Below are 57671 nucleotides of genomic sequence, written 5' to 3' on the forward strand. Positions count from 1 at the left end.
TTGCGTTTCCCTTAACCGTTTTCCCTTGTCGCGAGGAGCGTTTATGCTCCTCCTCACTCCGCAAGTCAACCATTATTTCAACTTTTTGCAAATTAACCACAAAAAGCATGGCTTTCTCGTGTAGCGGAAGTTAAAAATAGCGAAACGGCACCACAGAGTCAAGCCGTAGTGCCGTTTTTTCGCAATCATTTGCCGAACTCGCCGACGTTTCAGACAATTTTGATTTTTTTCACCCCTCGCAAAACAACCACCAGCAACGCCCCACACAGCGCACTCTGCCAGGGATCCAGATTCGTCAGCAGCATCATGGTCAGCGCCAGCATGCCGCCAAAGGCGGCTGCCGTAGCGTACATTTCTTCTTCCACCACACGGGCCATATCCCCAAGGCAAAGGTCTCGCGCAATGCCGCCCACGAGCCCGCCCAGTATTCCAAGCAGGATGCTACCTGTGGGGCCAAGCCCGGCCATCACGCCTCTTACGGTTCCCACACCAGCCCCAAGCGCCAGCCCCAGAGCATCCAACCAGTAAAAGGCCATCCAGGCCCGGCTGCTTTGCCCTATAATGATACCGCCAATGCCGCCGCACACGCATGCCGCCAGATACTCCCCCTGATTGAGGGTGATGGCGCCGTACCCAAGCAGTCCATCACGAGCAAGCGGTGCTGCCATTCCCGCCAGACAGGCAAGAACGGCAGCACCGCTAAAATGTGCGCCCGTAGAGCGCGCCCGGCAAGATGCGGCAGCGGCCAGCATGAAGCTGGCCGCCAGATCTAACACAAATAAGGGAAGGTTCTGCATACGCTGCACCCAGGGGCCAGACCATTTCATTCATGAAATGCTCCAGCAAGGATTTGCCTGCAAATCATTGCCGCGAAACAGGCACATGCGGGCTTTGCCAGCGTTGAGCGCCTGTTTAAGGCTTTTGCTCTACTTGGCCAGCCCCACTGCCCGGCGTTCACGAATGACCGTCACGCGGATCTGGCCGGGATAGGTAAGGTTTTTCTCAATCTTTTCAGCAATATCCTTACAGAGAATATACGTGGTGTCGTCATCAACCATGTCGGAGTTGACCATCACGCGAATCTCGCGGCCAGCCTGAATGGCGTATGCCTTGCTGACGCCATCAAAGCTGGTGGCAATGCCTTCCAGATCTTCAAGCCGCTTCACGTAGTTTTCAAGCAGCTCTTTACGTGCGCCGGGGCGCGCGCCAGAGATGGAGTCAGCCGCCTGCACCAGCACGGCCAGAGCCGTTGAGGGGCGCTGGTCTTCATGGTGGGCTGCAATGGCGTGGATGATCTCCTGGCTTTCGTTGTACTTCTTGGCGAGGTCCGCGCCTATAAGGGCATGCGGGCCTTCCACCTCATGGTCAACGGCCTTGCCGATGTCATGCAACAGGCCAGCCCGCTTGGCTTTTTTGACGTCCATGCCGAGCTCTGCGGCCATCATGCCGCACAGGGCCGAAACTTCAAGAGAGTGCTGGAGCACGTTTTGGGTAAACGAGGTGCGGTAACGCAACTGCCCGAGCAAACGTACTATTTCCGGATGGATACCGTGAACGCCCGCGTCAAAGGTGGCCTGCTCGCCCACTTCGCGCACCTGGGTGTCCAGTTCCTGCTCGCACTTCTGCACAATGTCTTCGATACGGGCGGGGTGAATGCGGCCATCCTGAATCAAGCGCTCAAGCGCCATTTTGGCAACCTGACGGCGCAGAGGGCTGTACGCTGAAAGAATAACGGTTTCAGGCGTATCATCGATAATAAGATCAACACCGGTGGCAGCCTCGAGCGCGCGGATATTGCGGCCTTCGCGCCCGATGATGCGTCCCTTCATGTCTTCGCTCGGAAGGGTCACAGCGGTCACGGTCTGCTCGTTGACGTAGTCGCCCGCATAACGCTGGATGACGTTACAGAGGATTTCTTTGGCTTTGCGGTCGGCAGTTTCGCGCGCTTCCATTTCAATCTGGCGGATCATGCGCGCCGATTCGTGCCGGGTTTTGGCTTCAATTTCGCCGAAAAGCCGGACCTTTGCCTCATCAGCGGTGAGCCCTGCAATTTCAGAAAGCCGCTGCTCCTGCTCTTCAATACGGGTCTGCAAAAACATTTCAGATTCAGCGAGCTGGCGTTCCTTGCGGGCCAGATCCTTCTCTGAAGTCAGCAGTTCGTGCTCCCTTGTGGTAGCTTTTTCAAGCTTTTCCTCAAGGCGACCGCCCATTTCTTCAAGCTTGCGTTCGCGGGCCTTGACCTCGCGCTCACGTTCCTTGAATTCGTTTTCGAGTTCCCGTTTCTGATTGAACAGATCATCCTGGCCCTGAAGCAATATCTCTTTTTTCTGGGCCTGCGCCTCTTTACGCGCTTCCGCCACTATGCGCTTCGCCAGATCTTCGGCGTCGCCCACACGTTTTGCGGCAGAGCGCTTGTGCGCAAACACCCCCAGCGCAACCCCCAGCAGCGCCGCAGCTACAAGCGCTGCAATGAACAATGGATCCATGAATCCAGCCTCTCTCTTTTATCAATACGGACCCTGCGCCAACAGGCACGGGCCGACGAACACCGGCAAGCGGCAAAACTGCCGCACACCGTAGCAAAATGAGCCCAAAGGGGCTGCTGAAACCCTGGCTGGATACCGATTAACGGTCTGGAATGAACTGCGCAAAAGCATCGGCCACTAAGGATGGCAGCCAGATACGTCAAAAGAAGGCGCGTTCCCCGGAGCGCCGTGTCATGCTTGCGGTACAGAACCTGGATAACCAGGTCGGGCGCCTGTATGTCCTTTCCGGGCTTCCCGGTCTTGCCGGGCGTGCACACACAAAGACAGTGACGGCTCCCTATTATATTCTTGTCAGGTTAGCACCGAGGCATAAATCACGCGCGTCCCAGGGAAGCGCCCAAAGGAGCCTAAGAGGACTCCTCTATTTTTGAAAGCAAGGTTGAGACGCGATTCTGCACGTCCGCCTGCTCTTTCTGCGATTGCAACAAATCATCCGCCAGTCCAAGGGCCATAAAAGTCAGCAGAATGTCCTTGGTCTGCCCTCCGTGGAACCTCAGCTTCTGGTCTGCGAACCGTTCCTCCACCAGCCGCACGGCTTCCTGTACACGCCGCATGTCGGCTCCAGGCTTGAATGCAATGCTCAGCCCAAGAACGGTGAGGTTGATAGTATCCTGGTTCACAAAAACCTACTCGACGCTGTCGTGCTCCTGAATCCTGCGCAGCAAGGCGTCAATGCGATTCAGCGCCTCAGTACGCAGCGTTTCTTCGTTTTCAAGAGCTTCACGCAGCTTTTGGTTTTCTTCATCAAGTGCGTCATTTCTGGCTGCCACAGCGGCAGACTCCGCACTGATTTTCGCGTTTTCCGCCTTGAGGCGGTCAAGTCGGGCCAAAAGCGCCTCAACCTGCGATTCAAGCTGCTCCAAAAGTTCCATGATTTGTAAATAACACCGCGACATGACCTTGGCAAGAATGGATACGCTCGGGCGAAAAAATACCCGCGCCGGGCTGTGCCGGCGCGGGCTACAAAAAACCAAAACCCTTGCGGCACGGGCCGCCTGGGCCGTTTATTTATTCCTGCGGGGCAGATTTTTCTGCTTTTCGCGGGCAATGGCAAGCTCGCCATTGGGCACGTCGCGAGTAATGACCGAGCCTGCGCCCACAAGGGCGTCGTCGCCCACAGTCACAGGGGCAACCAGAGCCGTATTGCTGCCAATAAAGGCATAACGCCCGATCTTGGTCTGAAACTTGTGCTTTCCATCGTAATTGCAGGTGATTGTGCCCGCGCCGATGTTGGTGCCCTCGCCTATTTCGGCATCGCCAAGATAGGTAAGGTGGTTGGCCTTGGCGCCTTTGCCAAGGTGGGTCTTTTTAAGCTCCACAAAATTGCCCACATGCGACTGTTCTTCAAGCACAGCGCCGGGCCGTAGGCGGGCAAAGGGCCCCACCAGTGCGGCTGCGCCCACGCGGGCTTTTTCAAGATGGGAGAAGGAACGGATCTCCGCATTATTGGAGATCACGCAGTCGCGCACCACGCAATGCGAGGCAACGCTGGCCCCACGGCTGATGCTGGTATGACCATAAATTTCGCACGGGCCGGTCAGTTCCACTCCGGGTTCAATCTGCGCCAGGGGGCCAACACGCACAGAGCCCGGCGCATGCACGATAACACCCGAGGCGAGCAGATCATCAACAATACGGGCGCGCAGGGTTTCTTCCATGCGGGAAAGCTCAAGCGGCGAATTCACCCCCATGAGCGAATCATCACGGCCGCACTGGATGCCGAGAACTTCGTACTTTTCCGCAACGGCGAGGCCGATGAGGTCTGTAATGTAATATTCGCCGCTTTTGTTGCTGTTGTTCAGGTGCGGCAAAAGGCTTTGCACCGCAGCAAGGCTGCAATAGTACATGCCAGCGTTAACCTCGTTGGAGGGCGGCCCGTAGAGCGAGGAATCATAATCCTTGGCTTCCACTATGGCCTTGACCTTGCCCTGCTGGCGCACTACCCGGCCATATGCGCCGGGGTTGTCCAGCTCAATGGTGGCAAAGGCCAGGTCAGCGCCAACGGCCTCGGCAAGAAAAGAACGAACCAGAGATTCCGAAAGCAGGGGCGCATCGCCGTTGACCACCAGCAAATGGGTGCAACCGGCTTCGCTCAGCGCGGGCAGAGCCTGAATAAGGGCGTGGCCTGTGCCAAGCTGCTGCTCCTGCAACACAAAGCGGGCACCAGGAAAGGCGGCCTGCACCATTTCGGCGCGGTGCCCGGCCACAATCCAGACGTCTTCCGCAAAAACGGGGCGCAGAGCCTCAATGACGCAGGCAAGCATTGGCTCGCCCAGCAGCGTTTGCAGCACCTTGGGCCTGTCCGAGTGCATGCGGGTTCCCTTGCCCGCTGCAAGAATCAAAGCCGCGTTCTTCGGCATGAATATCTCCTTCGTTCGCCACATATGGCGGGAAATGTGCAGGCAGAGCAATAGCCTCTTGCGGGCCAAACAGCAAGACCGCAGAGGTAATCTGCGCGGTGCGGCGCTGCTTGGGCGTTTACTCCGTGCTCACCTGCGGGGGCAGACCGATCACGCAAAGCCTGGCATAGGTGCTGTGCAGGCGCGCATTCAGCGCATCTGACGAAAGATCGGCCATACGTGGAAACATGCGATTGAGCACCATCACCGCCTTGGCGGCTGCGGGCGTCAGCTGCAGGCCAGACCATTTGGCGAGGCGCAGGCACCGCCCTCCGTAATAATCCTGAACATGGCGCAGATTGCCCGCATCATTGCGCGGCACACTGTGGCTGAACAGCGGCGCGGCTGCGAGCACTGCCCTGGTAAAAAAATCCTGCATGACCAGTGAGCGCTCAGGATCAAACTCGCTTAGATACCCGGCAGAAACAAGGCAGCCAGCCGCATGGGCCAGCCAGCCTGCGCACTTGGCCTGCAAGGGAAATTCCGGCAGCTCGGCCAGCATGCGGCCAACCTTTTCGTGCATGAGGGAATCATGAACATACATGGGCTTCATGTCGCTGGTGGAATTGTCGCCATGCTTTCTGTACAGCACCAGCCCGTCCGGGTTCATCCCAACCCTTGCCCCCATGCCATAGCAGCGCAGCCAGTATTCCTGATCTTCACAATGGCGGATGCTCTCATCAAAATAGCCAGCACGTCTGGCGCAGGCCATGCGCAGCAAAAAGCAATGTATGGGAGCGAGGTTGGCGGTACAGGCGTGTACGTCCCAATGACTGTTGACCAGTGACCAGAGCGTCAGCAACGGTTCTCCCTCATCCTGTTGCAGATTCATGCAACGGCAGATGCTCATGTCCAGTTCCGGCTGCGCCTCAAAAACCCGTAAGTGGCTGGCAAGCAGCCCCCTGGAAAAAAGGTCGTCCGCATCAAGAAAAGCCACAAAATCACCATGCGCAGCGCGCAGGCCGGTGTTTCTGGCGCGGGACGGCCCCGAATTGGCCTGCCGGATAAATACAATATCCGACCCAAAGCTTTCAGCCACTTCTGCGGTATTGTCGGTGGAGCCATCGTCCACAACAATGACTTCCACATCAATGCCCGGCCCGCGCTGCTCTCGCACACTCGCTACGGCTTGCGGCAGAAATGCGGCATAGTTGTATGTGGGGATAATGACGGAAACCAGAGATTGCGGGGCCATCCTGTCTCCTGCGATGTCTTGCGGGCAGAGGTTTGCCCCCTGCCCGCCCATACACTGCGGTTATTGCGACAGCCCCGCGCGGGGCGCACCTAAAAAGACTTGCCTCAGTTCTTCCATATAAAGGTAAACACCTGCTCCACATCGGGGTGCAGGGTGTGGTGCACTGGGCAGCTTTGAGTGCAGCGCTCAATTACCATCTTTTCCTTGGCGGAATATTCGCGGTCAGGCATTTTGAAGGTCACTTCAATCTTGCCGATGCGGCGCGGGTCGGCGCTCATGGTTTTGTTGATCTCCATCTCCGTGCCGGTCACATCCACGCCATGCGTCTTTGCATAAATGCCAATAATGGTCATGGCGCAGGCCCCAAGGGCTGTGGCGCACAGGTCTGTGGGCGAAAAAGCCGCGCCCAGCCCCTGGTTGTCAGAAGGGGCGTCTGTGATGATCTTTGTGCCGCTCTGGTTGTGGACGCACTCCACGCGCAGATCCCCAAGATATTTTGCGCTGACGGTAGCCATGGCAACTCCTGCGGTTTTGCCGATCAAACGGCAGTTACGGGTGATTAACCAAAAACATTATGCTCGCGCAGCGTATTACAGGCAATAGCCAGCAGGGTCAGCCCACCCAGCAGTTCTGCCCATCCATTGACCGCGCAGAGGTTGGCCAGCGCCTTGCCCAGATACACGCCCACAGCGGTAATAACCGCGCAGACCAGACCGATCATCAGGGCCGGGCTCCAGACAGAAGTTCCCAGAATGGCAAAAGAAAGGCCCACGGCCAGGGCATCGATGCTTGTGGCAACGCTCAGCACCAGCAGGTTGCGCCCCGCAGTGGGGTCCACCGAAGGACGCGGACAGGAGGAACTCGCCCGCAGGGCCGAAAAGCCCGAGAGCACCATCTTGCCGCCTATCCAGCCCAGCAGGGCAAAGGCGATCCAGTGATCCCACGCTTCCATATAAGAACGCACGGTAATGCCCAGATACCACCCCACCACCGGCATGGCGAACTGAAAAAAACCGAATGCCGCGGAAAGCCGGAAGTAATGGCGCGCCTGCGGCACGCGCAAGGCGCAGCCTGAAGCCAGGGCAACGGCAAAAGCATCCATGGAAAGGGCAACGGCCAGGAGCAGAACAGCAAAAAACGACATAAAAACCCCATGCTACGGTGCGCAATGACCGCCCAAATTGATTGCAGAGTGGCGTGAACTATAGGGCAAGGGCCGCTCAGGAGCAAGAGAGGTCTTTCGCTTGCGGCTGACACGGCCTCGGGATACAAGGCTGGGTATGCAAACTATTCCTTCTTGGCTTTTCTGCTGGCAATGGATTGCCGCTGTTCTGACCCTGGGCGCAAGCGCCGCTTCGGCCATGCCCATTATTATTGCTCTCACCCTGGCCACCGGCAGACGCGGACAGGCCAGGCTCAGCGCCTATGGCGCGCGCACCCTCGCCCGCTGCGCTGCGGGGCTGGCTGTTCTTGGCCCGCTGCTGGCAGCAGGCAGTGTTCTTGCCCTGCTGGCAAGCGTGCGCAGCACGGAACATATGTTTGAAGGCGTGTCATTGTGGATGCCAGCCATGCTGCCTTACACAACAGCGGTTGCCGCATGGCTGGCTGGCATAATATGCTTGCTGCTGTATCTTGCGGCTGACCGCGCTGCCCCCGTGCCGCAAGCTGTGCAGGATTACTGGCAACCGGGACAGATCGGCCTGCGCGTCGGCCTTGCGCTGCTGGCGGCCCTCTGTTTTTTTGCCGCGCAGGTTCTGCCCAACTGGCCCTTTTCTGGCCTGCCGCAAGGGCTGAGCATGGGGGATGTGGCTCTGGCCGTGCTTCCCAACACCCTGCACGACTACTTTACCGCATTGGCCCCAGCGGGCAGCGTTGCGCTGATCATACTTTCCCTTGTGGCCCGCAACCGCGGAGCCGCATTCACGCTGGCGGACGAGCAGCGCGCTGCCCGCTGGTGCGCGCTGTGGGCCATGGTGGGCTTTATCCCCCGCTGCATTGACCGCTGGGGGCTTGTGATCGGCTTTTCCCTGCGCCAGGGCCCCTTGCCGCAAGGTCTGGCGGAACAGGCAATGGGCCTTGTGCCCATGACCCTCGCCATTGCCTGCTGGGTTGCCCTGTTTGTTCTGCGCGCTCCCCGCAAATTCTACTGGCTCAATGTTCTTGGGCTTCTGCTGCTTGTGCTGGGCGCGAGCTTTCCGTTCCTATTGGCGCTCGGGCGCTGATGCTTGCCCCGCACATGGGCAGCGCGTATACCCGACTGCACATATGGATTCGATTTTTCCGCAACCCGGAGGTTCCCATGCGGACTTTGTTTTTTCTGTCCCTTCTCATGCTCTGCCTGACGGTCACAGCCCAGGCTGAACCGCGCTCGTTTACGCTTTTCAGTGCCGACCTGCCCCAAGGCTGGGACGGCGAGGAAAAAATGGGCTTCAAATCGGGCAACCCCGATGAATGCATGCTGATTCTGGGCCTTTCCAACGAAAAGAAAGACGACTACGCCGCGCTCATCAGCATTTTTGTTCTGCCTAACACGCAGAATGACGACAGCGCCTCCCTTGCCAACAAGCTGGCCCCCCTTCAGGCCAACGCATCCCAGCCCCGCCCGCAGGGGCCGTTCTGGACGTTCAACGGCGAACTGCGCAGCCAGGCCTTTCCCGCCCCCGGCGTGACCAAGGTCAACGCCACGGCAGACAAGGTCATCATTGCCATTGTTCAGGATCCTGATCAGCGTGGAGCCGAAGCTGTTTTTGCCAGCCTCAAGGGCCTCACCCCCGAAACGCGCAAGCTGCTCGGCCAGTAAACAACACCCGCACATAGTTGACGCGGCTTTTTCTAGCAGGCCGTAATGTAAAACACCGGCTGTCCTTTGCAGGGCAGCCGGTGTTTTACATTGGCTCAGCTTCAATCGGGCTTATTCGTGCCAGCCCAGAAACATCTTGTAGGCATCGTTGTTGGATTCTTCCACATGCGGATAGCCCATGGCTTCAACACGCTTGAGAAAATCCTCAAAGGCTTCCTTCTTTTCATCGGGCGCTTCAAATCCCACAAGCACGCGACCAAAATCCGCGCCGTGATAGCGGTACTGGAACAGCGAAATGCTGAAATCCACGCGCATGGCGTCCATAAAGTCCAGCAGAGCGCCGGGGCGTTCGGGGAAGGTAAAGCGCAGCAAACGCTCGTGCAGAATCTGGGGCGCGTTGCCACCCACCAGGTGGCGCACGTGCACCTTGGCCAGTTCGTTATCCGTGAGGTCAATGGCCTCAAAACCCTTACCGCGCAGTTCTTTCAGCACCTGGGCCACATCATCGCGCCCGTTGATCTTGATGCCCACCAGTACCCTGGCCTTTACCGGGTCTGAATACCGGGTGCAGAGTTCCGTGATGTTGCGGCTGCCAAAAGATGCGCACAACTGCCGGAAGCTGCCTACGGTTTCGGGGATGGTCACTGCCAGCAGGGCTTCGCGCTGAGCGCCTATTTCCGCGCGGTCAACCACGTGGCTCAGGCGGTCAAAGTTCATGTTCGCGCCGCTCACAATGGCTACCAGGGTGGCATCGTGCAGATCCCCCGCCTTGGCGTAAGCCCGCAGGCCAGCCAGAGCGAGCGCGCCCGCAGGCTCGGCCACCACGCGGGTGTCTTCAAAAATATCCTTGATAGCGCCGCAGATGGCGTCCGTCTCAACGGTGATGATGTCGTCAAGCAGGTCGCGGCAGAGAACAAACGTTTCTTCACCCACCAGCTTGACGGCCACGCCGTCGGCAAACAGACCCACATCGTGCAGTTCCACGCGCTGCCCGGCCATGACGGAACGCCGCATGGCGTCAGAATCCACAGGCTCCACGCCGATGACGCGGATTTCAGGCCGCAGGTTCTTGATATAGGCGGCAACGCCCGCCGCCATGCCGCCCCCGCCGATGGGGACAAACACGGCATGGATATCACCGGGGTACTGGCGCAGGATTTCCATGCCGATGGTGCCCTGCCCTGCGATGACATCCGGGTCGTCAAAGGGCGGAATATACACGCAGCCGGTTTCCTGAATCAGGTCAAGCGTGTGCTTCCAGGCATCGCTGAAAGATTCCCCCGAAAGCACAACCTGACCACCCAGCCGCTTCACAGCCTCGACCTTGATGGCGGGCGTGGTCACGGGCATGACGATGGTAGCTTCGCACCCCAGCCTGCGCGCGCCAAGGGCAACCCCCTGAGCGTGATTGCCAGCCGAGGCGGTAATAACGCCCCTGCGCAGCTCTTCCTTGGTAAGGTGCGCCATCTTGTTGTAGGCGCCTCTGATCTTGAAGGAAAAAACAGGCTGGAGGTCTTCGCGCTTGAGCAAAATATTATTGCCGGTGCGGCGCGAAAGACTGACCGCCTCGTCCAGGGGGGTTTCTACCGCCACGTCGTATACGCGGCTCAAAAGGATACGGTTCAGGTATTCGCTGTGCTTGTCCATGAAAATGTCCTTGCGGGGCTTCGCGCATGGCCGCCCTTGCGGTCGAAAAACGCATTTTGTGAGGCCAATCTTTATATACCCGCAAGAAATGCTTCTCAAGTGCTTACTTTTTAAAATCCGTGCTGCCTTACGGGCAGAAATTTGGTTTCTTCCACGCATTTTTTACACGGTGGGACACGCCGGCCAAGGGGCCGCCCTCCTGTTGCGTATCTGTACAGCCACAGCCCGTTGCGCTATGATTAGCGAATGACCGAACCGACTTCCGAATTTTCCCAATCTGAAACCCACGGCCTGACAGAATACACGCCGCACATATCAGTGCGTGCCGCAGGCCGCCTGTGGCGGCTCACCAGGGCCGCCGACCTTGAGCAGCTTTGGGACGCCATGACGGCCTCGCCCGATGATTTTGACGATGAGCGGCTGCCCTACTGGACAGAACTCTGGCCTTCAAGCGTTGCCCTGGCGGGCTGGCTTGCGCAGCAACGGCAATGCATCGCCGGGCAGCCCTGCCTGGATATTGGCTGCGGCCTGGGCCTCACCGCCATGGTGGGCCAGTGGCTTGGCGCAAAAATGACTGCCATGGACTATGAGGAAGCCGCCCTGCACTTTGCGGCCCGCAACGCTGATATCAACGAAGTGCCGCAACCGCTGTGGACAGTCATGGACTGGCGGCGGCCCGCCGTGCGGACGCGGAGCATGCACCGCATCTGGGGCGGCGATATCATGTATGAAAAGCGTTTTGTGGCTCCGGTGCTGCGCTTTCTTGACCATGCCCTTGCCCCTGATGGCGCGGCATGGGTGGCGGAGCCGGGCCGTACCGTGTACGATGCTTTTCTGCACGCGCTGCAAAACGGCGGCTGGCAAGGCAGACGGGTATATCACGAAACTGTGGACCCCCTTTATGCCCAGCCCGTACCCGTTACCGTACACGTTTGGGAAATCAGCCGCCGGGCCTGAGTCCGGGGCGTTCTTCAACCACAGCAATCAGCCCTCACGGGCCATACGGGAAATACCATGGGAAACCTGGCACGCTTCGGCGTTTCTTTGGATGAAGATCTGCTGGAACCTTTTGACCAGCTGTGCAAGCGCAAAAGCTATCCCAACCGGTCTGAAGCCATACGCGATCTTATCCGCAAGGCACTGGTTGAAGAACGCTGGAGCAACGACGCCTCTGGCGCGGGTACGCTTACCCTGGTGTATGACCACCATAAAAACGATCTGGCCCGTCGGCTCATGACTATCCAGCATGATGACCACGATCTTATTGTCACCACTCTTCACGTGCATCTGGATCACTACAACTGCCTTGAGGTGCTGGTGCTCAAGGGCGAGCCCAAGCGTTTGCGCGCCCTCGCCGACAAACTGATCTCCTGCCGCGGCGTCAAGCACGGCACTTTTACCGCTACTACTACAGGACAGGATCTGGCATAATGGAAGACGTACAGAGCCACGCCCCGCAGGTTGCCCTGAATATCGACCGCGTGGGTGTTCGCGAGCTGAAGCTGCCCCTGCTGGTGCGCGACCGCTGCCAGGGAACGCAACAGACCGTGGCTACCGTAGACCTTGGGGTGGACTTGCCTTCATCCTTTAAAGGTACCCACATGAGCCGCTTTGTTGAGGCTCTGGAGCAATGGAACGATGAGATCAGCTATCAGTCCGTGCGGCGGCTGCTGGTCAATATCAAGGAACGGCTTGGCGCGCGGCGGGCGTATGCCCGGTTCTGCTTTCCCTATTTTATTGTCAAAAAGGCCCCTGCATCGGGCAGCCCTGCCACGGTTGCCTACGAATGCCGCCTCACCGGCGAGCTGGACGACAAGGGCCAGTCGTTTGTTCTTGAAACAGATGTTCCGGTCATGACTGTCTGCCCCTGCTCCAAGGCCATCAGCCGCGAGGGCGCACACAGCCAGCGGGCCATGGTGCGCATGCGTTTGCGCATGCGGGCTTTCTCGTGGCTTGAAGATTTCATCGATATTGCCGAAGGATCCGGCTCTTCCGCAGTCTACACCCTGCTCAAGCGCGAGGATGAAAAATTCGTCACAGAGAGCGCCTTTGCCAGCCCCACCTTTGTGGAAGACGTGGTGCGCAACGTGGCGCAAAAGCTCACGGCCCACGGGCAGGTGGAGTGGTTCAGCGTTGAGGTGGAGAGCATGGAATCCATCCACAACCACAATGCCTTTGCCCGCATCGAGCGCGATCTCTCTGTTCGCTGACATGCCGTGCTGACGGTGGTTACACTGGCTCCTTGCGGCAACATGCTCTGAGTATGCGATAATACTCTGAAAACCTGCCCCGACCCCTGACTGCGAAAAACCTGTAATTACCCGCCAACCAGGACAAAAAAAAGTTTTTGTATTCGGGTAATACTTGTGCTAGTTAAGCCGTAAGGTGTGAATGATGAGTAGCAGTAGCCTACAGATCGGCGCGTCAGCCTTGAATGCCTTTTCGTGGGGCACGGCTGTTACAGCGCATAATGTAGCCAACGTCAGTACGGCTGGTTTTGAGCCGCGCCGTGCCGTCTACTCCAGCAACGCCAACGATCAGGGCGTCAGCTTTGAAGCCGCGCTGAAAGACGCGGGATCAAAGGTCGGCCCCAGCTCGGACTGGAATGCCGCCAACGCCGTTCTTGATGTCACTTCCGGTATTCCCCTGGAAGCATCCGCACCCAGCGGTACGGATCTTGGGCGGGAATTCACTCAGATGATCTCCACCCAGCACGCCTATGAGGCAAACGCGCAGGTAGTGCGCACCAGTGATACCATGCTGGGTACGCTTTTAGACATCAAGGCTTGACCAATTACAGACAAACGGGGTTATTCCCGTTTTTTTTGCGTGACCCGCCGTTGCCTTGTGCTGCGGCGCAACCCACACGGAGTGCCGATGGGTAGATGCCTGAAACTGTGTGCGCTGACTCTGGCTTGCGCCATGACCTTTGGCTGCGCAGTAAAAAACAACCAGCGTGGAGACTACAGCACACAAGCGGAACAGCGTTTTCGCCGTTCTTATGAAGCTGCTTTTGACAACAATGAGCAGCAGGGCAGCCAGCAGCTTTTGCGCAAGGCACGGTCTGCCATCGGCACCCCATATGTTCCCGGCGGCATGTCGCCGGGCGGATTTGACTGCTCGGGATTTGTCTGCTGGGCCTACAAAAGCGTTGGCGTGAGCCTGCCGCGCACCGCCCGTGAACAGTCGGTTGTGGGCAAGCGCATCAATAATGTGGAAGAAATGCAGGTTGGCGATATTGTCGCCTTCCGTCACCCCCGTCGAGGCTATCACACCGGCATTTATGTGGGCGATGGCAAATTCATCCACAGCCCCCACCGCCGCACCACCGTGCGTATCAATTCTCTGGACGACCCTTATTTCAAAGGCACATTCCTCGGTGCCCGACGCGTCAAGATGGACGGCACCGAAAATCTTGTGGCCGAAGCCCAGACCCGCCTGAATGACTACGCGGAAGAAAAGGCCGTGCGCGATATTTATCGCAGCCACAAGCCCTCCTCCCGCACCAGCGTTGCCAGCAACGACGACCACAAAAAGAGCAGCAAGGATCGCGGCAAAGAAAAAGACAAAGACCGCTCCAGGGATAAAAATCCTTCCAAATCGCGCGAGCAGTTTGTGGAAGTGGCCAGTCTGGACAAAAAGCACTCCACCCGCAAGATCGAGGTGGAAAAGGCTGACAAGTCGTCCTCCAGGTCTTCAAGCAAGGCATCCGTCAAGGAAGACAAGTCGGACAAAAAGAGCAGCGCCTCTTCGTCCAAATCCGGTTCTTCAAAGGCTGAAGCTGAAAAGTCCGAGCGCAAGAGCGAGGCCCGCAAATCTGACGCCCCCAAGGCTGAAGCGCGCAAGGCTGAAAGCCATAAGGCGGAAGCCGCCAAGAGCGACAGCAAGTCTGGCTCCTCCAAGTCCAGCGCATCCAAGGGCGAATCCACCAAGCACGAGTCTGCCAAGTCTGAATCCGGCAAAAAGGACAAGAGCGACGGCAAGGTGGCCTCTTCCAAGTCTGATGATGGCAAAAGCAAAAAAACTCCCGCCAAAAACCGGGAAAAGAATTCATAGGACATAATTGATGCTTCCCAATATTTCTCCTGCAGAAGCACTGAAGATGCTGCAGGATAACAAGGCTCGCCTTGTGGACGTGCGTGAGGCGGACGAACTCGCCGCCTTGCGCGTTCCCGGTGCCGAAGCGGCCCCCCTTTCTGTCATTTCATGGATGGATCTGCGCCCCGCCACCGCTGAACTCCCCATTATATTTACCTGCAATTCCGGCAACCGCACCACCAAGAACAGCGACCTGCTGCAAAAACTTGCGGCAGGCCCCGCATGGCAGGTGGAAGGCGGCGTCAGCGCCTGGGCCAAACAGGGGCTGCCTGTGGAAACTTCCAAACAGACGCTGCCCATTTTTCGACAGATTCAGATTGGCGCTGGCGGGCTGGTGCTGGCTGGAGTGCTCGGCTCCCTGGCGTGGCCCTCAATGCTGTGGCTTTCGGCCTTTGTGGGCGCGGGGCTTGTGTCTGCAGGCGTGACAGGCTTTTGCGGTCTGGGCATACTGCTTTCGGCCATGCCCTGGAACAAAAAATAGTTTTATGCACGCCGCGCCTGTTATTCGCGGCAGGCTGGCTCCCAGCCCTACCGGCTATATCCACCTTGGCAACGCCTGGGCCTTTTTGCTTGCATGGCTAGCCGCCCGGGCCAGCGCTGGCGAGGTGGTACTGCGTATTGAAGATATCGATCCGCAGCGCTCACGCCCCGAATACACCGCAGCCCTCATTGAAGACCTGACCTGGCTTGGCCTGGATTGGGATTATGGCCCGGACAAGCCGGAACCGGCTGGCGGAAGCATGGGGCCGTTTGAGCAAAGCCGCAGGGGCCAGCACTATGCGGCGGCCATTGCACAGCTTGAAAGCGCTGGGCTGACTTATCCATGCTTTTGCACACGCAAGGAATTGCGCAGCATGGCAGGTGCGCCGCATGTTGATGATGCTGGAGCGCCCTACCTTGGCACATGCCGCAGCCTGAATCAGGCGCAGCGGCAGGCCTTGCTGGAGTCAGGCCGCCGCCCCTGCCTGCGTTTGCGCTGCCCGGACGGGCCTGTGAATTTCACCGATACTGTGTTTGGGCCGCAATCGTACACGCTTGCCGACTGCGGGGGCGACTTTGCCCTGCGCCGTTCTGACGGCGTTGTGGCCTACCAGCTTGCCGTGACCGTGGACGATGCGCTCATGGGCATAAATCAGGTGGTGCGCGGGCGCGACATCCTCATTTCAACGCCGAGGCAGATTGCTCTTCTCAAGCTCCTGGGCTATGGTGCTCCCGCTTATGCGCATGTGCCGCTGCTTCTGGATGACGAGGGGGAACGCCTTGCCAAAAGGCACCAGAGCCTCGCGCTGCGCAACCTGCGGCAGATGGGCGCAGACCCGCGCAGAATAACCGGATTGCTCGGCGCGCTTGCCGGGTGCAATCCCGGCGGCGATGCCGCCAGCCCTGCGGAGCTGATACCATATTTTTCGCTTTCGCGCCTTGATGGCGATGATATCCGCCTTGGGCGCGAGATGCTACGCGCGCTTGTGGCCTGACGGCCATTTGAATACAAACACCGCTCATGTAATGACAGAGGATGTTTATGACCATGCAGAACCTGGATCAGACCTTTTTGGACAAGATTTTTCCCGCTGGCCGTGCAGATGAATTTTTTGACGCGCTCTTTGGCGGCGCGGAAGAAGGCGCTTACGACATCGGCCTGGTTTGCCGCAGCGTTGAGCCGCAAAAGGCCAAGCTGGCTTTTGAACTGCGCCAGCGCCCCGGCAAATGCCTTGCCTGCAACCTGACCTATGGGCTGCCCCAGGTTTTTCAGCGGCACCCCATCCTGAATGTGGCTGGCGTTGCGCGCGAAGTTGCTTCTCACCTCGGCTGGCCTGCGGAATCCACCAAGTGGAAGCTGGGCCACACGGAAGAAGTGAGTCGCGAGCTGCATGTTATCCCCCTTGTGGTGGAATGCGCGTAAGCCGAGCAGACCTATCCGCTTGACAACGGCCCTGTTTTTTGGCACTTCATGTCGGTTGCCAGCTTAGCTCAGTTGGTAGAGCAGCTGATTCGTAATCAGCAGGTCAAGAGTTCAAGTCTCTTAGCTGGCTCCACAGAATTTAGCCCTCACGGTGAATAACCGCGAGGGCTTTTTTTGTTGGGGTAACGCCACTATGTTAAAAATAGCCCTCTACATCTAATGCCAGAACGCATTCTCTTGCTGGGGACTTCTCCTGAGCTTGGCCCTGCCCAAGCGCTAATACGTGTTGAGGGGCAGGATGACTAAGATAAACTCTTTGACGTGCTGAAGTGCATGGCAGATGCCTCCGATGAACCGGGTTTACCGCTGCGAACATCTGCTGTTTGACGAACATCACCTGCACAAGGTGTTTGCTGAAATCAAGCTATTTCCAGAGTGACAAGTCGAAAATTACGAAGGAAGAATAGATTATGCCAAGAATAAATATTGGGGCCAAACCATATGTTATGCCAATGCCAGTGCTAATACTTTCATCGTATGATGAAAATAAGAAGCCTTGTGCCATGCTAGCGGTTTGGGGTGGTATCAGTAATGAGACAGAGATTTCCATAACAGTTGCATCACAGCGCCATACATTAAAGGGAATTCTTACCAGAGGCTCTTTTGTTGTCAGCATGGCGGATGTAGAAAATAAAATAGCCTGTGATTATCTTGGGATAGCAACAGGGAATAAGGTCGAAGATAAATTTGATAAATCTGGATTCCACACGACAAAATCTGAATTCGTTGATGCCCCTATCATTAATGAACTGCCCTTTTCCGTTGAATGCAGGCTAAAAAATTATGATGAAAAAAATTGGAGGCTTGTTGGAGAGATTGTAAACGTTAGCCTTGATGAACGAATTCTTGGAGAAGGTGGAAAAGTATCATTTGAAAAATTCCATCCCCTTGCTTTTGATTGGATGAATAAAATATATCTTTCAATTGGAGATAAAGTTGGTGATGCATACCGTGATGGTCTTGCATTAAAGTAAGCAATTCCATTTTTTCGTAGCGGCAAAAATAGCATGACAATAACATAGGCTGTTTTTACAAATAGGCAGCCATTGCATTCGCAATAAACCTAATCAATACTGCTCCTCATGCGCTGAAGTGGCTTTCATTCCCGGGCATAGATAATTTGCCCCCCCAAAAAACATGCTCGGCTTTCTCCTTTAGCGGAGAAAGCCGAGCATTTGTATCATCCTGATTTCTGCCTGCCATGCAGGTTTGATCAGGAGGCAAGTTATGTTCGTTAATGGGGCCGCTCGGTGCTAGTCGCAAACGCCTTCATGTTCCGGGCCTTCGGGAACAGTGCAGGCTTGCTGCTTTTTGCCTGTTCCGTTGCACTCAAAACACTTTGTGCCAGCATCGTCTTTTCCCTTGCCCTGACAAGCCGGGCAGGTGGTGTAGTCATCAACTCTCGTATTCTGGGCCATAATGAGTCCCCCTTTCTGGAGTTATGCTATGCATTATTACTAGCACTCCGGGGTCAAGGGCACAAGCGACAGTTCCAGCCCCGGATATCGCAGCTTTGGCGCGCCCGTCTGACAGTGCACGTATACCCACCGCCAGCTCCCGCCCCTCCCGTTCCATCCACCCTGCCCTTCCGCCTTTCTGCGCACGCGCCTCCGCCGCAGCTAAATGTTCCCGGCGTTTCCTTGGACGTTGTTGGCCTCCACCCGCCGATGCAGCCCGCATTATTGCTACCGCACAATGTTCACGCTTTTATTGAAACAGATACCAGCATGACAACCAGCGTGCGGGCATATAATAAAATATACGCATTTGAACATACAAACACTCTTACACATAAAAATTATGCAAGATATAAAACCTTACCTTGAAAAAGCCGAACAGTATCACGGGCATATTTGCAGCGGGCAGATTCTGGGCATCCGCATGACCTTGATGGCGTTAAAAGCGCTTGGCATGTCGCCGCATGACGATATGCGCGATCTGGTCATTTTTCTGGAGACAGACCGCTGCATTGCAGATGCCTCCTACGTGGTTACAGGAGTGACCGTGGGCCGCAGACGGGTCAAGATGCACAGCTACGGCAAAACAGCCATGTCCTTTCTGGATTTGAAAAGCGGCAAGGCCGTGCGGGTCAGCGTCATCACCTCCGACAGGCCGCCCCACCATGCGGATAAAGCCGCCCAGCTCGCCTTTTGGGAAGGCTACGCCGACAGCGACATTTTTTCCTGCCAGCCTGTGAGCATCGCCATGCCGGAGGGCGAACTGCCCGGCCCGCCAGCGCGCATTGCAACCTGCTGCGTCTGCGGCGAGGACGTGCTGGATTGCAAGGAAGTTGTGCAGGATGGCAAAACATACTGCCGGGCATGCCTCAACGGCGCATACTACAGCCCCATTGGAGGCAGCCATGCATAACCGCTGGCATTTGTATGACGAACTGGTTGATTCCGTTCCGTCAAAGGAGCTGGTTAAATCCTTTGTTTACGGCGATCACTGGCTGATGGTGGAATCAGACGCCGGGGGCGTGGGCATGGCCCAGCATTTCCCGACCATGCCGGGCGCGCAGGATCCCGCGCTCTCCCCGTATGAAATTGTCGGCCAGCCCTTGCGCAAGGTGGCCAAACGCCTAAAATCGTGGGATTTCAATCAGGCCTCCATCGGCCTTGCGGCCCTTAATGCCGCCAACAACACTCTGGCCCTGCGGCCCGAAAGCCCCATCCAGCCCGGTATAAACCGCATGCCCGGAGATGCCTTCAAATTTTTTCTTGCAGAGGCTACAGGTAAAAGAGTTGCGGTGATCGGGCATTTTCCCGGTTTGCGCATGCTGCGCCAGCACTGCGACATGTGCATTCTTGAGCGCAATCCACAGCCCGGCGACCTGCCCGATGCAGCAGCGGAATACGTTCTGCCGGAGCAGGATATTGTTTTTGTCACGGGCACAACATTCATCAATAAAACCATCACCCGCCTGCTGGAACTGACCCGGAAGGCCAAGGTTTTTATGGTCGGGCCAAGCACCCCCATGCATCCCCTGCTGTTCCGGCACGGTTTTGCCTCGCTTTCCGGCCTGGTGGTGGAAAATGCCGCAGGCATGGCCCGCGCCCTTAAAGACAACAACTGCGAGGCTATTTTTGCCAGCGGAGGCCTCAAGGTAAATCTGCTGCCCGGCGGTGCCCAGTGAATATTGAATCTTTTGAGAAGCTTTGGGTCGATTACCAGCCAGACCGCAAGGATGCGCAGGAGTTCTGGAACAAGCGCGCGCCCTCGTTCAACAAGCGCATTCGCCGCAAAACTGCGGACGAACACCGCCAGCGCCTGATGGAACACCTTGCGCGCAAGGCGGCCCTTGACCACAACAGCGCGGTGCTGGATATCGGCTGCGGCCCCGGCGCGCAAAGCCTTGAAATGGCCCCGCTGGTGGGCCGGGTGGAAGGCTTTGACCTTGCGCCCAACATGATTGATCTGGCAAAGGCCAATGCCGTTGAAGACAACTGCCCCAACGCCAGTTTTCGGGTTCTGGACTGGCAGGCGGCAGACATCGACAGCATGGGCTGGCGCAAACAATTCGATCTGGTTTTTGCATCGCGCACGCCAGCCATCAACAACCGCGCAACGCTGGAAAAGATGATTGCCGCCTCCAGCCGCGCCTGCTGCATGATCACGCATGTGGAAATGCGCCATTCTGTCAGGGATCAGCTCAAGAACATGCTCGACTGGGACGAACAGAAGGCCCGCATTGCCCGCAGTTTCTTCTGCGCTTTCAACATGCTGTTTCTGATGGGTTTTTATCCTGAGGTGGAATACTTTGACCGGGCGTGGGAAAGCGAAACGACCTTTGAGGATGCGGAACTGATGCACCTCAATTATTTCACCTGCATGATGACAATTTCTGACAGTCTGAAAACCGAAATGCGCAAGAAACTGGCAAGCCTCTGCCGCGACGGGATTATTCAGGAAAAGGTGGAATCAAAGCTGGCTGTCATGTTCTGGAAAATATAGCTCTCCCCCCCGGCCCCACAGGATGGGCTTTCTGCTACTTGAGGCTGAACTGTATGGGTACAACCACTCGGGCGGCCTGCGGCGGCGGCGCAAAGGGCGATGCCCGGTGCACGGCTTCCAACGCCGATTCGTCCAGCGAATCAAAACCGCTGCTGGTGCGCAGCTCCACATTTTGCGCCGAGCCGTCTCTAGTGATAGTAAAGGCCACATACACAAGCCCCTGAATGCCCATGCGCTTGGCTTGCGGGCTGTATTCCAGATATTTGCGGATGCGCTTTTTGATGTATTCGTAATTGCCCTTAAGGTAGCCCCCGGCATCACCCTGCCCTTCACTGGCGGCCCCGTTGCCCTGCCCGCTGCTGCCGCTGCCGCGCCCCGGCCCTGATCCCTCTGCCAAAGACATGCCCTGCCCTTGTAGTTTGCTCTGGTTTGCGCCGCTGCCAGCGCCAGGCTCTACGCCTGAACTTGCGCCAGCAGTGGTGGCAGACGGTTTCAGGTCGGCGACTTTGGCTGTCGTATTGTTGTCTGCCTGCTCCCGTTGCTGAACATTCTGTTCCTTGCGGGATTTGGCTTTTGCCTGTTTATCGGCTTTGTCGGGATGCGGCTTTTCCTTTGGCGAAGCATCGGCTGTTTTTTTTGCCGCTACTTTTTCGGCAAGCCGAGGTCTGGCAAGGGGAGATTGGGAATCCGCCACGGTGGGTTCGGCGGATTTATCCTGCTTTTGGGGTGCGGGGCTTGTCTCTTCTTGAACGGCTGCCGCCTCTGCGGCAGGTGACGCCGCATCTGCCTGCGATGCTGCATTCTGTTCCGTCTGAATGCCACCGCCGCCACCAGCGGCTGGCTCTCCGGCGGTGCCGGAACCCGGCTTGCCGTAAGTCAGGGTGATCACCACCCCGTCAAAGTCGCCATTGCCCGTGGACGGCAAGAGGCTGCCCAAGAACCAGAGTATGCCCAACACCGCAATGTGCGCCGCAAAGGAGGCCGCAAAAAACCACGGGCCTCTGGTATGCGATTTTGCGGGCGGCTCCTCAAGATAGGGAGCGGCAAAAATTTGTCTATCGGCTACGGGTTCCATACTCATGGCGCATCCGGCTTTGTAAGGTGCATCCAGCGCTGTGCCCGGGGGGGCAGGTTGTACAGATCCTTGATCTGCGGCACGGTAACAGTGGTGGAAACCGGGCCGTCCGCAACCACATGCCCCGCCTTGAGCAGTATGGCTCGCCCGCCCAGATACACCGCCTGTTCTGGATGGTGGGTGGTCAGCATGATCGCCGGCCCGGAGCCGGAAAGTTCGCCAATCAGCTCCAGCAAATGAAACTGGTTGCCGTAATCCAGCCCGGTAACTGGCTCATCCATGACCAAAGCAGAACACTCCTGACACAAGGCCCGCGCAATAAGCACAAGCTGCCGTTGCCCGCCGGATAACTCCAGATAGGATTTACGCGCGTAACCTGCCATGCGTACCTGCTCCAGAGCGGTCATGGCTCTACCAACATCCTCGGCGGAGAACCTGAGCCATGGGCTGCGGGCTGTGCGCCCCATAAGCACCACATCAAGGACCTGATAGGCAAAAACGCCCGTATGCATCTGGGGCACATAGGCCAGTGTGCGCGCAAGATCCCGCCGCGAGATTTCTTCCTGCGGGCGGCCTTCCAGAAAAATGCTGCGGGGCGGCACGGGCAAAAATCCCAGAATGGCCCGGAGCAACGTTGTTTTGCCGCAACCGTTGGGGCCAAGCACGTTCACCACTTCCCCCCGGCCCACGCGCAGAGAAACCTGCTGCAGCACAGGCGCGGCATCAAAGTAGCCAAGGGTGAGGTCACGCACTTCAATCATAGCGTCTCTTCCAGTCGTACCACAGGCTAAAGGCAAACAGCGGCAACAGGATGATCGAGGTGGCAATGCCCAGCGGCAGTTCCACAGTCCAGATTGTGCGGATGAAGGAATCCGTCAGCAGAATAAAAAGCGCGCCGCCCAAGGCGGAATTCAGCAGGCCCAGGCGATTGTCCGGCCCGCAGATAAAACGCATCACGTGCGGGATGACAAGGCCAACCCAGTTGATGACGCCAGCCATGACAACAGTCAGCGAACACGCTAGCGTTGCCGCCGCAATCAGTTGCATCTTCATGCGCGTACTGTTCACGCCCAGGGCCATGGCCTCGTCGTCGCCCATGGAAAGCGCGTTCACGACCTTGCCGTTAAGGCAGATAAAGGCCAACGCGCAGAGCATGAGCGGGGCCCCCCATGCAAGGTGGCGCGGCTCTGTGCGCGAAAGCGAACCCATGAGCCAGAAAACAATTTCGGGCAACTGCCTGTTGGGGTCTGCCACGTACTGCACAAGCGAGGTCAGGGCCACAAAAAAGGAGCTGCTCACCATACCGCCGATGAGCAGGGCAAGAAAACGCGCCTTTGGGTAAAGCATGGAAAAAAACAGGGCAAGGCCCACACCCAGCGCGCCGCCAATAAATGCCAGCACCTGCGTGGCCGCCATGGATGAAAAAGCCAGAATGCCCACGGCCCCGCCAAAAGCCGCCCCGTGCTGCACCCCAAGAATACCGGGCGACACCAGCGGATTCTGAAACATGGCCTGATACACGCTGCCAGATACCGCAAGGCTTGCGCCCACCAGCAGAGCTGTGACAATGCGCGGCAGCCGCAGATTAAAAAACAGAAACAGCACTTGTTTTTGATCCGGGCTGAGCGTGTTTCCAGCCCATGCATCGGCAAGCGCGCGGCAGAGTGCGCCCATGTCCAGAGGGTAGCGCCCCATGTGCAGCGAAAGCAGCACCGCGGCAACCAGCATCACCCCCAGCCAGAGCAAAATTTTTTCAGAACGTGCCATAAGGTTCAAAAAGCTCGCTTATCTGCGCATCGTTCATATCCAGATTAAAAAACAGTTTCATGAATCGGCGGCTCTCAGCCTTGATGTCCACGGCGTACAGATCGGGATGCAACAGATTTGCCAGCCATTGCACGCCCATGAGCCGCATGTAGGTTGCGGGGCGCTCTATCCAGCTGAAGGGGCCGCGCGGGATAAAATACACCCTGCCCGCCTGCACCGCAGGCAAGGCCGACCATTGGGGGTCCGTACGTATGCGGCGCATAAGATTGGGGTGGAATACCAGCACCACATCCGGATTGTAGGCCATGACCTGTTCAAACGTGACCTTGAGCTGGGCGTTTTCCGTGCCTGGCGGGCACATGTGCACACTGTCCGCGCCTGCGGCTTCAAGCACCTCCGAACGCTCGGAATCCTTACAGACCGAGGCAAGCCCGTTGGCTTCCAGCGCCACATACACGCGCGTGCGCCGCTCTGCTGGCAGATTTTTCATGGCTGCCGCCACCCGGTTCAGCGTTGCGTCAGCATAGGCCGCAAGGCTCTGCCCGCGCTGTTCGCGATTATACAGCCGCCCCATTGTCAAAAAACAGGCCGCCATATCCTTCATGCTGCCGCCCGGAGCGCTGGATACCTGCATGCCAAGGCTGGTCAGGGTCTGCTCTATGGGCAAATGGTCGTGCATGCTCATGGAAAGGTAAAAGGCCTTTTTGATGCCGCTTGCCAGCAGCATTTCCCTGTCAGGAATAAATCCCTGCCCGTACCAGCCGCCCAAGATGGGCAGATCGTGATACTGGGGGGGAATAAATTTTTTTTCATAATCCCGCAGAGGGGTGTTCCAGGCTGCAAGCAGCTCCGGAGCAAAGGCATAGAGCGTGAAGGCCGAGGGCGGCGTGGGGCAATAGACGCTTCTGGCATCGCCGCTGGCGGCAGGCAGCGTGGCATCTGCCGCGCATGCTTCAGTGCAAGGCAAAAAGGCCGCAAGCATAAGCGCTGCCCAAAACAGAAATGTATGGCGGATCTGCATACTATTGCCCCAAGTGGAGCCGCCCGCAGGCGGCCCCACCCGATTAAGATTAATGTATTAGAATGTTGCGGTAACACCCATGAAGAAGCTGCGGCCAGGCTCCGGATAATAGGCGCTGTAAGCATATTCCTGATCAAACATGTTCTTCACGCCAGCTTCCACGGAAAAGTTCTTGTTGATATCGTAAACGGCCTTGAGGTCCACGGTGGTGAAGCCGGGGGCCTTGCGGTAATACGTATCGTAAGGAGCACTGTTCCAGTAGAAGCCGCTGCTCATGTTGACCTGCGGAATGATTGAGAAGCCTTCCACAGGCGTGATGACGCTGTACAGGGTGCTTGTAAGCTCGGGCAACTGGGTTAGCTTGTCGTCGTTGGTGCAGTTGTTCCAGTGCATGTAGTTGAACACCGCTCCCACGCTCACATACTGGTTGAACACAGCTTCCGCGCCCAGTTCGTAACCGTAGAAGGTGGCCCGGTTCAGGTTTGAGAACGACATGTTGCCAGAAGTACCCTGCGAGGTGATCAGGTCTGTCACATCGCTGTAGTACACGCTGCTGTTGAGCTTGAGCCAGTCGCCAAAAATACCCTTGTAGCCCAGTTCATAATGATAGGCCTGTTCGGGGTTAAGATCAGGATTGGCCGGGGTGCCATTCGTGCGCATGTAGCGCTCGCGCATTGTGGCAAAACGTGATTTTTTGGCAAAGGTGGCGAACACTTCATGGTGTTCCGTCAGGTCATAGAAGGCCCCGACCTGATAGTTGAACAAAGTCTTGGGGTCGCTCAGCCCGTCCTTGTAGGAGTTCATGTCGCCCGTGGTATGATCGCGGCTTTCAAGGGTTTGCGGAACCATGGTGCTGAGGCTGCTGCCGAAGACCAGGGTGAGCTTGTCCACGGGCTTAAGGGTGTATTCCGCGCCCAGATCGGTATAGGTTTCCGTGATATGCTCATCCAGCTGCGACCCCACATCAGCGGCCTTTTTCTTGAGCTTCGGCTTCACGCCTGTGTCGTCAAACACGCTGTAGTCATTGTATTCTTTGTGTGAAAGAAGACGATAACCAGCGGAAAGGGCGATCTTGTTGGCGGGGTTGAAGGTATAGTCAAACGTCAACTGCCCGCCAGTGGTGAACTGGTCATACGTTTTGTCCGCAGAGTCCCGCTTGGTCATGGACACGTCGGTGTAGCTTTTGGAGGTGTCCTGATGCCAGTCATAATAGGCAACAGCCTTCAGGTGCGCCTTGCTGCTGAGGTTGAAATTACCATTGGCGTACACGCGGCTGGTTTCGTATTCCGGCCATTCCCAAAAGCGTTTGTAAGGATAGGTGGTTGCGTCGCCCGTGCGTGTTTGGGCGGCATCAAAGGGCTGGCCCTTCTGAAAATGCTGCCGCGTGTAGCCCACCATGACATCCACATCGTCGTTGGGCGTCCAGCCGCCAATGATATTGCCGGAGAGGGTCTGATTGTCCGAGTTGCGCGCGCGGCTGCCCGGCTGATAGGGCGCAGAATCAAAACTGGCCGGATAGGTGAAAAAGTTCTGGTTGTTGAATATGAACGTTCCCTTGAGGTAGTAGAGATCCTGCTTGGTTCCCACGCTTGCCGCAGCCATTTGACCCTGATTCTGCACGTTGCGGTCAAAAAAATTCATGTACTTGGCGGTGGCTTCAAACTCTTTTTTGGGTTTTGCCGTACGCAGGTTCACTGCACCCGCAAGGTTGTTGTTGCTGATCAGCAAGGGCGAGCTGTAGCCCTTGGAGACTTCGATGGATTCAAGGCCATAGGTCAGGATGTTATTGGCGTCCCATTCGTTGCGATAAGCGGTTGCAACGGGGATATCGTCAATATACAGGCCCACCTGATAACGGTTGGAGCCACGAATGCTGATGGTTCCCTCATTGCGGCCTGCGGAAGTTTGCAGGTTCACCCCCTCCACGCCGCGCAAGGCTTCCCAAAGGTTTCTGGCGGTTTTCCGCTCTATGTCCACCTGGGTGATATGGTCGATGGTGTCCTTGGAAGCTGCCATTTCCAGAGGAGAAAGTTGAACCTCGCCATTACCTTCATTACCGGCGGCTGCAGCACATGGGCTGCCAATGATCCCCAATAAAGCCATTACTGCCGCATGCCTTTGCCACTGTTTCATTGTGCCTCCAGATTTGAATCGTCTTCCCTGCCCTCTTCCTGCCGATTATTTAAAAATGCTTCTGATAATTAATATTTTATTGTGTAAACAACCGATTGAAGGGGGGCAACGGTGACACGATATATTGAGAACCGTGATTATTGATGAAGCTTTGGGAAGCGATCTTCTCAAGTTTCATATGGCAAGAGGTAATTCGCTGAACTTGCTGCTTAAAAAACAAAAAGCGCATGTCTTCTCAGCCTGTTGCGGGAGCAGCTGGTTTCAATACATTCTGGATGAGGAAAAATTGGAGAAATGTTCCGGCAATCCCACAGAATGGAGATTGATACTGGGGTCTTTCGGTACTGGGGGATGGTGCAACTGCACCAATCGCATAAGGGGAGAGGGGCACGGATAACCGAATATTACGAATCAATAGGGCAATTAATATACATAGTTTAATTTATCTGATTACAACAAATCTTTGACTGCCTCCCTGCCAAGGGCTATGTTTTTATCAATGAATAAAGACAACCTTCCCGTGATTCGGCCCTGTATAAAATGCGGCAACTACCCCAAGCTCCAAACATCCAGACCTGAAGGCAGAACCCACGATATCTTCCGCCTTTATTGCGACTGCGGAAACTGCCCCTTGCAGTGGTCAGTCAGCGAATCTGCCGCCATCCGGCTCTGGAATTCCTACGTGGCATCCTGAGCGTGCCTGCTTTGCCAGCCCGCTTGGCTTATTTACTGCGGCCTGCGGCACACCACCCACAAGCCTCTGGGAACCTTGACCGGAAGACCAATGCTTGTCCCCTGTGCGCAGTAAAAATAAACCAGTCACCCACAAGCAGGTGTAATTATGAACACCCCTGACAATGGCTTGCAGCGTGTACTGGCAGCCCCGAAGGATAGCCTTGAGACTGTCTGGCAGCGGTTGCTGAAAGCCATTGAGAGTACAAAAATCCCTGTTTTCTCCATTGTGGATCACAAACAGAATGCAGTTGAAGCAGGCCTTGATATGGCTGGCGCACGCGTGATCACCTTTGGCAATCCGGCAGTGGGCACAGCCATCATGCTTGAAGCCCCGGAGGCAGCCCTTGATCTGCCCCTGCGGATTCTGGCGGTGGAAACGCCGCAAGGGGTTTGCCTGCTCTGGAATGATCCCACTTGGATTGCGAACCGCCACGGAATTGTCAAAAACGCGGATGTTGCGCAAAGAATGCAGAAATTGATGGAGCGACTCACCCATGAGGCGACTCAACAGCAGACGGGAGATGGCGGCCAGTAAAAAATTGCGGTGGCGGGTACACCATAAAAAAGGCGGGCCGGAAAGATCCCGGCTCGCCGATAGCATTTAAGCTTTGAAAATATATATTCTCAAAACTTTCAAGATGCTCACTTCGGAGCTAACAGCGCAAATGAATTGCGCTTACACCTTTGTGGCGGGCGCTTGCTCCCAAGAGTGGGCTATTTTGCGCTGACGGATAACGCTTGCCCGGCCACCCCGCAGTAGACAAGAAAGAGCTCCACGCCCTCATCGCCCGTATAGCCATAGTGCGGCCTATTGACCATTTCCGCCAGAAAGTCCCCCTGCTTCAACTGCCGCTCCAGACCGTCCACCTCGCTTTTTACTGTCAGCGCGCCCGCATGCACGTAGGCAATGTTCGGCATGGGATGGGTGTGGCTGCCCAACCGAGAATTGGGAGGAATCACAATTTTTACAATCTTGATGTCCGCATTCCCGACCGGGTATGAGCCATAGGGCGTTCCATCCCATGAGCGATCGGCTTCAAACAGCACCGTCTTGGTCACGCCAGTGGCAGGGGCCACCGCGGCAACAGCCTGACCCGGCTCAAACAGCACAGCGCCTCTGCCGCCCGCCCAGAAACCCACGGCAAAAATGACAATGCCTGCGGCCATCGCCAGGGCGTAATTTTTTTTGAACATGGACATCTCCTGCACGGCACCGTTTCGTAAAAATTGGGAACATTTCCGCTAACTAAAATATCCGCACGCCACTAGGCCAGATCAGCCAGCGTTTTGCCCCCGCCGCAGCCAGCGCAAAATGGTTGCAAACATTTGATCCGGTTCCACCGGCTTGGCAATAAAGTCGTTCATTCCCGCTGCAAAGCAGCGGTCGCGATCTTCATTAAATGCATTGGCCGTCATGGCAATGATTGGCAGGTGCTGGGCAAGCGGCATCTTTCTCAGCTCGCGGGTCGCCTCCAGACCGTCCATATTTGGCATCTGCATATCCATCAGCACCAGGGCATAATGGTCGGGGCTGGTTTGGCGCACCTTGGCGAGAGCTTCCAGCCCGTCACGCGCAACATCCACTTCAAGCAGGGCCTCTGCCAGTGTTTCTGTTGCAACAATCATATTTATTTCATTATCTTCCACAAGCAAAATACGGCTGCCTGCAAAATTTACAGAAATTTCCTTGCAGGCATCCTTGATCTGCTCCCTGGCCTTAAAAAGGCTGGCGCCTTCGACCTTGTCAAAAACTGCCGTAAACCAGAATGTGCTGCCCTGCCCCAATGTGCTATGGGCTCCGGCCTGCCCGCCCATGAGTTCAGCCAGTTTTCTGGTGATGGCGAGGCCCAGGCCTGTGCCGCCAAAGCGCTTGGACATGGAAGAATCAGCCTGCTCAAAGGGAGCAAACAGGTTTGGCAGTTGCTCCTCGGCAAAGCCTATGCCGGTATCTGCCACTTCAAAGCGGAGTCTCACGTGCGATTCCATTTCGGCGTCCATCAGAGTGCGGATGACAACACGCCCCGAGTGCGTAAACTTGATGGCGTTGCTCACCAGATTGAGCAAGGCCTGCGTTACGCGCAGGGCATCGCCCCTGAGCGCACAGGGCATTGGATCAGACTCCGCGTGCAGCTGTATGCCCTTGGCAGAAGCGCTTTCTGCCATAATTGACATCACATTGCTGGAGATAGCCCTTATATCCATCGATTCGGCAACAATAACGAGCTTGCCAGCTTCAATCTTTGAAAAATCAAGGATATCATTGATAAGACGGAGAAGATGCCTGCCTGATGCCTGAACGCGCTCCAGCTTTTCCGTTGTATCTTTATCTTGCGTTCTTTTTCGCAAAAGGTGGGCAAGCCCGATTATGGCGTTCAGCGGTGTGCGGATTTCGTGGCTCATGCTCGCCAGAAAAATACTTTTGGCAGCACTGGCAGCCTCGGCCTGTTCCCGGGATTCAGCCATCTGGGCCATTGCCATACGTTCATTTGTGATGTCGTCAATAACAGACACTATCCCCTTGGAAGGGTCAGCCGGGTCAACCGCCGTGCCCGTCATACGTGCCCAAAAACGGGTTCCATCGCGGCGCACCAGTTCTTCTTCCCTGCAATATGTTTCACCGTTCCATATCCGCTCGTAAGGGATTTTGCCCGCATCAAGGTACGCAGCATTGTCCACATACCATATTGCAACAGACTTGCCGATCATCTCGCCATCTGGCCAGCCAAACATTTCGTGCATCCTGCGGTTACCGCGAATAAATTTACGGTCGGCGATCAGCGCTATGCCGGAGCTGGCGCAGTCGTATATGGTCTGCAACACCGCCGTACGCGCGGCAAGCTCGGCTGAACGGCTGGCAACCTGCTCCTCCAGTTGATCATTAAGTGCGGCAGTGGCCTGCTCCGCCCTTTTGCGCTTTTGGCTCTGGATTGCCAGGGCAATGGCCAAAACAGCTAAAATGGCAATGGCTGCCGCTGCGGCAATTACTGAATTGCGGTATTCGCTCCAAATGGTTCGCGGGCGGTTCAATACTATGGAATCTGGGGGTAACCTGGTGGTGTCGGCACCCCAACGCAGCAACTGAACCCAGTCAAACATGGGCTGCGGCAGCACTGCGGCATCTGTGTTGTCGGCATCAATTTTGCTGATTCCGGTCAGAAACTCAAAACCGACTTTGCCGACTTGCCGCCCGACCTCTGTGGTCATTACAACAGACCCCCCCGTTGCCCCCTGGAGGACATGCGCATCATAGAGGGCCAGCACTGGCGCGTTTGCCAGCCTGGCAACATCGGCGGCCACCTCGGCGGGAACAAAACTGCGCCCAGTACTGTCTTTGTAATAGGCTCCAAGCAAGACAAGGGTATTTGGGGGCAATGACGAAATCCGCTCCAGCATTTCCGTGTAGGACAATGCCGCAGTATCCTCCATCACGATATTTTCTGGCAATGCGGCCAGGGCCGAAACCACCTGAGTATGGAACAAAGACTGTTTATTGTATGCTCCGGCAACTACAACCAGCTGACGCGTTTGCGGAAAAAGATCGAGCCCGTAGCGGAGCGTTCCGGCAATATCCCAGCGACTGCCCACATACAAAACAGAGTGCGGGCGACCACGCCACAATACCGCAGGATTCGATATCTGGGTTGCCAGCACGGGCACATCAAACGGCACCATGCCAGCGCACTCATATGCAAAAAATTCCAGCGCAGTCTGATTTTGCACTACCACAAGGCCTATGTCTGCCTGGGCAATCTTTTCCTGCAATACGGATGCGAGCCTGGAACGCCAATATTTATTGTTGTTACGGACAAGATCGAGCATTTCAACGTATATATCGTTGAAACTCAGGCCTTTTTCCCTGAGGACTTCAACTGTGCCGGCAGCCATGTTGTCTGTAACAGGGAGGCCATATTGCGACCCGGAAAGAATGAGCACGGCCTTGTGCACTGCTGTTTGCGGCTTGCCCGTTTGTATTCCCGGCTGCACACCCTGTGCATTGGCCGTGGCTGCTCTGGCCACGGATTTGGAAAAACCGGCATCAGAAAGCAACAACAGGGCGCAACCTATGATAACCAGCCACATTGCAGAAATGTGCAGGATAGATGGACGATGAAAATTGCTCTTCGGCAGTTTCACAATGGTCAGCAGTGATTGCATCTATTCACCCCTGCGTCGCAAGCCCAGTTATAAAAAACGAGGAATCTGCGTAAGGGTGCCTGCCGTGCGCGCTGCGCACCTCGTGGCATCTGATTACATCTTGTATTTTACAGTAAATGTATCCAGCTGCGAAGTCCAGCTACTACAGGTTGTGCACTTCTTGAGCGGAAATCTGTTTAGCCTGATATTATAATATACTAATTTATTTAATTTTTTAACAAAACTACACAGTTCAAATGTTGCATGGATTCAAATTCATGCAACACACCTATACATTCAACAAATTTTTAATATTATTTTGCATTTCGCTACACAAAAAATAGTAGCATGCAAACGATACTAAAAAGCACTGCAAAAGGCCGTGGACAATTCATCTACATATGTGCCTCTTTGTAAAATTCGTCCGGCTTGAGAATAAAGATTTCATCGCTGTTCTTGTCAAAAGAAAACAAACCACGCTCCTGCGCCTGCCGCATCACCTTGTATAGGGTGATGCGATGCATGCCGAGCAGGTCAGCCATATCGCGGTAAGAAATATCGCGTTTGGCGCGTAGCGGTTCTGAGCCCGGCACAATCCGCGAAGCTAAAAACTTACAAATGCGTGTAAGATGTGATTCCATACATAACGAAACGGCATTTTTTGACAATAGGGTAACTTTTACACTGTAGCTTTTGCAAAGATTAAAAAATAGTTCAGGATGTTCCATACCCAAACGATGTACATCTTCCCTGGTAAATGTGCAGATATAGCAATCTTCTGCGCAATCGTGAAAAAAGCGCACCTCGCCTTGCCCAGAGGGTATGCTCTTATCCCCGTCCATAAACATTGGCGTCTCATTAAAACATGAGCCATCGCCTAGATACCAGAGCGTTTTTTCACTTCCATCAGGGGCCAGAGCCATCAGGCGAACCCTACCGCTCACCAGAAAGTACATATCTGGCTGATTGTCATAGAATTTATACCCCTTACGAAACAGACGCGGCTTTGTCAGCGCCACGCTTCGCCAACACTCATTCTGTCTGAGCAATTCAGTAAATGACACGTCAGCCCCCTGGGAAGTGATGAACTCTAGGCGGAAAGCGGAATTCTGGCTTATACCATGCCAGCCTTCCTCATCCTGCTTTGGAACCTAGCGTACCCTTTTTGTGAATTATGTTGCAAGGACAACGTTTTGACCATTTATCTTGTGGCAGCATTCCAGCGTACACGGTCAAAGGCCTCAGGTCAGTGACCGGCCATCGTGAGGCTTTCACTTCGGCATTGCGTGTTGTTGCACTGCTTGCCGGAAAGCCCTCAACGGTTCAATGTAAGCACATTCAGCCCACCCGAGGAGGTTGTCATGGGACACCCGACTATCTATCCCACAGGCGTTACGGTCTATAATCCGGAAAAAGCCTGGAGTGGATTCACCATCATTCAGGCACCGGACAACGGCGCTCTGCTTCTTGGCATGAACGGTCATGAAATCCGCATGTGGAAGGACGTTCATGGCTTTCCCAACAAGATGTTCCCCGGCGGCATGCTCATGGGCAGCACCGGCACCCGCCACCCCAAGCACGGCCTTCAGGATCAGCTTGATCTTGTGCAGATCGACTGGGACGGAAACATCGTGTGGAAGTTTGACCGCGCCGAATTTGTGGAAGATCCCGGCCAGAAGGCGCAGTGGATGGCTCGCCAGCACCACGATTTTCAGCGCGAAGGCAGCTCCACGGGCTACTATGCTCCCGGCCAGGAACCAAAGATTGACTCCGGCAACACCTTGGTGCTTTGCCACAAAAACAATGTGCAGCCCTACATCAGCGACAAACCGCTGGTTGACGATGTGATTTATGAAGTCACCTGGGACGGCGACATCGTATGGGAATGGAACTGCTCTGACCATGCGGAAGAAATGGGCTTCACCGAGGCCGCGCTCAACGCCATGTGTCGCGACCCCAACTACCGTGGCGGCACCCTCATGGAAGACGCTCCCGGCGTGGGCGACTGGATGCACGTCAACTCCATGTCCACCCTTGGCCCCAACAAATGGTTTGAGGCTGGCGATGCCCGTTTCCATCCCGACAACATCATCATTGATGGTCGGGAAACCAACATCATTCTGATTCTGGATAAAAAAACCGGCAAGATTGTCTGGCAGCTTGGCCCGGACTATGACCGCAGCCCCGAAGACAAGGCCATCGGCTGGATCATTGGTCAACACCACGCGCACATGATCCCCCGTGGCCTGCCCGGCGAGGGCAATATTCTGGTATACGACAACGGCGGCTGGGGCGGCTACGGCAACCCCAATCCCGGCGCGCCCAAGGGCGTCAAGGCTGCCCAGCGCGACTACTCCCGCGTGCTCGAAATAGACCCCGTGGCCCGCAAGATTGTGTGGCAGTACACGCCGCACGAAGCAGGATTCCTCGTGCCTCTGGACGCCAGCCGTTTTTACAGCCCCTTCATCAGCTCTGCCCAGCGCCTGCCCAACGGCAACACGCTTATTTGCGAAGGTTCTGACGGCCGCGTTTTTGAAGTGACGGCAGAACACGAAATCGTGTGGGAATACATCTGCCCCTACAAGGGCCATATCAGCCTGCCCATGAACTGGGTGTACCGCGCCTATCGCCTCCCCTACTCCTGGGTGCCGCAGGCGGATGTGCCGGAAGAAAAAGCCATTGAACCTCTGGAAGTCAAAACCTTCCGCGTACCCGGCGCGGCCCCGTTTGGGGCAATGTCCGAAGTCAAGGTTGAAGGCACCATCGGGTACTACAGCGGCGCAGGGCACTGCGTTGCCGCCACGGAATAGACAACGGTTCGCCATACCTTCCTTGCAGGGGCTCCGCCTTCGGACGGGGCCTCTGTTTTTTTATGGATGAAGCCCCGCTCAAAGCCGGTTCCTTATGGTGCAGACAAGTGCATCTCGCAGCATGAGGACACCTCTCACGCGGGGTCAACATCACCGGAAGCCAGCTTCCGCCCCTAATTTCAGATCAGGGGGCAGCCCGCAACAACGCAGGACAAGGTAAAAATTTTAAGGAAGCCCCCGCAACAAATCTTACCCTCACGAATTTTCGCCATAAAAAAGGCGGGAGAGCAAGCTCCCCCGCCACATCAGCCCAAGGGCTGCAAAAAATCAGAACTGATAACGGAAGGTCAGCGAAACCCGCCAGTTATCCCGATACTGCGAATCTTCCACTCCACGCCACGTGCTGCCGTCAAGATGAAGGTTCACGTAGGCAGCTTCAACATTCATCAGCAGGTTGTCGTAAATCTTGTAGGTATTGGACACGCTGCCTTCCCAGGCATGGTCGGTGGTGGTGAGGTAGGCCATGGGGCCGTCGGCCCTGCTGGGATAGCTCGTCATATTGGCCTTGCGGGGCATTTCCGCACTGTTTGTGCCATGAAAATACGCAAGCTTGAAGGTGTGGGTAAGGTCGTCAATAAAGCTGACATCCTTGATGGTGCCCACAACGCCAGCCAGACCGCCGGGGTTGTGCCCAAGAACCTTCCAGGTGTTGAGATCAAAAAAACCGCCGCCAAAACCCAGGGGCGTGACCGGCCAGGGGGAGTTGAACACAGGCAGACGTTCCGAACCGTTGTAGGGGTTGCTGTCATCGCCACTGCCGTACCAGGCGGTGATGCCTGGGACGCCCCAGTCGCATTTGTAATCCACACGCAAGGCCGCGTACCAGCCCTGACGCACGAGATCAAAAGTCTTGGCCTGACGGGTGGAGCTGAACTGGGTGTAATCTTTCAGCTCGCCCATATCCACACGGCCATAAGTGAACTCCGCCGCGATATCAAAAGGCTCAAAAGCCGTGACGTCAGAGGTCAGGCCGCCCCAGAAGCCATTACCCCAGGTATTGTTTGCGTTGCGATACTTTTTTTCAAACGTGCTGACATAGTTGCCGCCGCTGCCAAGCACAGGCATAAGACCGCCGCGCGGGGCGTAAATGGCAGGTTCGCGCTGGTCGGTATTGTTGTTGATGCCGCGCAGGCTGTTTTCGCCAATGAGGCCATACATGCCCCAGGGGGTTATTTTCAGGCCATTGCCGGTGATCGGCAAGGTCAGCGCCAGAAGATCAAGGTTATCAAGGTAGTTTTTCTGCGTCTGCCCGTTTTGCGTAATTTCAGAATTGTCGTTATAAGGCCGCGCCCAGAAGCCCGTCAGCCCCATCTTGTAATCCCCGCTGCTCACCAGAGGAGAACTGACGGTTACACCGGTGGAATACTGACCATATACCGCACTCCAGCCAGTCACATAACCGGGCAGAAGCTGCGGCTGCATACCCATGCGCACCTTTATATCAGTCCTGGGCACGAGCCAGTCAATGTACGCATGCCGGACGCCAAGATTCTTTGAACTGTCCGCTCCAAGAGATGCGCCGTCGCCGGATTTACCCCAGTTCATGGTGCCGGTGCCTACGGTGAACATCAGGCTGCCGGACACGTTTTCGCTGGCAATTGCGTCTATCTGGGTGCGCAGGCGCTCTATGGCGCCGAAGGTGTCGCTCCCTTTAATCCCGCGCGGCATGACATTGGATGCTTCAAAGCTTACATCAAATGCCCCCTTGACCTTGAAATCAACCGCCTTGGCCGCTTCCGGCGCAAGCAGCAAGCCTCCGGCAAGCAACACTCCCAGTACGTTGTTGCGAACAGCTTTCATCATTCCTCCTGTGCAAGATGGTGCAACCATACAGAAACCTCTTCCAGTAATGCTCTGTAATGGCGCTTTCCTGTGGCCAGCACCGTTGCCGCAACAACGTTTTTTGAAAAAAGTTTATTTTTTCACAATCGACAGACATCACCTCTCAAAAATCACTTAACATGCTATTTAAAAAGAATATTTTTACAAATGTGAAAAAAATATTCAGAAAATGTTGCCGCAACAACGTCACCAGCACCACTGCTAGCCTAGGTTTTTGAACCAATACGGCAGTGGATGATTTTTTTCACAAAAAATGCAAAATGGCAGACAATGAAAAGGAGAGGCGCAATGCAGGATTCGCCGCGCATCAGCAATAACTACTTTGACGGCCTTGCTGTTACAGGACGCCACAAGGCTGTGTTCTTTATCATCATGGTCGCATACTTCTGCGAACAGATGGATAACTGGAACTTCGGCTTTATTGCCCCGGCGCTGATGCACAACTGGGGGCTGACCATGAAGGATCTTGGAACTGTGACCTTCTGGTATTTTGCCTCCATGACCCTCGGCGGATTTGTCGGCGGATTTATCTCGGACATCATCGGGCGGCGCAAAACCTTCCTCATTGCCATCACGCTGTTTTCCACAGCCTCGATCATCAACGGCCTTACGGACAGCTTCCACGTATTTGTGGTCTCACGCGCGCTGACGGGCTTTGGCGTGTTCTGCCTCATGGTGTGTTCGCAAGCCTATATTGCAGAAATGGCCCCGGCCGAGAGCCGTGGCAAATGGCAAAACATGATCGCGGGCGTTGGTTTTTGCGCCGTGCCGGTCATTGGCATGCTCTGCCGCCTGATCATCCCCCTGCACGAAGAAGCATGGCGCTACATCTTCTATATGGGCGGCGTTGGCTACATCGCTCTCATCATCGCCTGGCGCTACCTTGATGAGTCCCCCCGCTGGCTCGTGGCCCGTGGCCGTATTGCGGAAGCGGAAGCCGTGATGAAAGACCTCACCGGCAGGGATGTTGACCTTGCCGATGCGGCCAGCAAATGCATGACCCAGAAGCCCCCGCTTAAGGAAGTGCTGCTTGGCATGTGCAGTTCCAAGTATCTCAAGCGCACTCTGGTTATTTTTATGCTGGTGGTTTGTACCAACCCGGCCACCTTTGTGGTCACCAACTGGACCGCCACCCTGCTCAAGGCTCACGGCTTCCCGCTTGAAGATACACTTATGGCCACCACGCTCATTTCCATTGGCGTACCGCTTGGACTGTTTGCCTCCAGCGCTTTTACCGACAAGGGCGGACGCAAAATCCCCATTGTCATCATGCTGATTGTGATGGCCGTGCTTGCCCCCATCTTCGGCAATTTAAGCCAATACTGGGTAGTGGTGCTTACCGGCGCTGTGCTTACGGCCTTTGTGATGGGCATGGGTTTCACCGTATTTTCCTACACGACGGAATCCTACCCCACCCACCTGCGCAACACCGCCACGGGTTTCCACTCCTCAATTGGCCGTCTGGCCGTTGCTTTCTCACAACCTCTCATTCCTGTTGTCTATGCAGCATACAGCTTTGACGGAGTGTTTTATATTTTCAGCATCCTGTGCATCATCCCCGCCATTGTCGTTGGCGTATGGGGTGCGCGCACGGGTGGCAAGTCGCTCGAAGACATTGCCTAACCTCCGGCTAAAACAGGAATTTACGCATCTGCATCCACGGTTTTTTGTAACAGGAGGCTCTCATGAGCATAACCCTTTATACAGCGCCGGACTGCATCCGCTGCAAGATCGTCAAAGCCTTTCTTGCCGAACGCGGGCTGGCATACGACACCATAGATTTCAAGGCTGACGCGCAGGAATTCAACACGTTCTACCGCACAAACCGCAAGGCCATTTACCGCAATCCTGAAGGGGTGGAATTTCCGCTGTTCTCCGATGGCGAGGTCATCAAGCAGGGTTCCGGCGAAATCATCGCCTACCTGCTCTCGGGGCATACGCTGGAGGCCTGCGTAACCCGCAGCGACATGCTCCACGGAAAAATTGCGGGGCTTTACCCTTCGCAATGCCCTGACGGGCAGGAAGATAATTTTGCAATTCTTGTTGACCGGCTGGCTGCTGGCGGCTTGCAGGTCTGGTTGCAGACCGATGGTCGCAAACCGGAGCTGCTGGAAAAGCTGCTGAAGATCAAAGATGTGCACGTAGTCTGCAATCTTGTGGGCGGCCCTGAGGCAAGCACAAAAATTTTTGGCGGCGCGCCCGGCAAGGAAGAACTGGCAAAAACCATCGCCCTTGTGCAGGCCACGTCCGATGGCGCGGTGCGCTTTCTGGCCATGCCGCTTCCCGCTGGCGATGGCTGGGACTGGCCCAAGAGGGAAGACGCCGCAGCGGCGGCAAAACTAGTGGCCGAGGCTTGCGGCCTGCCCACCCTGCCATACAGCATCACCCCCGTCACGGCGGATATGGTGTGGGACATGCGCGGGCTTGAGCCCCTGCCGGAGCAGAACCTGCTCATGTACCGCTCCGCCTCGCGCCAGCATCTGTTCAAGGCAGACATCGTTAAATAGGGGGCGTCATGCAGTCTTTTGATACCATTATTCTGGGCGGCGGCCCCGGCGGAACCACGGCAGCGCGCATTCTTGCCCAGGCAGGCAAGAGTGTTGCCCTGGTGGAAAAAACACACCTTGGCGGCACCTGCCTGAACTGCGGCTGCATCCCCACCAAGATGCTGCTCGGCGCTGTGGCCCCGCTGGCCCTATTGCATGCCCAGCAACGAACCCGTGTAGCCAAGGGCGAAATTGCCGTTGACTTTGCAGCGCTCCAAACGCGCGTGAGCCGCTTCACCTCAGGCACGAGCAAAACGCTTGGCAAAAGCCTTGCCAGCATGGGCGTGACGATCTTTACCGGGCGCGGCGAAGGCCTTGCACCGGGCACTGTGCGCGTCCATGCCGAAGATGGCACTACGGATCTGACAGCCCAGCACATAATTCTGGCCTGCGGGTCATCTTCCGCGGCGTTTCCCGGTCTGACGCCCGATCACGACTGCGTGCTGGACAGCACTGATCTGCTGCGCATTGAATCTGTTCCTGAAAGCCTTGTCATCATTGGTGCCGGGGCCATCGGCCTTGAACTGGGTGATTTTTTCTCGGCCATGGGCAGCAAGGTGACAATAGTGGAGGCCGCGCCCCACATCGCACCTCTGGAAGATACCGATATCGCCGCAGAATTACGCCGGGCACTGCAAAAAAACGGCATAACCTGCCACGAAGGCGCACGGGCCAAAGACTTGCGCACAGTTGACGGGCAGGCGCAGCTCACCCTGGAAGACGGCACGGTAATCAGCGCAGCCAAGGCGTTGGTGGCTGTGGGCCGCATGCCCAACACCGCCGGGCTGAACGCCCAGCAATGGGGCTGCAATCTCAACAAGCACGGCTATGTTGAAACAAGCGCCTTTCTTGAAGCCGCCCCCAACGTCTACGCCGTGGGCGACGTCAACGGCCTTGTGCTGCTGGCCCACGCTGCGGAACATCAGGCTGTGTACGTGGCGGGACGCATCCTTGGCGAAAGCGCCGGAGAATATCAATCCGGCCCGGTGCCCTCATGCGTTTACGGGGCAATGGAAGTCATGCGCGTCGGCCAGACGGCGGAGGCACTCCTTCGCGAAGGCAAGGACGTGGAAGTCTCCCAGGCGGCTCTGTCCCTGAATCCCATTGCGCAGGCAAGCGGCGGCACAGCCGGATTTGTCAAAACAGTCTGGAGTGATGGCAAAATTGCAGGCATTGCCGCTGTTGGCGCAGGAGTTTCACACCTTGTGATGGTGGCCCTGCTGCTGATCAAGGAAGGCTATACGGCGCAAAACCTGCACAAAGTCATGTTTGCCCATCCCACGCTGGATGAAATTGTGTCCATGTCCATTATGGCGCCCAAGGTGCGCGCGGAATCCAACTGACACGGCAACCACCAAGGAGAATACCGTGAACTTTCCTCACGACAGAAAATACCATGCAGAACATTTGTGGGCGCAAAGCCTGCCTGACGGCACCTGCCTTATCGGCATTACCGATTTTGCCCAGGATCAACTGGGCGGGGTGATCTTTGTTGATCTGCCCGCTGTTGGCGCAAGCTTCCGGCAGGGGGAATCCTGCGCTTCCATTGAATCCGTCAAGGTGACCAGCGAGGCCATCATGCCCGTCTCCGGTCAGGTTACGGCCATTAACGAAGCCCTCGCAGATGCCCCGGAACTGCTCAACGACGATCCCTACAATCAGGGATGGCTGATAAAGGTGCAACCCACGGCCCCCGATGAAGGCGGATGCATTACAGCCGAGGAATACGCCCAAGCTGTGGCAAGCTGACCTCCCCCATTGTTAAACTCCCCCAGCAATAGCCCCGAAGAATTGCCCTTCGGGGCTATTCTAGTATGACGCGGTAGCAAAGTCCTTCTTCATGTGCATTCAGCACGCTGACGAACTGACTGAACAACAATTTTTGGCGCACAAATGCACAGCCCCTGAGTCTGTAAAAGACCCAGGGGCTGTGAACTTTCGTGGAGCGGATTTTATTTTACTGCGGTGGGCTTCCAAACTTCAAAGAATTTAGGATAGCCGGGCAGCAACGGAGCTTTTGACCTTACCCCACTGCGTATACCACTTGTAAGTTAGTGGCTCCCAATGGGTTGCAGGTTATATTCTTTTCACGGAATTCATCCGGTGTCAGCCAGCCCAATGAGGCGGTCGCTGCTGGTTGTAGCTTCAAGTGTTTTGCGGACATCGTGCAGGGACAGAAACACGTTCTGATTTAAGCATTCATCCCGGAATTTTCCGTTAAAGCTTTCAAGTTGCCCCTTATCCGTAGGCTTCCCCGGGCGAGTAAACTTTATCTGTACTCCTTTCTCAAAAGCCCATGCATCCATGGCATTACCGCTAAATTCCGGCCCATTATCAACGATACGCTGCGGCAACCGACCTTGAAGGCGAAGTCTTTCAAGAACACGCACAACTCGAACTCCAGACAACGACATATCCACTTCGAGCGCGGGGCTTGAACGCTCCCACAGATCGGCAATTGTCAAAATCCGGATGCGTCGCCCACCCATAAGGGAATCGCTTACAAAATCCATCGCCCATTGTTCATCCGGGCCAGTAGGGCCAGCCTGGACAATACGGGCATGGCTTGGACGCTTCACTCGCTTGCGGGTGCGCAGTGAAAGGTTTTCTTCTTGGTAAATCCTTTCTGTTCGTTTGTGATTCTGTACCAGATCTTCCCGGCGCAATAATTCATGCCATCGCGGAGAACCGAAACGCCGCCGGTCATTTGCCAGTTCCAGCATCCGAGTCCGCAAAAGAAGATCACGGTCCTCAGATGGTGGCCGTCTGGCTGAGCACCGATTAAACTGAATCACTCGGCAAGCCCGCCGCTCTGAGTAGCCATGCGCAGCCTGAATGTGATGCACGGCTTCCCTGTTGGCTGCGGGCTTCAAAAGTTTTTTGAAATCACGTCCTTCAGGACGATGATATCAAGCGCTTGTTCGCCTACAAGTCTTTTCAGCGGGGCGTTCTCTTCCTCCAACTGGCGCAACCGCTTGGCGTCAGAGATGTTCATCCCGCCGAATTTGCTGCGCCATTTGTAAAAGGTCGCATCTGAAATGCCATTCTGACGGCACAGATCGACAACGCGAACGCCAGCCTCGGCTTGCCGCAAGATCCCAATAGTCTGCTCTTCGGTGAATCTACTGCGTTTCATTCTTGTGCTCCTATGTCAGGAACACTAACTTTTCAATGGCATACTTTGAGGGGGGAAGGTCAACCTGCCCTACAGGTTTGTAGCCAGCCAAAGCATAAATTGGCGCACCCTACGAAAACGCCAAAGTCAATGGCAACAAGCTGCAAAAATTATTTTTTTTCACCTGTAGTTGTATCAACTTTATTCAACTTAAATCAAATTCTGTGGCTAAAGAGTGGCTAAAATGACCTTGCCCCACTTTATGGATTTTGCTTGGCAGGAACCGTCTCGTCCATTGCCAAGAAGGTCAAAACAATCTGGGTGAAGGCGGATGGGGCTTCATATTGCAAATGGTGCGATCCACCTTTGAACTGAACTAACCAAGCTCCAGGTATCAAACTGGCAAGAATTTTCGAACTCTTCGTTCCCACAACAGTATCCGCCGTTCCAACCAGCAGCATGACTGGATTTTTAATCAGCGACATTTTTTGCAAAGGAGTCTTCCACGCAATGGCTGCCTGAAGCTGTTTCTTTATCGTAGGATTGTCAGGTAAAGTCATTTGCTTTAAAGCTGTGGCAACGGCTTTCCCATCGATTGAAGTGGCATGGATTATGGCTTTATTGAAGCGCTCAGAATAGTAAAGAAGTAAATTCTGAGTGGTCACACTAGACTGAGAATATCCAAGTACATTTGTTTTTTTGACTTCAAGTGAATCCATCAGGCCAATAACGTCTTGGGCAAAGAGACGATACGTAAATTGTTGACCATTATCCGTAGTATACCCCATTCCCCTGTTGTCCATGAGGATCAGTTGATATTTTTTTGATGCTTCTTCGATAAATTCTGGTTCCCACCTCTCCATGGTTGCCCCTAGCCCAGTAATCAACAGCAGGGGCTCGCCTGTACCTATCAACTTATATCCTATTTTGATTCCGTTGGCGCTTACCTGATAGATGTCATATCCCTTGGTATCTACAGCAATTTTTTCGCCAACCGGCACAATATCTTTGGCCAAAGTGATAGAAGTGTTTATCCACCCCAGAATGACCAGCAAGCAGGAAACGAAAAGGGTGATTCCTGTGAGTTTTGAACGATGGATCATAGTTATACCATCCGGTGTAATAGGTAGACTCTGAGGTGGTCCGGTTTTTGGACAGGTTGGCAACGTTGTTACGCTCTGGCCCGGTTTGTCTTATGCCGCCTTTAGGATCTGATTCTTTCACAGTATACTTCAACTAGCCGACGGCCGTCAAAAGCTGTATGCGGGCGCTGATCGTTATAAAACTGAAACAAGTTTCTAAGTATTTTACCGGCTTAGTTGCCTGTTTCCATTTTCCGCAAATAGAGGCACTCCCATTTGACTGACCGCCAGATACGTTCGATCATCACGCTATCCATCCAGCGGCCCTTGCCGTACATGGAGATAACCACACCGGCATCCTTGGGCGCCTGAATAAATTCCAGACTGGTAAACTGCGAACCTTGGTCCGTATTAAAGATTTCCGGCACCCCGTAACGATCCACAGCCTCTTCCAGAGCTGCCACGCAAAATTATGTATCCATCGTGTTTGACAGACGCCAAGCAAGCACGGAACGGCTGTGCCAGTCCATAATTGCCACCAGATACAGGAACCCTCGCTTCATTGGCACATATGCAATATCGGCGCACTACACGTGATTTGGCCGATTGATTCGTAATCCGCGCAACAGCAGGTAAGGATAAACCTTATGCTCGGGATGGCGCACACACAAGAAGCGAGACTTAAAACCACTTTGTGGGCGGCAATTTTGACTATAGATGAGAAAAATGGCTAAGTCTGGCAAGAGAGCTTCAGTGTAGGGAAAAAGTGGCGGGGAAACTACCATCTTCCCCACCCAACGCACATACGGCGAGGAACAATATTAGAAGACTACCACGCCCGCCCTACTAGCGGCATTGCTGGTTCCAGTGGTGGGTAAAGCTAAATACCCTGGTATTGGTGGGGAAGATGGCGGGGAAAACAAAAAAGCCCTTACGGTGATTAACCGTAAGGGCTTGATTTTAATGGTGCGCCCGAAGAGATTCGAACTCCTGACCTACAGGTTCGTAGCCTGTTGCTCTATCCAGCTGAGCTACGAGCGCGTTCAACGAAGAGGAAACTAACTCAAGTCACAGTCGCCGTCAAGCTTTTTTTCAAAATATTTTTTGAAAAGCCTGTGAACTTGTTAAAAATTATTATCTGCAACTTCCCGTAAGGGAATGTGTTCGCCCCTAGGGCAAGCACGCCTCAAACCAGTAAAGAAAACTACTAAGCGCTGATGCCGTTAACGGCATGAGCCAGACGCGAAATCTTGCGTGCGGCTTTCTTCCAGTGCATGGCACCCTTACCGGCAGCCTTGGCAAGCACGGAAGTGGCGCTGGACAGGGCTTCGCTGGCCTGACCCTGTTCGTTGCTCTGGATGGCGGCGCGAACCTGCTTGATGGCATTTTTCACGCGGGTACGGGCGGCGCGATTGCGGCCTGCCCGCTGCAAGCTCTGCTTGTGACGCTTGAGGGCTGACTTATGGTTGGCCACTTTGAATCCTCCACATATGTTGGGCTTGCCCGCGCAAGCCATGAAAACAAAAGTTAGCGCGTTGTCGCGAAGAAGGGTTCTTACCACTGGCACGATTACCTGTCAAGCAATCGTGTCTTTTTATCGAATATTTTCTTGTTTGAAGGAGAGGGGAACCGTCAAAGGCTCCCCCATCCCCCGGCAAAACCGTCGAACAATCTACATCTGCAAAGCTGAAAAATCGGCCAGACGCGCAAACCGCGAGCCAAGACCGCGCAGCATGCTCAATCTGTTGCGGCGCAGATCCGCATCATCGCACATAACCATCACGCCTGCAAAAAAGGCATCCACAGCGGGGCGCACCGCGCTCAGGCAAGCCAGCGCAGCGGCATGGTCGTGGGCAGCCCACAGGGCATCAAGGCGGGGTAACATTTCTTCCAGCGTCGATGCCAGCGCCTTTTCCGCGTCTTCACGCAGCAAGGCGGGATCCCAGTGGTCAGAAAGTTCCTCGGCCTGACCTTGCTTGCGCAGGATATTGGCAACGCGCTTGAAGGTCTGCACCGCAGCTTCATAGTCCGCCGCCTGGCTAAATGCCGCCAGCGCCGCAAGGCGTGCGCCGCAGTCTTTCACATCTTCCGCGCCCGCGCCAAGGGCCGCATCCACCAGCAGAGTGTCCTGTCCCTGACTCATGAAATAGTTGCGCAAACGCGCAGCAAAAAATTCCATGAGCTTGTCCAGAGCATCGTGCGGGGCGAGCTTCCACTGGCGATCACCATAAAGCTGTTGCGCCATGGCAAAGAACTGTCGCACGTCAACCGCAAGGCCGAACTCGAGCATGATACGGATGATGCCCAGCGCGCAACGCCGCAGGCCGTTGGGGTCGGCAGCGCCAGTGGGGATCATGCCAAGGCCAAAGCAGCCTGCGAGAGTGTCGGCCTTATCCGCCATAGAGAGCAGCGCGCCTGCGAGGCTCTTGGGCAGCGGAGAATCCGGCCCGGCGGGCAGATACTGTTCGCCCAGAGCTTCGGCCACGGCCTTGCTCTCGCCCTTGCGGCCAGCATAGATGCCGCCCATGATACCCTGAAGGGTATCAAACTCTCCCACAAGGCCGCTCACCAGATCCGCCTTTGAAAGGCGCCCGGCGCGCGCGGCATCGTCGGCAAGTTCGGGCGCGCAGCTCTCGGCAAGCCAGCGGCACAGAGCCTCAAGCCTGCGGGTTTTGTCGCCCATGCTGCCAAGCCCGCCGATAAAAATGACCGTATCCAACTTTTGCAGCCAGTGGTCAAAGGTATCACGCAGGTCGGCCTGCCAGAAAAAGCGGGCGTCTTCAAGCCGGGCGCGCAGCACGCGTTCCCAGCCGCGCTTGACCACGCCCATATCTTCGGGGGTGATGTTCAGCACGGTGAGAAAATGCGGCAGCAGTTCGCCATTGGCACCTTCAATGCCAAAGCTCTTCTGGTGGCTTTCCATGCTGGTGAGCAGCACTTCTCGCGGCACCTCAAGATAGGCGGGATCAAAATCGGCCAGCAGCGGCACCGGGTGCTCGGCAAGGCCCTGCACTTCGTCCAGCAGGCTGTCTTTCCACAGCACCTTGCCGCCAGCGGCAGCCGCCTGGGCATTGCCGCCATCAATAATGACATTGCGGCGTTGGGCAGGATCAATGGTGATGGCGCAGGGTCCGGCGAGGGTGGCCAGAAATTCATTGGCATGCGTCACAGCAAAGGGGCCAGCGCCGTGGATGCGGTGACCGCTGGTCTCACGACCAGAGGTCATGGGGCCAACAGTAAAGGGTACCACGGCATCATCAAGCAGCGCCAGTATCCAGCGCAGCGGGCGGGCATAGGCCAGCGAATATGAACCCCAGTGCATGCGCTTCTGGAATGAAAGCGCGGTAATCACCGCAGGGCAGATATCAGCAAGCAAGCCGGCTGCGGGCGCGCCGCCGGTGCGTTTGCGCACGGCCACGTATTCGCCCTTGTCCGTTTCCACACGAAAAACGTCTTCAAGAGCGCAGGCATTGGTGCGCACAAAACCCTCAAGGGCCTTGGTGGGCTTGCCTTCGGCGTCATAGGCCACGCGCACGGGCGGGCCGGAGACCACCTCTTCCCTCTCCACCTGCACGGGGTTAAGATTTTCAATAATCACCACCGCGCGTCGGGGCGTGCTCATGACGCGCAGCGCGCCGTATTCAAGCCCGGCCTCGTCCAGAGCACCGCTAAAACGTGAGGCCAGCTCCCCTTCTTCGGGGGCCAGAAAACGGGAAGGCAACTCTTCGCTGCCGATTTCAAGCACAAAGGTCGCCACGGCTTACCTCTCATCCTTTTTGAGCATGGGATAGCCCAGTTCTTCACGCTGGGCTGCATACAGTCGCGCCACTCCAGCCGCCAGGGCGCGCACCCTGCCGATGTAGCCGGTGCGTTCCGTGATGGAGATAGCTCCTCTGGCGTCCAGAAGATTGAATGTATGCGAGCACTTGAGGCAGTAATCATAGGCAGGCCAGGGCAATCCCAGCTCCAGCAGGGCTTTGCACTGCCCTTCAAAATCGCTGAAATGCCGCAACAGCATTTCAGGATTGCTGGCCTCAAAGTTGTGGCGTGACTGCTCCACTTCATTCTGGTGGTAGATATGGCCGTAGGTGACGTTTTTGTTCCAGGCCAGATCATACACGGATTCAACGCCCTGCAAATACATGGTAAGGCGCTCAAGGCCGTAGGTCAGTTCCACGCTGATGGGCGAAAGATCAATGCCGCCGACCTGCTGAAAATAGGTGAACTGGCTCACTTCCATGCCATTGAGCCACACTTCCCAGCCAAGGCCCCAGGCGCCGAGGGTGGGGGATTCCCAATCGTCTTCCACAAAACGGATGTCGTGCTGCGCGGGGTTGATGCCCAGCGCCTTGAGGCTTTGCAGATACAGATCCTGCACGTTGTCCGGCGAGGGCTTCATGATCACCTGAAACTGGAAATACCGTTGCAGGCGGTTGGGATTTTCGCCGTAGCGGCCATCCGTAGGACGGCGGGAGGGTTCCACATAGGCAACGCTCCACGGCTCCGGCCCAATAACCCTCAAAAACGTGTTGGGGTTGAACGTACCGGCACCGCATTCCACACCCGAAGGCTGTTCGATGACGCAACCCTGGTTGGCCCAGTAGTTCTGCAAAGTTAAAATGACATCCTGAAAATACATGCGCTGTCCTTTGTTCGTAGCCTTTTTCAGACGCATACGCGCGGCTGTTCAATAATCGCCGCCCCAAACCATCCCAAACCGAATCGAAAATTTCAGTGCAAACACGATCACACGTGGCGAAAGTAGCCCCCTTCCCACGAGAGACCCAGGTGATATTGCACAAAACCGTCAATAACCTTGGCGCACGCGCGCCGATCTGCCGCAGGCAGTTCTTCCGCATGCCAGCCGGAGGGAAATTCTTGCTGCACATGACGCAAAAGGTCAAGCCCGGACGCGCCCAGCTCCACGCCATACCGCGCTGGCCCTGCTGTGGCGCGGCACGAAGGGCAACGCAACTGGGCCTCGTCAACCACAAATTGCGCGGGGCCGGTTATGGCTGCGCCGCAGGTGCCGCATCGGCCCAGATCAGGCGCAAAACCCAAAACACCAGCAAAACGCAGGCGGAAAAACAGTGGCAACAGCGAAGGTACATTTTCCGCTTCTTCCAGCGTCTTGCGCAAATCTTCAACCAGCAGAAAGGCCTCGTCCGCGCCCTCGTCGTTAACGCCAAGCGCTTCCACAAACCGCAGGCAGTTGGCCGCTAGGCCCATGCGCCGCCAGTTCCCGCGCAGGCTTTGCGGCCCGCCCAGCAGCACGGCCTCCTCAAGATTAAGAAAGCTGCCGCGCCCCGAGGCCTTTACCCTGCAATGCAGGCTGTTGAGTACATCCAGGCAGCCGCAAAAACGACGCCTGCTGCGGCTGCCGCCAAAGGCGAACAGCGTCAGCAGGCCGTGTTTGCGACAAAGCATTTTCAGCCACAGATCTGCCTCGCGAAAGTGCCCGATTCGCAGCACAAGCGCGTGATCTGCCCATTCGGTCATGGCCTGTCCGCAGGGGGAAACACCAGATTGCGCACCTGGCCGCTCTGCCCCGCCGGGGGCAGTTCTTCACCGTCATACCGCAGGCGCACACCGCCAGCGTTGCCAAGCTTCAACTCCAGGCTTTTGCTGAACGTGAGGGCAAAGGTATCACCCTTGTGCAGCGAAAACTGGCGCGTGTCGGTCTTGTCAGCGCTGGAGTGGATCCAGCATTCCTCTGTGGCAGTGATAATAAGCTTGTGGGTGCCTACGGGCACATCACTGCCCTGCGAAGCGCCAGCGGGCGCAGCGGCAGAGGCAGTGGGAGCAGCCGGAGGCGTTGAAGCAGGCGTGCCAGCAGCGGGCGCATTTGCGACAGGCGCGTTGGTGGCAGTGCCACGCACCGGAGGCAAGCCAGGGGCAGCAGGCGGGGCAGCCTGACCTGTCGGCTGTGCCGAAGCCTGCGCAGAAGTTTGGCCCGAGCTTTGGGCAGGCGTTTGGGCCGGGGTCTGCACCTGTTGTACAGAACCTTGGGCAGCCGCCTGCGACGGAGCCTGTCCCTGCGCGGGAGCAACAGGGGCGGAGGGCCGACTGGCCAGATTGCCGGGATCAACAGACTCGGCGCTCTGCAAGGGGGCGGGCTGTGCCAGACGGCGCGTCTGCCGACTCAAAAAGTCAAGCACCCCCTGTTGCCAGGCAACCATCACCACAGCAACCACGCACACCATGAAAAGCCCAGCCAGAATGGGCTTGAGATTACGGCGCGGGGTGAGAACCATCTCGGGCTCATAAACATTTTGCGGCGCGACAGGCTCGGAAGCAGCCTCAAGCGCGCCAAGCGCCTCACTGACTTCTTCTGCCGAAAGGCCAACATAGGACGCGTATGAACGGATAAACCCCTTGGTGTACGCCAGAGGGGGCAAGGACGTCTCGTCCCCTTCCTCCAAAGCGCGCAGAAGACGGGCGCTGATTTTCAGCCTGTTTGCCGCATCTTCCATGTCCAGACCCCGCTTTTCGCGCTCAACGCGCAAAGCAGCGCCCAATTCCACTAAGGTCATGAAAAGCCTCGATAATGGTCTTGCCGCCCCGAGGGGGCGGCGGTTGCCAGCAAAAAGCCGGAACCACCCGTGGCGGCCCCGCTACATTCTGATATCAATAACGGCCCGGCTACGAAGCTGGTTGGTGTAGTCCTCAAAACGCTCCATGGCCTTGGGCTGGCGCAGGATGCCGTCGATCATCGGCTTGGCCTGCTCAAAGGTGAGCATCTTGAGTTCGCCGCCGCCGGGGCGGTACAGGCGCACCTGCGCCTTGCGGCCCTGAAGCTCGAAAATATCCGTCACATCGCCGGGTTTCATGCTGGTGAGGCGGGCTTCCCACTCGGGGTTGAGCTTGTCCCACTCCACTGCGCCCATGTCGCCGCCGTTTTCCTTGTTGGGAGCGATGGAATACTTGCGCACCACTTCCTCAAACGAAACCGCGCCAGACTTGATCTGCGCAGCCAAAGCCGCAGCGTTGGCATTGGGATGATACACCAGAAGGGCCATGTGCAGACCTGAGCGGTCATACATGGTATCCTTGTGCGCATCGTAGTAGGCCTTGATTTCATCCGGGGTCACAACAACCCGGCGGCCCACTTCCATTGCCATAACACGCTGACGAATCAAACCTTTCTCAATATTTCCACGCAGCTCGCTGACACTGGTCTTTTGCTGGGCCAGGCGTTCTTCAAACTGCTTCTTGGTGAGGTTGTTCCCCTTCATGATCTTGGTGATTTCGCTGTCAATTTCAGAAGAAGAAATGGAAACCTTGAGACGCTTGGCTTCCTGCGCAACCAGAATGTCCATGATCATGCCGTCCAGCGCCTTGCGCAGCACGGCATCCACGGCCTTGGCCTGGGCGGGATCGTTGGGATTGATACGCGCCCGCATAAGATCAGGAACAGCATTTTTCTGCAGATCAAACATGGTGATAACCTGACCGTTCACCACGGCCGCCACCTTGTTGATCTGTGCGGCCTGAGCGCCAAAAGCGGTCATAAAACAGATAACCAGCGCCAAAATAAGCGTTTTTCTCACGTTATACTCCCTGCTTGCGCGCAAAAATTCCGCGCTTTATCTGTAAAATTATATCCCAAACCAGCGCAACATGCAATGCAACTGCTGCAACCCGAGCCATCAGGCAGCCAGCAGCCGGGGCACGTTGCATGCAAACTCTCAGCGCCGCCGCGCGGAACCGCCGTTATCGCGCTTGCGCTGTTGGTCGCCCGAGGCTTTTGAAGCGGGAGGCGTTTCGGGATTATGCCCCTGATTTTCCAATGCTCCATTGGCCTTGGGATCGTGGGAACCTTCAGGCACATCGCCTTCGTACACATCATCCTTGCCAGGAGGCAGAGCCTTTATGTCCTCCACTGCGCCAGAAACATCCGGCACGGAGGGGGTATCATCGCCCTGCCCACCAGCGTGTGACGCCGGGGGCGCGAGCAGATCGGGGGCAAGCTCCTTGCCCACCATGATGACGGAATTGGCCAGAGCCTTTTCAAGCCAGCGCTCAAAAGCCTCAGACATCTTCTGCTCCCGCAGGATGCCTTCCACCAGCGGATAGGCCTCCGCCAGACTGATGTGCGCTGGCGGGCGGCTTTCAATCAGGCCAAGGCTGCGCCACAGGCCTTCCTCCAGCCGCGCGGGCGCGCACTGGCCCGGCTTCAGACCGGCAGCGGCCTTGCGCCATCCCTGGGGCAGGTCGGTTGGCCGCACATTCTGACACTGGAGCTGCACTTTGCTGCGCGCTTCATTTATGCCACCGGGAAACACCGCGCAAAAGCCTTCCACATCCTTGCGCGATTCGCCAGAAATCAGGCACACGCGCAGGGTTTCCGGCATCTGAAAATCGTCTTCGTGGGTCTGGTAGTAGTCGCGCAGTTCGGGCAGAGAAACACGGATGCCCGCTGCGAGAACCCGCTTTTCAAATGTGAGCATGGAAAGATGGTCAAGCAGCAAAGCCCGCCATTCTGAAGAGTCAATTGATTCTTCGGCCAGATATTTTTCCAGCCCGTCAGCGCCGCCGTAATCATTCCTCACTTCAGCCATGGCTGTTTCCAGCATGGCAGGGCTGACCGACATCTGGAGCCGCTGCAAATCCTGCCGCACCAGAGCGTAAATGATCAATGTGCCCAGCCCTTCGCCGTATTCGCGCCGCATATTTTCCAGCGAAGGAGTGCGCATGGCCCCAAGAGAAGGAGAACGGCTGTCGAGCAGGGTCTGCAATCTGCGCAGGCTGATGGGCTCGCCGTTGACGGTAGCCACCACGCCGTCAGGGAGGCGGGTTTCAAAACAGGCCGCCAGCAACAGGCAAAAACAACAGGCCAGCGCCACGCGCAGCGGGCGAGCCAGTCGGGCAGACCGAGCGCCGATCTGGAAAAAACGCGCCAAAGCTATGAGGGGCTGCATGAATCCGTTCACCATTTTCCCATATATTCAGACCAGTTTTATGACCTGAAAAACAGACGCCGCCGCAAACCAGCACCTATGCCCCGGCTTTAACACGAATCCCCTCAAGGGCGGTGCGCAACCTGTCCAGCCCCGCGGGGAACGAAACATCAGACGGCATCGGCAGATGCAGCCCCGCAGGCGGCAGCATGCGCGCATCCTTCATGGTAGCCGTCAGGGCCACAATGCATTCCGGCTGCACAGCGCTCTGCCCGTCAGGCCAGACAAGCCGCACATGGTTGATGTGCACATCGGCCTTTTGCACCTGCAACTCTGTGAGGAACTGCTTGAAGTCCAGCACGGCAAGAAAGTTGCGCAGTTCTTCGGGGAAGGGGCCAAACCTGTCACGTATGCCGAGGGCCGCTTCTTCGCGCGCCGCGCCGCCAGCGGCCGATGTGAGCATTTTGTAGCAGCGCAGCCTTTCGCGCCCGTCCTCAATGTACGATGCGGGAATATGCGCAGGCAAGCCCAAAGTAAGTTCCGTCTCCACGGTCTGCGCTTCTGGTGTGCCCTTGAGGCGGCCCACGGCCTCCTCAAGCATTTCGAGGTACAGATCAAGGCCCACGCGACACATGTGCCCCGACTGCACTTCGCCGAGGATATTGCCCGCGCCGCGCAGGCGCAGGTCTTCCATGGCGACCTGAAAACCGGCCCCCAGGTAATCCATATCCATAATGATGCGCAGGCGCTCCTCCGCAATGGAGGTGAGACGCTCCGCATCCGGCACCACAAAAAAGGCATAGGCCTGCCTGTCGCTGCGGCCCACGCGGCCCCGCAGCTGGTAGAGCTGCCCAAGACCGAACATCTGGGCCTGATCCACCACCAGCGTGTTGGCACGGGGAAAGTCCAGCCCGGATTCAACAATGGAGGTGCATACCAGCACATCAAGCTCGCCATGCCAGAACTTGTGCATGGTGTCTTCAAGCTCGGTTTCAGACATCTGGCCGTGCGCCATGCCCACGCGGGCCGTGGGCACAAGGGTGTGCACGTATTCGGCCACCCGCTCCAGACCCTGCACGCGGTTGTAAACCCAGAACACCTGCCCTTCGCGCTCGATCTCCCGCTCAAGCACCTTGCGCAGCACGGAATCATCCCGCCGCAGCACAGCCGAAGCCACAGGCTTGCGGTCCTGCGGCGCGGTTTCAATGATGGAAAGCTCGCGTATGCCGGACATGGAAAGCTGCAAGGTGCGCGGAATGGGCGTGGCTGTCAGGGTGAGCACGTCCACGTTCTTTTTGAGGGCCTTGAGTTTTTCCTTGTGGCGCACGCCAAAGCGCTGCTCTTCGTCCAGAATGAGCAAGGCAAGATTGGGAAGTTTGACGTCGCTTGAAAGCACGCGGTGGGTGCCGATGAGAATATCCACCTGCCCGGTAGCCGCGGCCTTGAGCACTTCCTTTTGCTTTGGGCGCGTCACAAAGCGGCTGAGCAGCCCCACATTGACGGGAAAGCCCGCCAGACGCGCGCGAAAGGTCTGGTAATGCTGCTCGGCAAGCACCGTGGTGGGGCAAAGCAGCACCACCTGCCGCCCCTCGGAAGCGGCGCGGAAGGCTGCGCGCAGGGCAACTTCCGTCTTGCCGAAGCCCACGTCGCCGCACACGAGCCTGTCCATGGGCTGGGACTTGTCCATGTCGTCCAGCACGTCCTGAATGGCCTTGGCCTGATCGGGCGTTTCCTCAAAACCAAAGGTTGCCTCAAATTCATGGTACAGCTCGCCAGGGGGGTCATAACGAAAGCCCTTGGTCACCTTGCGGTAGGCGTACATTTCCACAAGGTCGGCGGCGATCTTTTCAATGGCCTTGCGGGCCTTCTCCTTGCCCGAAGTCCAGCCCGTGCCGCCCAGCCGGTCCAGCGCGGGCTCCACGCCTTCCGAACCCTTGAACCGCTGGATAAGCCCCATGCGGTCGGCAGGCACGTAGAGCTTGTCGCGCCCGGAGTATTCGATGAGCAGAAAGTCGTTGGCAACAGCGTTGACGTCCATGTGGTGCAGACCGGCAAAACGGCCAATGCCGTAATCGCGGTGCACCAGCAGATCGCCAGCCTTGAGATCGTCAAAGGAATCCAGCCCCTTGAAGACGCGCGAAGAAACGCGGGGCGTTTTTTCCGCCTTGGGGTAAAGGATATCCTCGCCCAGAACCAGGGAGTTGTCCCACGCCAGATCCGCGCCCTGACGGAAGGGCGAAACAAGGGCGAAAAGGCCGCGCTGATCTGGCGCGTAACGCTGCGCGGGGAGAATGCCATCCTGTTCCGCCAGTTTCAGAAACTTTGCGCGGCTTCTACCGGAAGAAAAACTCAGCACCACCTGTCTGCGCGCGCCCTGCCATTCTTTGAGAGCGGCGGCGAGGTGCTGCCATGGGCGATCCTGCGCGCCAGCAAGAGGAAAAAGATCGCTGAAGGAATGCAGGGTTCTTTCCGCAAAATCCAGACCGCGTTCTTCCACACCCATGACCAGAGGTTCGGCGTACACGCGCTGAAAGACGTTCCACGGCGCGGGCTGCGAACTTTTGCGCAGGGCCAGCGCCGCCGGTTGGGGCAAGGGCGCGTCCTCGGCCTCCAGACGTTCCTTGAGGACAAGGCGGCCATCCCGCAGGGCCTCGGCACTGTCGGCCTCGCCGGGCAGCAGCCACAGGCAGTCCTGCGGCAGCCAGTCTTCCAGCAAGCTGGGAGCTTCCACGGCGCAACCGGGCAACAGACCCGCGCCGCCGGCATCCAGCGATTTTTTAAAGGAGTAGCAGTCATTCTCGCCAATGCGGCCTTCGGCAAACATGCGGTCAAAACGCTTGCGCGTGGCCTCTGTCTCGCGGGCATCAAAGGCCAGTGGGCTGACAGGCAGCAGAGTCAGTTCGTCGCATCCCTGCAAGGAGCGCTGGGTTTCCGCGTCAAAGAAGCGCATTTCCTCCAGCGTGTCGCCAAAAAATTCCAGCCTTACAGGCCGGGCATAGCCAGAGGGGTACAGATCAAGAATATCGCCGCGCCGGGCCATTTCGCCGGGCCGCGTGACCATGGCAACGCGCTCGTAGCCCCACTCCACCGCCTGCTCCAGCAGCAACTCGGGGGCGTAATCGCTGCCCTTGCCAAGCTCCAGCGTGCGCGTGTGGAAAAAATTGACCGGCATGTAGCGCAGCAGCAGGCTTTCAACACTGACTACCAGCACACGCGGCTTGCCAAGGGTGAGGGAATACAGCGCGGCAAGCCGGGCAGCCCATGAGGGTTTGTCCTGCCACTGGCTCAGGGCTGGCAGCCCCAGGCAGGGCCACTGCCATGCAGGGCGCACAACTGCCGGATCCGCCAGAGAAATTTCGGGAGAAAAAAGGGCCGCAAGGGAGCGGGCCGCGTGGAATTCTTCGCGAGTGCGGGCCACAAGGGCCACGCTGCGCCCTTTGTCCAGAGCCTCGCAGGCAAGGCGGCAGCGTGTGACCATGCCGCTACGTTCCAGATATATCTGCCTGTCGTTGCTTGAGAGCAATGCGCCGAAAGTGTCCATGAACCTGTGGGGGTTATATAACAGCACAAGGGGCAGCCTGCGCCGCCCCGACGATAAATGGTCAAACCTGGCGGCAGCCGGAGGCCACCGCCAGGTTTGCAAGTCATTTGCTTCTAGTGTCCGCAGCCGCCGCCGCAGCTGCTGCAACCACCGCCCGTCTGGGGCAGGGGCACCGTGGGTTCAACTGTGAAACCCGCGTAGGAGAGATCAATCTTCACGCCTTCAACCTGAGCAAGAAGCTCCTTGTTGATGCAGAAGGTGAATCCGCCCTGATCTTCGCTCATATCTTCATCCGTCGCGGCGTCCAGGGCAAGGGCCAAATGCGGCCCGCTGCACCCGCCGGGGGCGAGGTAAACGCGAATGGTGCTTTTTTCCTTACCTTCAAAAAAGGCCGCCAGTTCCTTCTGGGCGCTTTCGGTCAGTTCAAGCATGGTTCCTCCGATGTTTTTCGATACGCTCGATATGTATATTATATGGTAGCGTGACGAAAAACAGGCTGGCCTGCTTCGTCCGGCCAGCGGGAAACCACCCCGCCTTACGCGTTGCTGCCGCAGCCGCTTGAGCAGCTGCTGCAACCACCGCTGTTGCCTTCGGAAGCGAAGGGCACTGCGGGTTCAACCGCAAAGCCCATGTAGGTTAAATCAATTTTTACACCCTGCACTTCTGACAGAAGGGCACTGTTGATGCAGAAGGTGTAGCCGGCCTGTTCCTCGGTTTGATCCTGGTCGTTAGGCTCATCCAGAGCCAGGGCAAGGCGCGGGCCGCCTCAACCTGCGGTCATGTAGACCCGGATGGGATCCTTTTTCTTGCCGGTAAAGAACGAATCCAGTTCCTTACGGGCGCTGTCGGTCAATTCGATCATACGTCCTCCATGATTCGAGTGTTTTACTAACTAAGGTCATGCGTGGGGCTTGTCAATTACCGCAGGGCTTTTCTTTAAAGGCGAAAACGGCTAGAATGACGGGCATATCCACCCTTGGAGGAACCATGTCCACGACCCGGTTACTGGAAAAAGACGAAATGGCGCGCGTACTTGAACGCCTCGCCTCGCAGATACTTGAACGCCACGCTGCATGCCAGGATGTAATGCTGGTGGGCATTGAGCGGCGCGGTGCAGACCTGGCCCGGCGCATAGCTGCCCTGCTGCAAACGCGCCTTGACCGCGTCATGCCCCTCGGAACCCTGGATATCAATCTGTACCGCGATGACTGGACAAGCCTTGTGGGCAAACCCAGCATCGGGCAGTCGCGCATTACCGAAAGCGTGGACGAAAAGGTTATCATCTTGATTGACGATGTGCTCTACACCGGGCGCACCATCCGCGCCGCCCTCGAGGCCCTGCTCGACTATGGCCGCCCGCGTTGCGTGGAACTGCTGACCCTTATCGATCGCGGTCACCGCGAGCTGCCCATCCATGCGGACTATGTGGGCCGCGTCATCAATACCAGCAGGCAGGAGCATGTGGACGTCATGCTGGCTGAACGCGATGGCGAAGACAGCGTGAACCTGACCACCGCATCGTAAAACAGACGCGAAAAATTGCCCCAGCGGCAGGCACGGCCCTGCGAAATTCCCGGCCCAGAAAAGAGCCTCAACAGGGCTTTGCCGAACCACAAACCGCGCACAGGAACAGAAATTCATTCACCACGCTGACGTGCCGCTCCCCAACGGGCTGCGGCAACAGATACAGAGCAGAGGAAACCATGCCCAAACGCAAAACCTGACGCACAGCAAGGAGCTTCACGTTGTGGAGCTTACGCGAACGGCGGCCCGGTTTGGTGCTGGGGCATGGCTTTCCTACCCTGCACCACTGACCCGACAAATCCTCCGTTCGCGCTGCCGTTTCATACATCGGCTTCGCCACGGGCCTGTGGCCCCAAAAGGAGGATTTCATGAAACCAGGCTTCAACTTTTTCTCCACCACAACAGGCATCATTGCCACCGGGCTTGTGTTCGGCGTGCTTGCCGTATTGCTCCAGCAAATGGGCAATCCCGGCAACATGGGCATCTGCGTGGTCTGCTTTAACCGCGATATCGCTGGCGCGCTGGGCTTTCACCGCGCTGCCATCGTGCAATATCTGCGGCCCGAAATCATGGGCATGGTGCTTGGCGCGTTTGGCGCGGCTCTGGCCTTTGGCGAATACAAGCCGCGTGGCGGCTCGGCCCCCATCACCCGCTTTTTGCTTGGGGGCATAGCGGGTATTGGCGCGCTGGTCTTTCTGGGTTGCCCCTGGCGCGTTATCCTGCGCCTTGCGGGCGGCGACGCCTTTGCGCTCTTTGGCCTTGCGGGCCTGATCTGCGGCGTGGG

52 protein-coding genes, 2 tRNA genes, 1 other RNA gene and 2 pseudogenes (1 of these 57 running past the window's edge) are annotated in these 57671 nt (G+C 56.6%); 23 read left to right on the forward strand and 34 right to left on the reverse strand.

Features of this window, described 5'->3' with window-relative positions; translation table 11 throughout:
- Positions 1–209 precede the first annotated feature (209 nt).
- The 9 genes from QZ383_RS08825 to QZ383_RS08865 form a co-directional block, all read right to left on the reverse strand.
- Positions 210–797, reverse strand: coding sequence for a TRIC cation channel family protein (locus QZ383_RS08825; RefSeq protein ID WP_291444757.1), 588 nt, complete (start codon positions 795–797; stop codon positions 210–212).
- 129 nt (positions 798–926) lie between these two features.
- Positions 927–2486 (reverse strand): ribonuclease Y, encoded by a 1560-nt coding sequence (gene rny, locus QZ383_RS08830; protein WP_240825019.1) that lies wholly within the window; start codon positions 2484–2486, stop codon positions 927–929.
- A 211-nt stretch (positions 2487–2697) separates the two neighbouring features.
- A non-coding RNA gene (ssrS, locus tag QZ383_RS08835) (6S RNA) lies at positions 2698–2881 on the reverse strand.
- A gap of 12 nt (positions 2882–2893) precedes the next feature.
- A complete protein-coding gene (locus QZ383_RS08840; protein WP_022657505.1) occupies positions 2894–3166 on the reverse strand; it encodes a cell division protein ZapA in 273 nt (90 codons plus the stop codon).
- 6 nt (positions 3167–3172) lie between these two features.
- The gene (gene zapB / locus QZ383_RS08845) at positions 3173–3418 is read right to left on the reverse strand and encodes a cell division protein ZapB (protein ID WP_291444762.1); all 246 of its coding nucleotides are present in this window, start codon (positions 3416–3418) and stop codon (positions 3173–3175) included.
- A gap of 132 nt (positions 3419–3550) precedes the next feature.
- Positions 3551–4906 carry a bifunctional UDP-N-acetylglucosamine diphosphorylase/glucosamine-1-phosphate N-acetyltransferase GlmU gene (gene glmU / locus QZ383_RS08850; protein ID WP_291444765.1) on the reverse strand — a complete coding sequence of 452 codons (1356 nt, stop codon included), beginning with the start codon at positions 4904–4906 and terminating at the stop codon, positions 3551–3553.
- Positions 4907–5024: 118 nt separating this feature from the next.
- Positions 5025–6140 (reverse strand): glycosyltransferase, encoded by a 1116-nt coding sequence (locus tag QZ383_RS08855; protein ID WP_291444766.1) that lies wholly within the window; start codon positions 6138–6140, stop codon positions 5025–5027.
- A 104-nt stretch (positions 6141–6244) separates the two neighbouring features.
- Positions 6245–6655 carry an OsmC family protein gene (locus tag QZ383_RS08860; RefSeq protein WP_291444769.1) on the reverse strand — a complete coding sequence of 137 codons (411 nt, stop codon included), beginning with the start codon at positions 6653–6655 and terminating at the stop codon, positions 6245–6247.
- Between the two features lie 44 nt (positions 6656–6699).
- Positions 6700–7284, reverse strand: coding sequence for a manganese efflux pump MntP family protein (locus QZ383_RS08865; protein ID WP_291444771.1), 585 nt, complete (start codon positions 7282–7284; stop codon positions 6700–6702).
- Between the two features lie 136 nt (positions 7285–7420).
- On the opposite strand from QZ383_RS08865, the gene QZ383_RS08870 reads away from it, so the two are divergent.
- Both QZ383_RS08870 and QZ383_RS08875 read left to right on the forward strand, forming a co-directional pair.
- Positions 7421–8362 (forward strand): spidroin-2, encoded by a 942-nt coding sequence (locus tag QZ383_RS08870; protein ID WP_291444773.1) that lies wholly within the window; start codon positions 7421–7423, stop codon positions 8360–8362.
- Positions 8363–8439: 77 nt separating this feature from the next.
- Positions 8440–8940 carry a protoporphyrinogen oxidase gene (locus QZ383_RS08875; protein ID WP_192113040.1) on the forward strand — a complete coding sequence of 167 codons (501 nt, stop codon included), beginning with the start codon at positions 8440–8442 and terminating at the stop codon, positions 8938–8940.
- A 111-nt stretch (positions 8941–9051) separates the two neighbouring features.
- On the opposite strand, the gene ilvA is transcribed toward QZ383_RS08875, so the two are convergent.
- A complete protein-coding gene (gene ilvA, locus QZ383_RS08880; protein WP_291444774.1) occupies positions 9052–10587 on the reverse strand; it encodes a threonine ammonia-lyase, biosynthetic in 1536 nt (511 codons plus the stop codon).
- Positions 10588–10833: 246 nt separating this feature from the next.
- Here ilvA and QZ383_RS08885 point away from each other — a divergent pair, with 246 nt between their 5' ends.
- From QZ383_RS08885 to QZ383_RS08930, 10 genes are all read left to right on the forward strand, one after another.
- Entirely contained in the window at positions 10834–11544 is a 711-nt protein-coding gene (locus QZ383_RS08885; RefSeq protein WP_291444775.1) for a 50S ribosomal protein L11 methyltransferase, read from the forward strand.
- 57 nt (positions 11545–11601) lie between these two features.
- On the forward strand, positions 11602–12018 hold the full coding sequence (nikR, locus tag QZ383_RS08890) for a nickel-responsive transcriptional regulator NikR (protein WP_022657495.1): 417 nt from the start codon (positions 11602–11604) through the stop codon (positions 12016–12018).
- Complete coding sequence (folE2, locus tag QZ383_RS08895) at positions 12018–12797, forward strand: GTP cyclohydrolase FolE2 (protein ID WP_291444779.1); 780 nt, start codon at positions 12018–12020, stop codon at positions 12795–12797. The genes nikR and folE2 overlap by 1 nt, the downstream gene beginning before the upstream one ends.
- A gap of 184 nt (positions 12798–12981) precedes the next feature.
- Positions 12982–13377, forward strand: a complete 396-nt coding sequence (locus tag QZ383_RS08900; RefSeq protein WP_291444781.1) for a flagellar basal body rod C-terminal domain-containing protein — start codon at positions 12982–12984, stop codon at positions 13375–13377.
- A gap of 87 nt (positions 13378–13464) precedes the next feature.
- Positions 13465–14643, forward strand: a complete 1179-nt coding sequence (locus tag QZ383_RS08905) for a C40 family peptidase (RefSeq protein ID WP_291444783.1) — start codon at positions 13465–13467, stop codon at positions 14641–14643.
- 10 nt (positions 14644–14653) lie between these two features.
- Positions 14654–15166 carry a rhodanese family protein gene (locus QZ383_RS08910; RefSeq protein ID WP_291444785.1) on the forward strand — a complete coding sequence of 171 codons (513 nt, stop codon included), beginning with the start codon at positions 14654–14656 and terminating at the stop codon, positions 15164–15166.
- Between the two features lie 4 nt (positions 15167–15170).
- The gene (gluQRS, locus tag QZ383_RS08915) at positions 15171–16160 is read left to right on the forward strand and encodes a tRNA glutamyl-Q(34) synthetase GluQRS (protein ID WP_291444787.1); all 990 of its coding nucleotides are present in this window, start codon (positions 15171–15173) and stop codon (positions 16158–16160) included.
- A 47-nt stretch (positions 16161–16207) separates the two neighbouring features.
- On the forward strand, positions 16208–16588 hold the full coding sequence (locus QZ383_RS08920) for a hypothetical protein (RefSeq protein WP_365861550.1): 381 nt from the start codon (positions 16208–16210) through the stop codon (positions 16586–16588).
- A 57-nt stretch (positions 16589–16645) separates the two neighbouring features.
- Positions 16646–16721: transfer RNA gene (locus QZ383_RS08925), tRNA-Thr, on the forward strand.
- Positions 16722–17058: 337 nt separating this feature from the next.
- Positions 17059–17622: a flavin reductase gene (locus QZ383_RS08930; RefSeq protein WP_215647423.1), complete on the forward strand. Its 564-nt coding sequence runs from the start codon at positions 17059–17061 to the stop codon at positions 17620–17622.
- A gap of 279 nt (positions 17623–17901) precedes the next feature.
- Here QZ383_RS08930 and QZ383_RS08935 read toward each other — a convergent pair whose 3' ends face one another.
- Positions 17902–18066: a chaperone protein gene (locus tag QZ383_RS08935; RefSeq protein ID WP_215647424.1), complete on the reverse strand. Its 165-nt coding sequence runs from the start codon at positions 18064–18066 to the stop codon at positions 17902–17904.
- A gap of 382 nt (positions 18067–18448) precedes the next feature.
- Between QZ383_RS08935 and QZ383_RS08940 the strand changes: the two genes are divergently transcribed.
- Genes QZ383_RS08940 through QZ383_RS08950 form a run of 3 tightly spaced genes read left to right on the forward strand, consistent with a single transcriptional unit; the run spans position 18449 to position 20602 of the window.
- Positions 18449–19018, forward strand: coding sequence for an FmdE family protein (locus tag QZ383_RS08940; RefSeq protein ID WP_291444790.1), 570 nt, complete (start codon positions 18449–18451; stop codon positions 19016–19018).
- Positions 19011–19784 carry a DUF364 domain-containing protein gene (locus QZ383_RS08945; protein WP_291444791.1) on the forward strand — a complete coding sequence of 258 codons (774 nt, stop codon included), beginning with the start codon at positions 19011–19013 and terminating at the stop codon, positions 19782–19784. Before QZ383_RS08940 ends, QZ383_RS08945 begins: the two co-directional genes overlap by 8 nt.
- A complete protein-coding gene (locus QZ383_RS08950; RefSeq protein ID WP_291444792.1) occupies positions 19781–20602 on the forward strand; it encodes a class I SAM-dependent methyltransferase in 822 nt (273 codons plus the stop codon). The genes QZ383_RS08945 and QZ383_RS08950 overlap by 4 nt, the downstream gene beginning before the upstream one ends.
- A 34-nt stretch (positions 20603–20636) precedes the next feature.
- Here the strand turns inward: QZ383_RS08950 and QZ383_RS08955 are convergent, their stop codons facing one another.
- Genes QZ383_RS08955 through QZ383_RS08975 form a run of 5 tightly spaced genes read right to left on the reverse strand, consistent with a single transcriptional unit; the run spans position 20637 to position 26598 of the window.
- Positions 20637–21683: an energy transducer TonB gene (locus tag QZ383_RS08955; RefSeq protein WP_291444793.1), complete on the reverse strand. Its 1047-nt coding sequence runs from the start codon at positions 21681–21683 to the stop codon at positions 20637–20639.
- Positions 21680–22438, reverse strand: a complete 759-nt coding sequence (locus QZ383_RS08960; protein ID WP_291444795.1) for an ABC transporter ATP-binding protein — start codon at positions 22436–22438, stop codon at positions 21680–21682. Before QZ383_RS08960 ends, QZ383_RS08955 begins: the two co-directional genes overlap by 4 nt.
- On the reverse strand, positions 22431–23444 hold the full coding sequence (locus QZ383_RS08965) for an iron ABC transporter permease (RefSeq protein WP_291444797.1): 1014 nt from the start codon (positions 23442–23444) through the stop codon (positions 22431–22433). The genes QZ383_RS08960 and QZ383_RS08965 overlap by 8 nt, the downstream gene beginning before the upstream one ends.
- Complete coding sequence (locus QZ383_RS08970; RefSeq protein WP_291444798.1) at positions 23431–24465, reverse strand: ABC transporter substrate-binding protein; 1035 nt, start codon at positions 24463–24465, stop codon at positions 23431–23433. The genes QZ383_RS08965 and QZ383_RS08970 overlap by 14 nt, the downstream gene beginning before the upstream one ends.
- Before the next feature lie 57 nt (positions 24466–24522).
- The gene (locus tag QZ383_RS08975; protein ID WP_291444800.1) at positions 24523–26598 is read right to left on the reverse strand and encodes a TonB-dependent receptor; all 2076 of its coding nucleotides are present in this window, start codon (positions 26596–26598) and stop codon (positions 24523–24525) included.
- Positions 26599–27439: 841 nt separating this feature from the next.
- Here QZ383_RS08975 and QZ383_RS08980 point away from each other — a divergent pair.
- On the forward strand, positions 27440–27868 hold the full coding sequence (locus QZ383_RS08980; RefSeq protein WP_291444802.1) for a DUF302 domain-containing protein: 429 nt from the start codon (positions 27440–27442) through the stop codon (positions 27866–27868).
- 179 nt (positions 27869–28047) lie between these two features.
- Here QZ383_RS08980 and QZ383_RS08985 read toward each other — a convergent pair whose 3' ends face one another.
- The 3 genes from QZ383_RS08985 to QZ383_RS08995 all read right to left on the reverse strand — a co-directional run bounded on the left by QZ383_RS08985 (position 28048) and on the right by QZ383_RS08995 (position 32531).
- Positions 28048–28527 carry a cupin domain-containing protein gene (locus tag QZ383_RS08985; protein WP_291444803.1) on the reverse strand — a complete coding sequence of 160 codons (480 nt, stop codon included), beginning with the start codon at positions 28525–28527 and terminating at the stop codon, positions 28048–28050.
- An 81-nt stretch (positions 28528–28608) separates the two neighbouring features.
- Positions 28609–31488, reverse strand: coding sequence for an ATP-binding protein (locus QZ383_RS08990; protein WP_291444806.1), 2880 nt, complete (start codon positions 31486–31488; stop codon positions 28609–28611).
- 374 nt (positions 31489–31862) lie between these two features.
- Entirely contained in the window at positions 31863–32531 is a 669-nt protein-coding gene (locus tag QZ383_RS08995; RefSeq protein WP_291444808.1) for a Crp/Fnr family transcriptional regulator, read from the reverse strand.
- Between the two features lie 297 nt (positions 32532–32828).
- Between QZ383_RS08995 and QZ383_RS09000 the strand changes: the two genes are divergently transcribed.
- Positions 32829–34277 (forward strand): aryl-sulfate sulfotransferase, encoded by a 1449-nt coding sequence (locus QZ383_RS09000; RefSeq protein ID WP_291444810.1) that lies wholly within the window; start codon positions 32829–32831, stop codon positions 34275–34277.
- Between the two features lie 327 nt (positions 34278–34604).
- On the opposite strand, the gene QZ383_RS09005 is transcribed toward QZ383_RS09000, so the two are convergent.
- Positions 34605–36137, reverse strand: a complete 1533-nt coding sequence (locus QZ383_RS09005; RefSeq protein WP_291444812.1) for an outer membrane homotrimeric porin — start codon at positions 36135–36137, stop codon at positions 34605–34607.
- Positions 36138–36467: 330 nt separating this feature from the next.
- Between QZ383_RS09005 and QZ383_RS09010 the strand changes: the two genes are divergently transcribed.
- The 4 genes from QZ383_RS09010 to gcvH all read left to right on the forward strand — a co-directional run bounded on the left by QZ383_RS09010 (position 36468) and on the right by gcvH (position 40474).
- Positions 36468–37802, forward strand: coding sequence for an MFS transporter (locus QZ383_RS09010; RefSeq protein WP_291444814.1), 1335 nt, complete (start codon positions 36468–36470; stop codon positions 37800–37802).
- Positions 37803–37864: 62 nt separating this feature from the next.
- Positions 37865–38686 (forward strand): glutaredoxin family protein, encoded by an 822-nt coding sequence (locus QZ383_RS09015; RefSeq protein WP_291444816.1) that lies wholly within the window; start codon positions 37865–37867, stop codon positions 38684–38686.
- Positions 38687–38694: 8 nt separating this feature from the next.
- Complete coding sequence (locus tag QZ383_RS09020; protein ID WP_291444817.1) at positions 38695–40068, forward strand: FAD-dependent oxidoreductase; 1374 nt, start codon at positions 38695–38697, stop codon at positions 40066–40068.
- A 25-nt stretch (positions 40069–40093) separates the two neighbouring features.
- The gene (gene gcvH, locus QZ383_RS09025; RefSeq protein ID WP_291444819.1) at positions 40094–40474 is read left to right on the forward strand and encodes a glycine cleavage system protein GcvH; all 381 of its coding nucleotides are present in this window, start codon (positions 40094–40096) and stop codon (positions 40472–40474) included.
- A 274-nt stretch (positions 40475–40748) separates the two neighbouring features.
- Here gcvH and QZ383_RS09030 read toward each other — a convergent pair.
- The 14 genes and pseudogenes from QZ383_RS09030 to QZ383_RS09095 form a co-directional block, all read right to left on the reverse strand.
- A pseudogene (locus QZ383_RS09030) lies at positions 40749–41861 on the reverse strand (IS3 family transposase).
- Between the two features lie 239 nt (positions 41862–42100).
- Complete coding sequence (locus QZ383_RS09035) at positions 42101–42943, reverse strand: alpha/beta hydrolase (protein WP_291444821.1); 843 nt, start codon at positions 42941–42943, stop codon at positions 42101–42103.
- Between the two features lie 233 nt (positions 42944–43176).
- Positions 43177–43581: pseudogene (locus QZ383_RS09040) on the reverse strand (DDE-type integrase/transposase/recombinase); the annotation flags it as partial.
- A 305-nt stretch (positions 43582–43886) separates the two neighbouring features.
- A tRNA-Arg gene (locus QZ383_RS09045) sits at positions 43887–43963 on the reverse strand.
- A 166-nt stretch (positions 43964–44129) separates the two neighbouring features.
- Positions 44130–44396, reverse strand: coding sequence for a 30S ribosomal protein S20 (gene rpsT / locus QZ383_RS09050; RefSeq protein ID WP_291444823.1), 267 nt, complete (start codon positions 44394–44396; stop codon positions 44130–44132).
- A gap of 198 nt (positions 44397–44594) precedes the next feature.
- The gene (glyS, locus tag QZ383_RS09055; RefSeq protein ID WP_291444825.1) at positions 44595–46679 is read right to left on the reverse strand and encodes a glycine--tRNA ligase subunit beta; all 2085 of its coding nucleotides are present in this window, start codon (positions 46677–46679) and stop codon (positions 44595–44597) included.
- A gap of 3 nt (positions 46680–46682) precedes the next feature.
- Entirely contained in the window at positions 46683–47561 is an 879-nt protein-coding gene (gene glyQ / locus QZ383_RS09060; protein WP_291444827.1) for a glycine--tRNA ligase subunit alpha, read from the reverse strand.
- A gap of 107 nt (positions 47562–47668) precedes the next feature.
- A complete protein-coding gene (locus QZ383_RS09065) occupies positions 47669–48421 on the reverse strand; it encodes a DNA repair protein RecO C-terminal domain-containing protein (protein ID WP_291444828.1) in 753 nt (250 codons plus the stop codon).
- Positions 48418–49455 (reverse strand): helix-turn-helix domain-containing protein, encoded by a 1038-nt coding sequence (locus tag QZ383_RS09070; RefSeq protein WP_291444830.1) that lies wholly within the window; start codon positions 49453–49455, stop codon positions 48418–48420. Before QZ383_RS09070 ends, QZ383_RS09065 begins: the two co-directional genes overlap by 4 nt.
- Positions 49456–49536: 81 nt before the next feature.
- Positions 49537–50496 (reverse strand): SurA N-terminal domain-containing protein, encoded by a 960-nt coding sequence (locus QZ383_RS09075; protein ID WP_291444832.1) that lies wholly within the window; start codon positions 50494–50496, stop codon positions 49537–49539.
- Positions 50497–50610: 114 nt separating this feature from the next.
- On the reverse strand, positions 50611–51843 hold the full coding sequence (locus QZ383_RS09080) for a peptidylprolyl isomerase (protein WP_291444833.1): 1233 nt from the start codon (positions 51841–51843) through the stop codon (positions 50611–50613).
- Between the two features lie 76 nt (positions 51844–51919).
- A complete protein-coding gene (mfd, locus tag QZ383_RS09085; RefSeq protein ID WP_291444836.1) occupies positions 51920–55363 on the reverse strand; it encodes a transcription-repair coupling factor in 3444 nt (1147 codons plus the stop codon).
- A gap of 113 nt (positions 55364–55476) precedes the next feature.
- Complete coding sequence (locus QZ383_RS09090; RefSeq protein ID WP_215647804.1) at positions 55477–55794, reverse strand: IscA/HesB family protein; 318 nt, start codon at positions 55792–55794, stop codon at positions 55477–55479.
- 104 nt (positions 55795–55898) lie between these two features.
- Positions 55899–56225 (reverse strand): IscA/HesB family protein, encoded by a 327-nt coding sequence (locus tag QZ383_RS09095; protein ID WP_227118199.1) that lies wholly within the window; start codon positions 56223–56225, stop codon positions 55899–55901.
- A 125-nt stretch (positions 56226–56350) separates the two neighbouring features.
- On the opposite strand from QZ383_RS09095, the gene pyrR reads away from it, so the two are divergent.
- Together pyrR and yedE are read left to right on the forward strand one after the other, a co-directional pair.
- Positions 56351–56887, forward strand: coding sequence for a bifunctional pyr operon transcriptional regulator/uracil phosphoribosyltransferase PyrR (gene pyrR / locus QZ383_RS09100; RefSeq protein ID WP_291444839.1), 537 nt, complete (start codon positions 56351–56353; stop codon positions 56885–56887).
- A gap of 368 nt (positions 56888–57255) precedes the next feature.
- Positions 57256–57671, forward strand: the 5' end (the start) of a protein-coding gene (yedE, locus tag QZ383_RS09105) for a YedE family putative selenium transporter (RefSeq protein WP_291444841.1). The gene runs 679 nt beyond the window's last position; only the first 416 of its 1095 coding nucleotides appear in the window; its start codon is at positions 57256–57258; the stop codon falls past the right edge of the window.

The sequence above is a fragment of the Desulfovibrio sp. genome (genome assembly GCF_019422935.1).
GTDB lineage: Bacteria > Desulfobacterota > Desulfovibrionia > Desulfovibrionales > Desulfovibrionaceae > Desulfovibrio.

Excerpts from the sequence above, each read along its gene's own strand:
- QZ383_RS08920 (WP_365861550.1), top strand. The coding sequence starts at position 16,208 with ATGACCATGCAGAACCTGGATCAGACCTTTTTGGACAAGATTTTTCCC.
- gluQRS (WP_291444787.1), top strand. The coding sequence starts at position 15,171 with ATGCACGCCGCGCCTGTTATTCGCGGCAGGCTGGCTCCCAGCCCTACC.
- QZ383_RS08860 (WP_291444769.1), bottom strand. The coding sequence starts at position 6,655 with ATGGCTACCGTCAGCGCAAAATATCTTGGGGATCTGCGCGTGGAGTGC.
- QZ383_RS09015 (WP_291444816.1), top strand. The coding sequence starts at position 37,865 with ATGAGCATAACCCTTTATACAGCGCCGGACTGCATCCGCTGCAAGATC.
- QZ383_RS09090 (WP_215647804.1), bottom strand. The coding sequence starts at position 55,794 with ATGCTTGAACTGACCGAAAGCGCCCAGAAGGAACTGGCGGCCTTTTTT.
- QZ383_RS08930 (WP_215647423.1), top strand. The coding sequence starts at position 17,059 with ATGCCAAGAATAAATATTGGGGCCAAACCATATGTTATGCCAATGCCA.
- QZ383_RS08885 (WP_291444775.1), top strand. The coding sequence starts at position 10,834 with ATGACCGAACCGACTTCCGAATTTTCCCAATCTGAAACCCACGGCCTG.
- QZ383_RS08975 (WP_291444800.1), bottom strand. The coding sequence starts at position 26,598 with ATGAAACAGTGGCAAAGGCATGCGGCAGTAATGGCTTTATTGGGGATC.
- QZ383_RS08910 (WP_291444785.1), top strand. The coding sequence starts at position 14,654 with ATGCTTCCCAATATTTCTCCTGCAGAAGCACTGAAGATGCTGCAGGAT.
- glmU (WP_291444765.1), bottom strand. The coding sequence starts at position 4,906 with ATGCCGAAGAACGCGGCTTTGATTCTTGCAGCGGGCAAGGGAACCCGC.
- nikR (WP_022657495.1), top strand. The coding sequence starts at position 11,602 with ATGGGAAACCTGGCACGCTTCGGCGTTTCTTTGGATGAAGATCTGCTG.
- glyQ (WP_291444827.1), bottom strand. The coding sequence starts at position 47,561 with ATGTATTTTCAGGATGTCATTTTAACTTTGCAGAACTACTGGGCCAAC.
- QZ383_RS08985 (WP_291444803.1), bottom strand. The coding sequence starts at position 28,527 with ATGTTCAAAAAAAATTACGCCCTGGCGATGGCCGCAGGCATTGTCATT.
- QZ383_RS08965 (WP_291444797.1), bottom strand. The coding sequence starts at position 23,444 with ATGGCACGTTCTGAAAAAATTTTGCTCTGGCTGGGGGTGATGCTGGTT.
- QZ383_RS08855 (WP_291444766.1), bottom strand. The coding sequence starts at position 6,140 with ATGGCCCCGCAATCTCTGGTTTCCGTCATTATCCCCACATACAACTAT.
- QZ383_RS08900 (WP_291444781.1), top strand. The coding sequence starts at position 12,982 with ATGAGTAGCAGTAGCCTACAGATCGGCGCGTCAGCCTTGAATGCCTTT.
- rny (WP_240825019.1), bottom strand. The coding sequence starts at position 2,486 with ATGGATCCATTGTTCATTGCAGCGCTTGTAGCTGCGGCGCTGCTGGGG.
- folE2 (WP_291444779.1), top strand. The coding sequence starts at position 12,018 with ATGGAAGACGTACAGAGCCACGCCCCGCAGGTTGCCCTGAATATCGAC.
- ilvA (WP_291444774.1), bottom strand. The coding sequence starts at position 10,587 with ATGGACAAGCACAGCGAATACCTGAACCGTATCCTTTTGAGCCGCGTA.
- mfd (WP_291444836.1), bottom strand. The coding sequence starts at position 55,363 with ATGGACACTTTCGGCGCATTGCTCTCAAGCAACGACAGGCAGATATAT.
- QZ383_RS08960 (WP_291444795.1), bottom strand. The coding sequence starts at position 22,438 with ATGATTGAAGTGCGTGACCTCACCCTTGGCTACTTTGATGCCGCGCCT.
- QZ383_RS09070 (WP_291444830.1), bottom strand. The coding sequence starts at position 49,455 with ATGACCTTAGTGGAATTGGGCGCTGCTTTGCGCGTTGAGCGCGAAAAG.
- QZ383_RS09065 (WP_291444828.1), bottom strand. The coding sequence starts at position 48,421 with ATGACCGAATGGGCAGATCACGCGCTTGTGCTGCGAATCGGGCACTTT.
- zapB (WP_291444762.1), bottom strand. The coding sequence starts at position 3,418 with ATGGAACTTTTGGAGCAGCTTGAATCGCAGGTTGAGGCGCTTTTGGCC.
- QZ383_RS09000 (WP_291444810.1), top strand. The coding sequence starts at position 32,829 with ATGGGACACCCGACTATCTATCCCACAGGCGTTACGGTCTATAATCCG.
- QZ383_RS08875 (WP_192113040.1), top strand. The coding sequence starts at position 8,440 with ATGCGGACTTTGTTTTTTCTGTCCCTTCTCATGCTCTGCCTGACGGTC.
- QZ383_RS08980 (WP_291444802.1), top strand. The coding sequence starts at position 27,440 with ATGAACACCCCTGACAATGGCTTGCAGCGTGTACTGGCAGCCCCGAAG.
- QZ383_RS08970 (WP_291444798.1), bottom strand. The coding sequence starts at position 24,465 with ATGCAGATCCGCCATACATTTCTGTTTTGGGCAGCGCTTATGCTTGCG.
- QZ383_RS09035 (WP_291444821.1), bottom strand. The coding sequence starts at position 42,943 with ATGATCCATCGTTCAAAACTCACAGGAATCACCCTTTTCGTTTCCTGC.
- QZ383_RS08955 (WP_291444793.1), bottom strand. The coding sequence starts at position 21,683 with ATGAGTATGGAACCCGTAGCCGATAGACAAATTTTTGCCGCTCCCTAT.
- QZ383_RS08940 (WP_291444790.1), top strand. The coding sequence starts at position 18,449 with ATGCAAGATATAAAACCTTACCTTGAAAAAGCCGAACAGTATCACGGG.
- QZ383_RS08990 (WP_291444806.1), bottom strand. The coding sequence starts at position 31,488 with ATGCAATCACTGCTGACCATTGTGAAACTGCCGAAGAGCAATTTTCAT.
- QZ383_RS09010 (WP_291444814.1), top strand. The coding sequence starts at position 36,468 with ATGCAGGATTCGCCGCGCATCAGCAATAACTACTTTGACGGCCTTGCT.
- QZ383_RS08825 (WP_291444757.1), bottom strand. The coding sequence starts at position 797 with ATGCAGAACCTTCCCTTATTTGTGTTAGATCTGGCGGCCAGCTTCATG.
- QZ383_RS08865 (WP_291444771.1), bottom strand. The coding sequence starts at position 7,284 with ATGTCGTTTTTTGCTGTTCTGCTCCTGGCCGTTGCCCTTTCCATGGAT.
- pyrR (WP_291444839.1), top strand. The coding sequence starts at position 56,351 with ATGTCCACGACCCGGTTACTGGAAAAAGACGAAATGGCGCGCGTACTT.
- QZ383_RS09020 (WP_291444817.1), top strand. The coding sequence starts at position 38,695 with ATGCAGTCTTTTGATACCATTATTCTGGGCGGCGGCCCCGGCGGAACC.
- QZ383_RS09005 (WP_291444812.1), bottom strand. The coding sequence starts at position 36,137 with ATGAAAGCTGTTCGCAACAACGTACTGGGAGTGTTGCTTGCCGGAGGC.
- QZ383_RS08905 (WP_291444783.1), top strand. The coding sequence starts at position 13,465 with ATGGGTAGATGCCTGAAACTGTGTGCGCTGACTCTGGCTTGCGCCATG.
- QZ383_RS09080 (WP_291444833.1), bottom strand. The coding sequence starts at position 51,843 with ATGCAGCCCCTCATAGCTTTGGCGCGTTTTTTCCAGATCGGCGCTCGG.
- QZ383_RS08945 (WP_291444791.1), top strand. The coding sequence starts at position 19,011 with ATGCATAACCGCTGGCATTTGTATGACGAACTGGTTGATTCCGTTCCG.
- QZ383_RS08935 (WP_215647424.1), bottom strand. The coding sequence starts at position 18,066 with ATGGCCCAGAATACGAGAGTTGATGACTACACCACCTGCCCGGCTTGT.
- QZ383_RS08870 (WP_291444773.1), top strand. The coding sequence starts at position 7,421 with ATGCAAACTATTCCTTCTTGGCTTTTCTGCTGGCAATGGATTGCCGCT.